This window comes from Dyella ginsengisoli LA-4 (assembly GCF_000334915.1).
Lineage (GTDB): Bacteria > Pseudomonadota > Gammaproteobacteria > Xanthomonadales > Rhodanobacteraceae > Dyella_A > Dyella_A ginsengisoli_A.
On record NZ_AMSF01000010.1, the window covers coordinates 1 to 55,074 of the forward strand.

At 69.1% G+C, this 55,074-nt stretch carries 58 protein-coding genes (1 of these 58 only partly in view); 38 read left to right on the forward strand and 20 right to left on the reverse strand.

Features of this window, described 5'->3' with window-relative positions; genetic code table 11:
* Positions 1–58: 58 nt before the first annotated feature.
* Complete coding sequence (locus C693_RS0101450; protein WP_017460467.1) at positions 59–289, reverse strand: hypothetical protein; 231 nt, start codon at positions 287–289, stop codon at positions 59–61.
* 207 nt (positions 290–496) lie between these two features.
* Between C693_RS0101450 and C693_RS0101455 the strand changes: the two genes are divergently transcribed.
* From C693_RS0101455 to C693_RS0101465, 3 genes are all read left to right on the forward strand, one after another.
* A complete protein-coding gene (locus C693_RS0101455; RefSeq protein ID WP_017460468.1) occupies positions 497–1,453 on the forward strand; it encodes an ABC transporter ATP-binding protein in 957 nt (318 codons plus the stop codon).
* Positions 1,453–2,214 carry an ABC transporter permease gene (locus tag C693_RS0101460; protein WP_017460469.1) on the forward strand — a complete coding sequence of 254 codons (762 nt, stop codon included), beginning with the start codon at positions 1,453–1,455 and terminating at the stop codon, positions 2,212–2,214. Before C693_RS0101455 ends, C693_RS0101460 begins: the two co-directional genes overlap by 1 nt.
* An 84-nt stretch (positions 2,215–2,298) precedes the next feature.
* Complete coding sequence (locus C693_RS0101465) at positions 2,299–2,817, forward strand: PH domain-containing protein (protein ID WP_017460470.1); 519 nt, start codon at positions 2,299–2,301, stop codon at positions 2,815–2,817.
* A gap of 61 nt (positions 2,818–2,878) precedes the next feature.
* Here C693_RS0101465 and C693_RS22440 read toward each other — a convergent pair whose 3' ends face one another.
* Together C693_RS22440 and C693_RS0101475 are read right to left on the reverse strand one after the other, a co-directional pair.
* Positions 2,879–4,153 carry a peptidoglycan-binding domain-containing protein gene (locus C693_RS22440; RefSeq protein ID WP_017460471.1) on the reverse strand — a complete coding sequence of 425 codons (1,275 nt, stop codon included), beginning with the start codon at positions 4,151–4,153 and terminating at the stop codon, positions 2,879–2,881.
* 89 nt (positions 4,154–4,242) lie between these two features.
* Complete coding sequence (locus C693_RS0101475) at positions 4,243–4,755, reverse strand: hypothetical protein (protein WP_157798531.1); 513 nt, start codon at positions 4,753–4,755, stop codon at positions 4,243–4,245.
* A gap of 382 nt (positions 4,756–5,137) precedes the next feature.
* Here C693_RS0101475 and C693_RS0101480 point away from each other — a divergent pair, with 382 nt between their 5' ends.
* Positions 5,138–6,706 carry a glycoside hydrolase family 30 protein gene (locus tag C693_RS0101480; RefSeq protein WP_017460473.1) on the forward strand — a complete coding sequence of 523 codons (1,569 nt, stop codon included), beginning with the start codon at positions 5,138–5,140 and terminating at the stop codon, positions 6,704–6,706.
* 19 nt (positions 6,707–6,725) lie between these two features.
* Here C693_RS0101480 and C693_RS0101485 read toward each other — a convergent pair whose 3' ends face one another.
* Positions 6,726–7,646 (reverse strand): AraC family transcriptional regulator, encoded by a 921-nt coding sequence (locus C693_RS0101485; RefSeq protein WP_017460474.1) that lies wholly within the window; start codon positions 7,644–7,646, stop codon positions 6,726–6,728.
* Positions 7,647–7,750: 104 nt separating this feature from the next.
* Here C693_RS0101485 and C693_RS0101490 point away from each other — a divergent pair, with 104 nt between their 5' ends.
* Positions 7,751–8,491 (forward strand): SDR family oxidoreductase, encoded by a 741-nt coding sequence (locus tag C693_RS0101490; protein ID WP_017460475.1) that lies wholly within the window; start codon positions 7,751–7,753, stop codon positions 8,489–8,491.
* Positions 8,492–8,607: 116 nt separating this feature from the next.
* Positions 8,608–9,012 (forward strand): VOC family protein, encoded by a 405-nt coding sequence (locus tag C693_RS0101495; RefSeq protein ID WP_017460476.1) that lies wholly within the window; start codon positions 8,608–8,610, stop codon positions 9,010–9,012.
* Between the two features lie 64 nt (positions 9,013–9,076).
* On the opposite strand, the gene C693_RS0101500 is transcribed toward C693_RS0101495, so the two are convergent.
* Positions 9,077–9,769, reverse strand: a complete 693-nt coding sequence (locus C693_RS0101500; RefSeq protein WP_017460477.1) for a hypothetical protein — start codon at positions 9,767–9,769, stop codon at positions 9,077–9,079.
* A gap of 217 nt (positions 9,770–9,986) precedes the next feature.
* Between C693_RS0101500 and C693_RS0101505 the strand changes: the two genes are divergently transcribed.
* The 4 genes from C693_RS0101505 (at position 9,987) to C693_RS0101520 (ending at position 14,994) form a co-directional block, all read left to right on the forward strand.
* Positions 9,987–10,646, forward strand: a complete 660-nt coding sequence (locus tag C693_RS0101505) for a thiopurine S-methyltransferase (protein ID WP_026107099.1) — start codon at positions 9,987–9,989, stop codon at positions 10,644–10,646.
* Between the two features lie 407 nt (positions 10,647–11,053).
* Positions 11,054–12,790: a phospholipase C gene (locus C693_RS0101510; RefSeq protein WP_017460479.1), complete on the forward strand. Its 1,737-nt coding sequence runs from the start codon at positions 11,054–11,056 to the stop codon at positions 12,788–12,790.
* A 123-nt stretch (positions 12,791–12,913) separates the two neighbouring features.
* The gene (locus C693_RS0101515) at positions 12,914–14,332 is read left to right on the forward strand and encodes a cytochrome-c peroxidase (protein ID WP_017460480.1); all 1,419 of its coding nucleotides are present in this window, start codon (positions 12,914–12,916) and stop codon (positions 14,330–14,332) included.
* A 119-nt stretch (positions 14,333–14,451) separates the two neighbouring features.
* Positions 14,452–14,994 (forward strand): hypothetical protein, encoded by a 543-nt coding sequence (locus C693_RS0101520; RefSeq protein WP_017460481.1) that lies wholly within the window; start codon positions 14,452–14,454, stop codon positions 14,992–14,994.
* Positions 14,995–15,108: 114 nt separating this feature from the next.
* Here C693_RS0101520 and C693_RS0101525 read toward each other — a convergent pair whose 3' ends face one another.
* On the reverse strand, positions 15,109–15,705 hold the full coding sequence (locus tag C693_RS0101525; RefSeq protein ID WP_017460482.1) for an OmpA family protein: 597 nt from the start codon (positions 15,703–15,705) through the stop codon (positions 15,109–15,111).
* Between the two features lie 431 nt (positions 15,706–16,136).
* On the opposite strand from C693_RS0101525, the gene C693_RS22445 reads away from it, so the two are divergent.
* From C693_RS22445 to C693_RS0101545, 4 genes are all read left to right on the forward strand, one after another.
* A complete protein-coding gene (locus tag C693_RS22445; protein WP_017460483.1) occupies positions 16,137–19,100 on the forward strand; it encodes a response regulator in 2,964 nt (987 codons plus the stop codon).
* Positions 19,097–19,486, forward strand: a complete 390-nt coding sequence (locus tag C693_RS20835; RefSeq protein WP_017460484.1) for a response regulator — start codon at positions 19,097–19,099, stop codon at positions 19,484–19,486. Before C693_RS22445 ends, C693_RS20835 begins: the two co-directional genes overlap by 4 nt.
* A complete protein-coding gene (locus tag C693_RS0101540) occupies positions 19,483–21,144 on the forward strand; it encodes a putative bifunctional diguanylate cyclase/phosphodiesterase (protein WP_017460485.1) in 1,662 nt (553 codons plus the stop codon). The genes C693_RS20835 and C693_RS0101540 overlap by 4 nt, the downstream gene beginning before the upstream one ends.
* Positions 21,145–21,618: 474 nt before the next feature.
* Positions 21,619–22,221: an OmpH family outer membrane protein gene (locus C693_RS0101545; protein WP_017460486.1), complete on the forward strand. Its 603-nt coding sequence runs from the start codon at positions 21,619–21,621 to the stop codon at positions 22,219–22,221.
* A gap of 66 nt (positions 22,222–22,287) precedes the next feature.
* Here the strand turns inward: C693_RS0101545 and C693_RS0101550 are convergent, their stop codons facing one another.
* From C693_RS0101550 to C693_RS0101560, 3 genes are all read right to left on the reverse strand, one after another.
* Positions 22,288–22,812, reverse strand: a complete 525-nt coding sequence (locus C693_RS0101550; protein ID WP_198506816.1) for a hypothetical protein — start codon at positions 22,810–22,812, stop codon at positions 22,288–22,290.
* A 179-nt stretch (positions 22,813–22,991) separates the two neighbouring features.
* Positions 22,992–24,521, reverse strand: coding sequence for a tryptophan halogenase family protein (locus tag C693_RS0101555; protein ID WP_017460488.1), 1,530 nt, complete (start codon positions 24,519–24,521; stop codon positions 22,992–22,994).
* 68 nt (positions 24,522–24,589) lie between these two features.
* On the reverse strand, positions 24,590–25,108 hold the full coding sequence (locus tag C693_RS0101560) for a DUF4405 domain-containing protein (RefSeq protein ID WP_241762610.1): 519 nt from the start codon (positions 25,106–25,108) through the stop codon (positions 24,590–24,592).
* A 146-nt stretch (positions 25,109–25,254) separates the two neighbouring features.
* On the opposite strand from C693_RS0101560, the gene C693_RS0101565 reads away from it, so the two are divergent.
* From C693_RS0101565 to C693_RS23520, 4 genes are all read left to right on the forward strand, one after another.
* Positions 25,255–26,181 (forward strand): M14 family metallopeptidase, encoded by a 927-nt coding sequence (locus tag C693_RS0101565; protein ID WP_017460490.1) that lies wholly within the window; start codon positions 25,255–25,257, stop codon positions 26,179–26,181.
* Positions 26,182–26,357: 176 nt separating this feature from the next.
* On the forward strand, positions 26,358–26,894 hold the full coding sequence (locus tag C693_RS0101570) for a DUF924 family protein (RefSeq protein ID WP_017460491.1): 537 nt from the start codon (positions 26,358–26,360) through the stop codon (positions 26,892–26,894).
* 236 nt (positions 26,895–27,130) lie between these two features.
* Positions 27,131–27,640 carry a GNAT family N-acetyltransferase gene (locus C693_RS0101575; RefSeq protein ID WP_017460492.1) on the forward strand — a complete coding sequence of 170 codons (510 nt, stop codon included), beginning with the start codon at positions 27,131–27,133 and terminating at the stop codon, positions 27,638–27,640.
* 109 nt (positions 27,641–27,749) lie between these two features.
* Positions 27,750–28,214 carry a hypothetical protein gene (locus C693_RS23520; protein ID WP_157798534.1) on the forward strand — a complete coding sequence of 155 codons (465 nt, stop codon included), beginning with the start codon at positions 27,750–27,752 and terminating at the stop codon, positions 28,212–28,214.
* Positions 28,215–28,266: 52 nt separating this feature from the next.
* Here C693_RS23520 and C693_RS20840 read toward each other — a convergent pair whose 3' ends face one another.
* A complete protein-coding gene (locus C693_RS20840; protein WP_017460494.1) occupies positions 28,267–28,920 on the reverse strand; it encodes a GGDEF domain-containing protein in 654 nt (217 codons plus the stop codon).
* Positions 28,921–29,617: 697 nt separating this feature from the next.
* Between C693_RS20840 and C693_RS0101590 the strand changes: the two genes are divergently transcribed.
* Positions 29,618–29,797, forward strand: a complete 180-nt coding sequence (locus C693_RS0101590; RefSeq protein WP_017460495.1) for a hypothetical protein — start codon at positions 29,618–29,620, stop codon at positions 29,795–29,797.
* Positions 29,798–29,921: 124 nt separating this feature from the next.
* Complete coding sequence (locus C693_RS0101595) at positions 29,922–30,641, forward strand: UDP-2,3-diacylglucosamine diphosphatase (protein WP_017460496.1); 720 nt, start codon at positions 29,922–29,924, stop codon at positions 30,639–30,641.
* Here the strand turns inward: C693_RS0101595 and C693_RS20845 are convergent.
* On the reverse strand, positions 30,631–32,736 hold the full coding sequence (locus C693_RS20845) for a hybrid sensor histidine kinase/response regulator (RefSeq protein ID WP_017460497.1): 2,106 nt from the start codon (positions 32,734–32,736) through the stop codon (positions 30,631–30,633). The genes C693_RS0101595 and C693_RS20845 overlap by 11 nt on opposite strands.
* Before the next feature lie 188 nt (positions 32,737–32,924).
* Here C693_RS20845 and C693_RS0101605 point away from each other — a divergent pair, with 188 nt between their 5' ends.
* The 4 genes from C693_RS0101605 to C693_RS0101620 all read left to right on the forward strand — a co-directional run bounded on the left by C693_RS0101605 (position 32,925) and on the right by C693_RS0101620 (position 37,698).
* A complete protein-coding gene (locus C693_RS0101605; protein ID WP_017460498.1) occupies positions 32,925–33,617 on the forward strand; it encodes an aspartate/glutamate racemase family protein in 693 nt (230 codons plus the stop codon).
* A gap of 108 nt (positions 33,618–33,725) precedes the next feature.
* A complete protein-coding gene (locus C693_RS0101610; RefSeq protein WP_017460499.1) occupies positions 33,726–35,360 on the forward strand; it encodes a carboxylesterase/lipase family protein in 1,635 nt (544 codons plus the stop codon).
* A gap of 80 nt (positions 35,361–35,440) precedes the next feature.
* Positions 35,441–37,117, forward strand: coding sequence for a diguanylate cyclase (locus tag C693_RS0101615; RefSeq protein WP_017460500.1), 1,677 nt, complete (start codon positions 35,441–35,443; stop codon positions 37,115–37,117).
* A 32-nt stretch (positions 37,118–37,149) separates the two neighbouring features.
* On the forward strand, positions 37,150–37,698 hold the full coding sequence (locus C693_RS0101620) for a DUF6630 family protein (protein WP_017460501.1): 549 nt from the start codon (positions 37,150–37,152) through the stop codon (positions 37,696–37,698).
* A 4-nt stretch (positions 37,699–37,702) separates the two neighbouring features.
* On the opposite strand, the gene C693_RS0101625 is transcribed toward C693_RS0101620, so the two are convergent.
* Positions 37,703–37,975, reverse strand: coding sequence for a hypothetical protein (locus C693_RS0101625; RefSeq protein ID WP_017460502.1), 273 nt, complete (start codon positions 37,973–37,975; stop codon positions 37,703–37,705).
* Positions 37,976–38,093: 118 nt separating this feature from the next.
* On the opposite strand from C693_RS0101625, the gene C693_RS0101630 reads away from it, so the two are divergent.
* The 3 genes from C693_RS0101630 (at position 38,094) to C693_RS0101640 (ending at position 41,436) form a co-directional block, all read left to right on the forward strand.
* A complete protein-coding gene (locus C693_RS0101630; protein ID WP_017460503.1) occupies positions 38,094–39,428 on the forward strand; it encodes a metal-dependent hydrolase family protein in 1,335 nt (444 codons plus the stop codon).
* Positions 39,429–39,591: 163 nt separating this feature from the next.
* Complete coding sequence (locus tag C693_RS0101635; RefSeq protein ID WP_241762611.1) at positions 39,592–40,977, forward strand: cytochrome C; 1,386 nt, start codon at positions 39,592–39,594, stop codon at positions 40,975–40,977.
* A gap of 84 nt (positions 40,978–41,061) precedes the next feature.
* Positions 41,062–41,436 (forward strand): YciI family protein, encoded by a 375-nt coding sequence (locus C693_RS0101640; RefSeq protein ID WP_017460505.1) that lies wholly within the window; start codon positions 41,062–41,064, stop codon positions 41,434–41,436.
* A 143-nt stretch (positions 41,437–41,579) separates the two neighbouring features.
* On the opposite strand, the gene C693_RS0101645 is transcribed toward C693_RS0101640, so the two are convergent.
* Complete coding sequence (locus C693_RS0101645; protein ID WP_017460506.1) at positions 41,580–42,425, reverse strand: endonuclease/exonuclease/phosphatase family protein; 846 nt, start codon at positions 42,423–42,425, stop codon at positions 41,580–41,582.
* A 27-nt stretch (positions 42,426–42,452) separates the two neighbouring features.
* Positions 42,453–43,103 (reverse strand): bifunctional nicotinamidase/pyrazinamidase, encoded by a 651-nt coding sequence (gene pncA / locus C693_RS0101650; protein WP_017460507.1) that lies wholly within the window; start codon positions 43,101–43,103, stop codon positions 42,453–42,455.
* A 148-nt stretch (positions 43,104–43,251) separates the two neighbouring features.
* On the opposite strand from pncA, the gene C693_RS0101655 reads away from it, so the two are divergent.
* The 3 genes from C693_RS0101655 to C693_RS20850 all read left to right on the forward strand — a co-directional run bounded on the left by C693_RS0101655 (position 43,252) and on the right by C693_RS20850 (position 45,096).
* On the forward strand, positions 43,252–43,968 hold the full coding sequence (locus C693_RS0101655) for an HAD family hydrolase (protein ID WP_017460508.1): 717 nt from the start codon (positions 43,252–43,254) through the stop codon (positions 43,966–43,968).
* A gap of 128 nt (positions 43,969–44,096) precedes the next feature.
* Positions 44,097–44,552 (forward strand): PA2169 family four-helix-bundle protein, encoded by a 456-nt coding sequence (locus C693_RS0101660; protein ID WP_017460509.1) that lies wholly within the window; start codon positions 44,097–44,099, stop codon positions 44,550–44,552.
* A 58-nt stretch (positions 44,553–44,610) separates the two neighbouring features.
* Positions 44,611–45,096 (forward strand): PIN domain-containing protein, encoded by a 486-nt coding sequence (locus C693_RS20850; protein ID WP_043598325.1) that lies wholly within the window; start codon positions 44,611–44,613, stop codon positions 45,094–45,096.
* Here the strand turns inward: C693_RS20850 and C693_RS0101670 are convergent.
* Positions 45,035–45,979, reverse strand: coding sequence for a sulfotransferase family protein (locus tag C693_RS0101670; protein ID WP_017460511.1), 945 nt, complete (start codon positions 45,977–45,979; stop codon positions 45,035–45,037). The genes C693_RS20850 and C693_RS0101670 overlap by 62 nt on opposite strands.
* Positions 45,980–46,128: 149 nt before the next feature.
* Between C693_RS0101670 and C693_RS0101675 the strand changes: the two genes are divergently transcribed.
* Both C693_RS0101675 and C693_RS0101680 read left to right on the forward strand, forming a co-directional pair.
* Positions 46,129–46,317 carry a CPXCG motif-containing cysteine-rich protein gene (locus C693_RS0101675; protein ID WP_017460512.1) on the forward strand — a complete coding sequence of 63 codons (189 nt, stop codon included), beginning with the start codon at positions 46,129–46,131 and terminating at the stop codon, positions 46,315–46,317.
* Between the two features lie 29 nt (positions 46,318–46,346).
* Positions 46,347–46,733, forward strand: coding sequence for a hypothetical protein (locus C693_RS0101680; protein ID WP_017460513.1), 387 nt, complete (start codon positions 46,347–46,349; stop codon positions 46,731–46,733).
* Here the strand turns inward: C693_RS0101680 and cls are convergent.
* The gene (gene cls / locus C693_RS0101685) at positions 46,730–48,109 is read right to left on the reverse strand and encodes a cardiolipin synthase (RefSeq protein ID WP_017460514.1); all 1,380 of its coding nucleotides are present in this window, start codon (positions 48,107–48,109) and stop codon (positions 46,730–46,732) included. The two genes, C693_RS0101680 and cls, sit on opposite strands and share 4 nt — an antisense overlap.
* A 1-nt stretch (position 48,110) precedes the next feature.
* On the reverse strand, positions 48,111–49,022 hold the full coding sequence (locus tag C693_RS0101690; protein ID WP_241762612.1) for a LysR family transcriptional regulator: 912 nt from the start codon (positions 49,020–49,022) through the stop codon (positions 48,111–48,113).
* A 120-nt stretch (positions 49,023–49,142) separates the two neighbouring features.
* Here C693_RS0101690 and C693_RS0101695 point away from each other — a divergent pair, with 120 nt between their 5' ends.
* The 4 genes from C693_RS0101695 (at position 49,143) to C693_RS23415 (ending at position 52,291) form a co-directional block, all read left to right on the forward strand.
* Complete coding sequence (locus C693_RS0101695) at positions 49,143–49,667, forward strand: ester cyclase (protein ID WP_043598308.1); 525 nt, start codon at positions 49,143–49,145, stop codon at positions 49,665–49,667.
* Positions 49,664–50,860, forward strand: coding sequence for an MFS transporter (locus C693_RS0101700; RefSeq protein WP_017460517.1), 1,197 nt, complete (start codon positions 49,664–49,666; stop codon positions 50,858–50,860). Before C693_RS0101695 ends, C693_RS0101700 begins: the two co-directional genes overlap by 4 nt.
* A 46-nt stretch (positions 50,861–50,906) precedes the next feature.
* Entirely contained in the window at positions 50,907–51,923 is a 1,017-nt protein-coding gene (locus C693_RS0101705) for a zinc-binding alcohol dehydrogenase family protein (RefSeq protein WP_017460518.1), read from the forward strand.
* Between the two features lie 77 nt (positions 51,924–52,000).
* On the forward strand, positions 52,001–52,291 hold the full coding sequence (locus C693_RS23415; protein ID WP_017460519.1) for a hypothetical protein: 291 nt from the start codon (positions 52,001–52,003) through the stop codon (positions 52,289–52,291).
* A 43-nt stretch (positions 52,292–52,334) separates the two neighbouring features.
* Here the strand turns inward: C693_RS23415 and C693_RS0101715 are convergent, their stop codons facing one another.
* Positions 52,335–53,003, reverse strand: a complete 669-nt coding sequence (locus tag C693_RS0101715) for an energy transducer TonB (protein ID WP_017460520.1) — start codon at positions 53,001–53,003, stop codon at positions 52,335–52,337.
* A gap of 288 nt (positions 53,004–53,291) precedes the next feature.
* On the opposite strand from C693_RS0101715, the gene C693_RS0101720 reads away from it, so the two are divergent.
* Complete coding sequence (locus tag C693_RS0101720; RefSeq protein WP_017460521.1) at positions 53,292–53,726, forward strand: hypothetical protein; 435 nt, start codon at positions 53,292–53,294, stop codon at positions 53,724–53,726.
* Between the two features lie 116 nt (positions 53,727–53,842).
* The gene (trhA, locus tag C693_RS0101725; protein WP_017460522.1) at positions 53,843–54,514 is read left to right on the forward strand and encodes a PAQR family membrane homeostasis protein TrhA; all 672 of its coding nucleotides are present in this window, start codon (positions 53,843–53,845) and stop codon (positions 54,512–54,514) included.
* Between the two features lie 3 nt (positions 54,515–54,517).
* Here trhA and C693_RS0101730 read toward each other — a convergent pair whose 3' ends face one another.
* A complete protein-coding gene (locus tag C693_RS0101730; protein WP_052329338.1) occupies positions 54,518–54,964 on the reverse strand; it encodes a DUF456 domain-containing protein in 447 nt (148 codons plus the stop codon).
* 107 nt (positions 54,965–55,071) lie between these two features.
* A protein-coding gene (locus C693_RS0101735; RefSeq protein WP_017460524.1) for a ferredoxin--NADP reductase crosses the window boundary here: on the reverse strand, positions 55,072–55,074 show its final stretch. 774 nt of this gene lie beyond the right edge of the window; only the last 3 of its 777 coding nucleotides appear in the window; its start codon lies beyond the right edge, outside the window; its stop codon occupies positions 55,072–55,074.

Here is a 55,074-nt window from a genome sequence, read left to right on the forward strand (position 1 = left end):
CGGCTCCCGGCGCCCCGGCTGCGAGCCGGGCGACGGGCGTGAGGCATGCGCCGCCCTTTCAAGGCGGGGATGCGGTCGTGGTGCCCGTCTGCTGCTGGAGGCGGCGAGCCAGGCCTTCGGCCGCGCCGAGCGCCTGGTCTTCGGTGTCGAAGGTGTCGTCGTCATCGTGCTCGATACGATGCTCGCAGACCTGGACGGAGACCGTGTACTCCCCTTCGTTGAGCTGGCGGACCCATGCGACGTAGGGGCCAAGCTCGGTGTAGCGATCGAATCTGCGGATGGTGGCCATGGTGCGATCACCCCATGCTGTTCGGTCCGTTGATGGTGCGCGCCCCTCCCCGGGGCTGCAAGCCGCTGGCATGAACGGCGTGCGGCTGCACCGACGCATCGCATCGCGTTAGCATGCAGGGCGGCGCGGCCGCCTCGGTGCCGCCATCCCCCTTCCCAGCAGGAACGCCATGAGCATGCACTGCGCAACTCGGCGGGGTATCCGCCGATGACCCGGCTGTCGCCCGAAGTGCCCGCGGGCACCGATCCGATCATCGTCATCAAGGGTCTGGACAAGACCTACGCTTCCGGCTTCCGGGCACTCAAGCCGATCGATCTGGAAATCCGCCGCGGCGAAATCTTCGCCCTGCTCGGCCCCAACGGGGCGGGCAAGACCACGCTGATCAGCATCGTCTGCGGCATCGTCAATCCCGGCAGCGGCTCGATCTCTGTGGACGGCCAGGACGTGGTGCGCGATTTCCGCGCCACCCGTTCGCGCATCGGCCTGGTTCCGCAGGAGCTGACCACCGATGCGTTCGAGACGGTGTGGAACACGGTGAGCTTCAGCCGCGGCCTGTTCGGCCTGCCGCCCAAGCCCGAGCACATTGAACAGGTGCTCAAGGACCTGTCGCTGTGGGACAAGCGCAACAACCGGATCCTCACTCTTTCCGGCGGCATGAAGCGGCGCGTGATGATCGCCAAGGCGCTGTCGCACGAGCCGCGTGTGCTGTTCCTGGACGAGCCCACCGCCGGCGTCGACGTGGAGCTGCGCCGCGACATGTGGAACCTGGTGCGGCGCCTGCGCGACAACGGCGTCACCATCATCCTCACCACGCACTACATCGAGGAGGCCGAGGAGATGGCCGACCGCGTGGGGGTGATCAACAAGGGCGAGCTGATCCTGGTGGAGGAAACCGCCACGCTGATGCACAAGCTGGGGAAGAAGGCGCTGACGCTGCAGCTGCACCAGCCGTTGGCCACCATTCCCACGTCGCTGTCGGACTACCACCTCGCGCTGTCCGCCGACGGCACCGAGCTCACCTACACCTACGACACCCAGGCCGAACGCACCGGCATCACCACCCTGCTCGGCGAGCTCTCCGGTGCGGGCATCCGCTTCCGCGATCTGAGCACCAAGCAGAACACGCTGGAAGAGATCTTCGTCGACCTGGTGAGGAGCCGCTGATGAACTGGCACGCGATCCGCGCCATCTACCGTTTCGAGATGTCCCGCACCCGCCGCACGCTGATGCAGTCGATCGCCTCGCCGGTGCTGTCCACCTCGCTGTACTTCGTGGTGTTCGGCTCGGCCATCGGCTCGCGCATCACCTCGGTGGACGGGGTTCCCTACGGCGCCTTCATCATTCCCGGGCTGATCATGCTCTCGCTGCTGACCCAGAGCGTGTCCAACGCCTCGTTCGGCATCTACTTTCCCAAGTTCACCGGCACCATCTACGAGATCCACTCCGCGCCGATCTCGTTCGTGGAGATCGTCTGCGGCTACGTCGGGGCGGCGGCGACCAAGTCGGTGATCGTGGGCGTGATCATCCTGGCCACCGCGCGATTGTTCGTGGACTACCACATCGCCCATCCGCTGCTGATGACCAGCTTCCTGCTGCTGACCGCGATCACCTTCAGCCTGTTCGGCTTCATCATCGGCATCTGGGCGGACAACTTCGAGAAGCTGCAGGTGATCCCGCTGCTGGTGATCACCCCGCTGACCTTCCTCGGCGGCAGCTTCTACTCCATCCACATGCTGCCGCCGCTGTGGCAGAAGATCACCCTGCTCAACCCGGTGGTGTACCTGGTGAGCGGCTTCCGCTGGAGCTTCTACGACCTGGCCGACGTCAGCGTCGGCATCAGCCTGGCGGCGATCGCCGGCTTCCTGGTCGCCTGCCTGCTGGCGATCGGCTGGATCTTCCGCACCGGGTACAAGCTCAGGAGTTGAGCGATCCGCCGTCGCCGGCCCTTGGCGTGGTCCGGGCGGAGCTAACATGCACCACCGCCCGAACCGCATCCCTGGAACCCACCCATGACCGACGAGATGAAGCGTTGCCCGGCCTGTGCCGAGCTGATCCAGGCGGCGGCACGCAAATGCCGCTATTGCGGCACCGACATCGAGGCGTACGAGGCGGCGCATGCGCCCAGCGTGGAGCAGACGTTGTTCACCGGTCATCCAAAGGTGATCTACACCTTCGGCCAGTACGTGCTGGTGGCATGCACGCTGGGCCTGGCGTGGCTGGTGTACTGGCTGCGCAGCCTGAGCCTGACCTTCACCATCACCACCCAGCGGGTGCGCGTGGAGCGCGGGTTGTTGTCCAAGGCGCAGGACAACGTCGAGCTGTTCCGCATCGACCACTTCGACATCCTCAAGCCGCTGGGCATGCGCCTGCTCGGCCTGTGCCGGGTCACCCTGCATTCGTCCGACGACGAGATGCCGGTGGTCGACCTCTACGGTATCCCCGGCCTGGAAGCGCTGGCCGACACCCTGCGCGAATGCTCGCTGCGCGAGCGCGCCCGTCGGCGGGTGCTGCCGATGGAGCAGATGTAGCGCCCGGTTCCGGACCGGTCGGCGTGCGCGGCCCGCATGCAGCGGAAGACACCGGCCGGCGTCAGGCGATGTGTGGCGTGTCCGCGGCCGGGATGTCGCGCTGCTGAGGCATGGTCTGTGTCGGCAGGGACGGTGTCGGCGCAGCGGTCGCCTCGGACAGTTTCGCCGTGCTCTGCGCCATCGGCGTGTGCACGGCCTGGGCGGTAGGTACGTCCGCGTAGCGCCGAACGCCGTGATCGTTCTGCACGGCGAAGGTGCGTGAACCGTCCTCGCTGATTGCTACCGCGTCGATGCGGGTCAGCCCCTGTGTCTTCGCTTCGGCGGCGAGCGCGGCGGCCAGGTTGCGGCTGAGCTGGTCCGAGCGCCGTCCCATGTCGGCATCGATCTTCTGCACGCCGGCGAGTGCCTGCCGGTACAGCGGGTCGCCCGGCTCGGCGGCTCCGCCTTGCGCAGCCTGGCCGGCGCTGACCGTGGGCCGTGGCGATGCCCGGATGGCCCGCTCCAGCGCGGACTGGGTCTGCGGTCCGGCGATCCCGTCGACGGTGAGGTGATGGTCGCGCTGGAAGGCTTCGACGGCGGTCCGCGTGGCTGGCCCGAAGACGCCGTCGATCGCCAGCGGCCGGCCACCGGTGCCGGTGTAGCCCTGTCCCGCCAGCGCATGCTGGAGATCGCGCACGTGCTCGCCGTGGTCGCCCGGCTGCAGCAGGCCCGCCCCGTCGGCGACACGGCCGCGGTGGGGCGTCTGCAGTGGCGCATCGCCGATCGCCACTGCGCGGAACGCGGCGTCCGGGGACAGGCCGCGGGCGAGGCCGGCGCGATAGTCCTCGCGCATCTGTTCCAGCGCCCGCGCGGTCTCGTGCACGCCGATGCTGGCGCTGTTGGCACCGCCGTAGTGGCTGGCACCACCGCGGTCGGGGTCGCCGAAGCTGGCCCACTCCAGTGCCATCGCCACCTCGGCCGCGTGCAGCGTGGCGTGCGGTTGGCCGGTGACGTAGTCGCGCACCTCGGGGCGTTTATCGGTCACCAGGTACTCGGCAAAGATCCGGTCCTGCAGTTCGGGCGTGAAGCGCTGGTTCGGATCCAGGCCCAGGCTGGCCACCGCGCTGTCCATGGTGTCCGGGATGATCTGGTACAGGCCCACCGCGAAGATCTCGCCGCGATGCTGGCGCGCCTGCACTTCGCCGAGCGTCATGCTGGAAAAGTCGATGGCACGGCTGGAGCCGCGGATGTGCGGCTGGCCGTCGTGGCCGATGTAGGTGCCGCCGTTGTAGTCGTCATAGCCGCGGGCCTGCGATTCGCCGCGGTGGATGAGGTCACGAAGGGGTTGCTGGCTCATGGGGGTCCTTCCCTGGATCGAGTGAGCGGATGTCTGGAGGTGCCGATGATCTCCGGTGCGGTGATCGTCGGCACGGGTTCGGGCATGCGTCAGTGCGGCGCCGCCCCGGACGTGCCGGCCGGTGCCGGTTCGACCTGCCAGCTGGTGATGCGCAGCTGCGACTGGTCGGCAGGCGCGTTCCAGTCGCGCAGCGGGCCGAAGGTGTTGGCACGCATCACGTCATCTGCGTCGCCTTGCCGGAACTGCATCTGGCAATGGCCGTCGCCGCTGCAGGCGCTGAGCTCGGGTATCTCGGTACAGGCGCGGCAGCTGGCCAGTTCCGGATGGGACGAACACAGTTTTTGTGCGTTGCCGCCGACCACGTTGGCCAGGCACTTCGCGTCCGGCAGCGGGCGCCAGCCGTGGTCGAGCATCTGCTTGCGAAAGCTGCCGTAGGCCATGCCGGGGCGCAGCGCACCCTGGGCCACGTTCGTCGGTGCGGAATCGTGGGCCGGGGCGGAGGATCCCGGCGCAGGGGTGCCGGAGGACGGCAGCGGGTGCGCCTGGCAGGCACCGAGGGCCAGCGCCAGCGGGAAGCCAAGCAGGGGGATGAAACGTTTCATGGTGGCGAGCTCCATGCCGGTGGAATCGACGGTCCGTGTGCTGCCGCCATGCAGCGGGTCGACGCTGCGGCAGGCGGCTGCTGCAGAGCATGCCTCAGCCGCCGGCAGCGAAATGCGAGCCAGACCGCGTTGTCGCCGGCTGCCCGGTCTCCCGGTGGATCGCGCGCGCCTGCGCCCGCGCCGCCCCGCAAAGCGGGTGTCCCGGCGCGCCCTTGCGACTTTCCGCGACGCCTGCGGCGATACCGATGCCGGTTCCGTCACGGTGTGCGCGAGGGCCAGTCGACGCCGGCGCGCTTTCGCTGCACTCTTCGATTGCCAGTACTGTGCCAGCGAGGAAATCCACGAGTGAACTGCGCCGTCTCCGACGGATCGTGCGTGCGCCATGGATGAGCATCGGGGCATTCCCGGCTGGCTGCCGGTGGTGGGCTTCGCGCTGATCACCGGCGTTGCGTTGGCCGGTCTGCATGCGACGCGTCAGGAGCCGGTAGCCCAGGCCGCCACGCCCGTGACCCGCACCGCCGACGAGGCGATCCTGCCCACCGTGCAGGTGTGGCTGAGCACGGCCGATCGCCGTGAGCTGCTGGCCCGCCAGCCGGATATCGAGATGATCCCGGGCACGGCGCAGCCGGGCGACGTGGTGGTCGACCCGCACGCCACCTACCAGACCATGACCGGCTTCGGCGCCGCCATCACCGATGCGTCGGCGTGGCTGATCCAGAACCGGATGGACGGCGAGCAGCGTGCGGCCCTGCTGCGCGAGATGTTCGGTCCGCCGCCGGGGCTGAACATGGCCATGACGCGCCTGACCATCGGGGCCTCGGATTTCTCGCCCACGCCCTACACCCTCGACGACATGCCGGCCGGGCAGGTCGATCCGGAGCTGGCGCATTTCAACGTCGGCACCAATCTGCACGATCTGATCCCGACCGTGCGCGAGGCGCTGGCGATCAACCCGCAACTGCGGATCGTCGCTTCGCCGTGGAGCCCGCCGGCGTGGATGAAGACCAGCGGCAAGCTGATCGGCGGCGAGCTGCTGCCGGAGTACGAGAGCGCCTATGCCGACTATCTGGTGAAGTACGTCGACACCTTTCGCGGCTACGGCATCCCGATCTTCGCGCTCACCGTGCAGAACGAGCCGGGTTACGAGCCGGGGACCTATCCCGGGATGCTGATGCCGGCGGCAACGCGGGCCAGCCTGATCGGGCAGTACCTCGGCCCGGCACTGGCCGCGCGCAGACGTCGGGTGCGCATCCTGGCGTGGGACCACAACTGGGACGCGCCGGCCCAGCCGCTGGACGTGCTGGCCGATCCGCTGGCCGCACCCTACGTGTCCGGCGTGGCGTGGCACTGCTACGCCGGTACGCCCTCGGTACAGACCGACGTGCATCGCGCGCACCCGGACAAGGACGCCTACATCACCGAATGTTCGGGCGGCGACTGGGCATCGGCGAAGCACGGCGAGCTGCTGTGGTTCGCGCGCGACCTGCTGCTGGCCGGCATCCGCAACTGGGCGCGCGGCGTCATCTACTGGAACCTGGCGCTGGACGAGAACCACGGTCCGCACGCCGGTGGCTGCGACCTGTGCAAGGGCGTGGTCACCATCGACTCGCAGACCGGTGCGGTGATCCGCAATGACGAGTACTACGCGTTCGCCCATTTCAGCCGCTTCGTGCCGCCGGGCGCGGTGCGGGTGGGCTCGAGCGAGCCGGACAAGGACGTGGTCAACGTGGCGTTCGTGATTCCGGACGACGGCACGATCGTCATGGTCATGGTCAACAGCCGCACCGAGGCCTATGCGGTGAAGGTGGACGAGGGCGACGTCGGTTTCCGCTACACCATGCCCGCGCAGAGCGTGGCCACCTTTGTCTGGCAGCCGGATCCGGTCGGCAGCTGGGCGAGGCGGCTCAAGCGTTGGCTGGGCGATCTTCGCGCCGTGGTGCCGCACGGCTGAGGCGCTGTGCCGGCATCGCTCATTCCGTGCGGTGCGATGCGGCGTGCGATGGCTCGCGCGCGTAGTGCGAGGGCGTGATGCCGACGTGGCGGCTGAAGGCGATGCTGAAGGTGCTGGCCGAGCTGTAGCCGACGCGCTCGGCGACCTCGGCGACGTTGTTTTCGCGACGACGCAGCAGCTGCTTGGCCAGCGCCATGCGCCAGCCGAGCAGGTAGGCCATCGGCGCCACGCCGACGGTGCGGGCGAAGCGCTCGAAGAAGGCCGAGCGCGACAGTGCGGCCTGCTTCGCCAGCTCCGCCACGGTCCAGCGGCGGGTGGGTTGCGCATGCATGGCGCGGATCGCCATCGCCACGCGCTCGTCGGCCAGTCCGCGCACCAGTCCGGGGGAGGCATCCGTGCCGGCGGTGGAGCGCAGCGCCTCGATCAGCAACACCTCCAGCAGGCGGGCCAGCACCACCTCGCGCGCCGGCCGCTGCGCGCGCGATTCCTCACCCACCAGTTTCGTCAGCAGCGCGAGCCGGCGCTCGCCGCGCACGTGCACCAGTTGCGGCAGCAGCGATACCAGCAGGGCGGCGTCGGGCGAGTCGAAACTGCAGTGGCCGACCAGCATGCGCAGATCGGTCGGGCCGTCTTCGCTGCCGATGCGGTACACGCCTTCGGCCTGGGCCACCGGCACGCTGCGGGTGCCGGCCGGCGGCGGCTGGAGGCTGGACATCGTCATGCCCCAGACCGCCGGCACCAACAGGAAGTCGCCGGGCTCGAGAACGATCGGTGAGTGCTCGTCCACCGCGACGCGGCAACCGCCTTCCAGAACCAGACAGTAGAACGGCTGCCCGGTGTCGGAACGCTGCACGTGCCACTGGCCGGCGCCGGCCACGGTCTTGGCGAACCGGGCGGCGGGTTGCAGCAGCGAGACCACCTCGGCGAGGGGATCGGTCATGCCGGACTCCTGGAAAACAAATGTGGACTTATGGTCGTAGATAGTACGGCCTTGGCCACCTATCGTGACGCTCCTGCCTCTTTCCCCGTTCCCAAGGAGCCTCCATGAAGACCGTCCTGATCACTGGCTGTTCGTCGGGCTTCGGCCTGGCCATTGCACGCACTTTCCTCGACCGTGGCTGGCAGGTCGCGGCCACCATGCGCACGCCGCGCGAGGATCTGCTGCCGGTCTCCGACCGCCTGCGCGTGATGCCGCTGGATGTCACCGACCCGGCCAGCATCGACCGCGCGGTGAAGGCGGTCGGGCCGGTCGACGTGCTGGTAAACAACGCCGGCTTCGGTGCCGCGGCACCCTTCGAACTGACCTCGCCGGCACTGGCGCGCGAACTGTTCGAGACCAACACCCTCGGCACGATGGCGCTGACCCAGGCGGTGTTGCCGCAGTTCCGGGCGCGCCAGGCGGGCGTGATCGTCAATGTCACTTCCAGCGTCACGCTGAAGGCGCTGCCGCTGGTGGCGATGTACACCGCGAGCAAGGCGGCGGTGAACGCCTTCACCGAGTCGATGGCGGTGGAACTGGCGCCGTTCGGCATCCGCGTGCATCTGGTGCTGCCGGGCCGTTCGCCGGAAACCCGCTTCGGCGACAACGCGCGTCGTGAAGGCCTGGACCATGACGCCTACGCCGGCATGGTGCAGCAGGTGCTGGCAGGCATGCGCGATGCCTCGGGTCCGGTCACCCATGCCGCCGACGTGGCCGAGGCGGTGTGGTGCGCCGCCACCGATCCCGACTCGCCGATGCGCCTGCCGGCGGGGGAGGATGCGCTGGCCTGGGCGCGGGAGTGTTGAGCGGCGCGGACAGCAAGCGATTGCACGCGGGTGTCGATGTGCGACGTGCTGGCACGTCGGGAGAGTGAGGGAGCGCTGGTGCGCTCCCGGAATTCACCCACCCAGGGAGCCTGCCCATGCAACTGGTCGCTTATCTCAACTTTCCCGGTACCGCGCGCGAAGCGATGGATTTCTACGCCGAGGCGCTCGGCGGCAAGGTCACCCAGCGCTTCACCTACGGCCAGTCGCCGATGGGCGAGCAGATGTCCGAGCCCGATCGCGACAAGGTCATGCACTCGCAGGTGGAGGTCGGCAGCGCGCTGATCATGGGGGCCGACGGTCCGTCGCCGCACGAGGCCGGCAGCACCACGGTCAACGTCATGCCGGACACGCCGGAAGAGGCCGAGCGCATCTTCCATGCGCTGGCTGCCGGTGGCGATGTGACGATGCCGCTGGAGGAAACGTTCTGGGCCCACCGTTTCGGTGCGCTCACCGACCGCTTCGGCAAGCACTGGATGGTGAATTGCCTCAAGTCGATGTGATCGTCTGCGGCGTGGTGTTCGCAGGATGTGGGACTCCCGGCCGCGGGTTCATCGCAGTACGGACTCAGCGTCCGCCGGGCGGGACCAGCAGCGGGTTGCTGCCGGGACCGCCGCGACTGGCCGAGGGGCGACAGCCGTGCTCCCGTTCGACCCGGTCCATATCGTCGTCGGTGATGCCCAGCGTGGCGCGCTCGCGCCTGGACAGGTCGCGCCATTGCGCGAGCTGCAGGCACTTCGGGTCGGCTCCGCCGGTGAGTCCGGCGATCGCCCTGGCCAGGCCGCCCAACCCCTGCGAGCGGGGATCGGTCATGCGGAATACCGGCGCGCCCGGCACGGATGCCTGTCCGGGCAGACGGGGCAGGGACGGCGAGGCGGCTTGCAACCGGCGTCCACCGGGGATGTAGTCCGGCTCCGCCGATGCCGCCGGGAGCGAGGTGATCAGCGGCGGCGTGGCGCGTGTTGGCATCCGCGGCGTCGGCGCTTCCAGGCGCACGGCGGAGCGCGCCCGGCGATGCCGGCGCCTGGCGGCGTACGGCGGGGACGTGTGGAGCAGGTCATGGATGACTTTCGCCGGGGCAGATGTCCTGGCGGGGGCGCGGGTAATCCAGCGCAGGCGGAGCGCATCGTCCATCCGCCGGCTGCGCGGGCGTTCGTGTCGATCCGGCGCCACGGGCACGGTCAGTACCAGCCACGCGGCCAGGTGCAGGGCCAGGGTGAGCGCCAGCGGCACGGCGCGCGCCAGTGCACGCGCGATCACTTTTCGGCGAGAGGCCGCTGAGGCAACCGTGGGTCGTGGTGGGGACATCCGTCTTCCATGGCGGGTGGGCGTCGTTGGGACCGTGCAGGGACGCGGCAAGTTTCCGTGCACGCCGCGACGCGCCTGCCACGGGTTGGCGCTTTGGTCCGCGGTGCACCGCATGGCAGGATCCGCGCTGGCGTCGCAGGCGAGCGGCGCGGATACCGGGGACGATCGCGTGGATCACGAATTCTGGCTGCAGCGCTGGCGCGAGGGCCGCATCGGCTTTCATCAGGACGCGGTGACGCCCTGGCTGCGCGAGTACTGGCCAGGGCTGGATCTGCCAGCGGGCAGCCAGGTGTTCGTGCCGCTTGCGGGCAAGTCGCTGGATCTGGCGTGGCTGGCCGCGCAGGGGCACGAGGTGCTTGGCGTGGAGCTGTCGTCGCTGGCGGTGCAGCAGTTCTTCGACGAGCACGCGCTGGTGCCGCAGGTGAGTGAGTCGCGCTACGGCCGCCACTACCGCGCCGACAGGGTGGAGCTGATCTGCGGCGATGCGTTCGGCCTCGATGACGAAGTGCTTGCCGGCTGCGCTGCGGTGTACGACCGGGCCGCGATGATCGCGCTGCCGCCGTCGCTGCGCGAGCGTTACGCGAGGGGGCTCTACGCGCGGCTTCCGGCTGGCTGCCGCGGCTTGCTGGTCACGCTGGAATATCCGCAGGCGGAGAAGGACGGCCCGCCGTTTTCGGTGCCCGAGGCTGAAGTACGTCAGCGCCTGCGCCACGATTGGCAGGTGATCTCGCTGGCCCGACGGGACATCCTTGCCGACCAGCCTGGCTTCCTCGCCGAGGGTGTGACCGCGCTGGATACGGTCGTTTACCGACTCGATCGCCGCGCCTGAGGCCGATCCGTCTCCGGCGGCACGGACGGCCAACGCGTCCGGCGTCGCCCGGTCGCGTTCTGCCCTGCGTTTGGTGCCGCCACTGACGCCTGGACGGACAAGCGTTTGTCGCAAGGCGCGGTGGGCGCATCACGGCCCATCGATATCGATGCTGCCGCCGCGTGGCGGATCCGCTTTCGGTGCTCGTGCCGGAGTTGCCTCAGCGCGCCGACGGCTTCGGACGGATCGCATTTTCTTGCAGGCGAATCGGCGGCCGGTTTGTCCCGGAAGGTTCACATCCGGCTGCTTGAATCGACGCCGTGGCCGCTGGCGGCGCGCAGGTCCATCGCCACCGGCACGAAGGGGGAATCCAACGACCGGGCCCGTTGGCGGGCCTGCGCTGCCGTCTTCTTTTCAGGAGTCTTCTCGTGCTCAGTCTTCGCATCCTCCGCAAGGCGCTGTTGCCGGCGTCGATGGCCCTCATGGGGCTGGCATTCGCGGCATCTGCCCATCCGGGCCCCGACCATGACGGCTTCGGCCATCCGGGTCATCGCTGGCCGGGACATGGTCGTCACTCGCCGCAGGACGAGGTTCCGACCGCCACGCCGATCAAGCACCTGGTGGTGATCTTCGGCGAGAACCGTTCGTTCGATCACTACTTCGGCACCTATCCGGTGGCTGCCAATCCGGCCGGCGAGCCGGCATTCAGGGCGCGCCGGTGGACGCCCCGGGTGGACGGCCTGTCCGGCGCGCTGCTGACGCAGAACCCGAACAAGCTCAACCCGCTCAACGGCGAAAACGCGGTCAACCCGTTCCGCCTCGATCGCACCCAGGCCAACACCGAAGGCCAGAACCACAGCTACACGCCCGAGCAGCTGGCCTACGACAACGGCAAGGCCGACCTCTTTCCGCTGCACACCGGCAACAACACCGTTTCCAGTACCGGCACGTTCGGCACGCACGGCCTGGTGATGGGCTACTACGACGGCAACACCGTCACCGCGCTGTGGAACTACGCCCAGCACTACGCGATGGACGACAACGCCTACACCGACACCTACGGTCCGTCGACGCCGGGGGCGATCGCGGTGGTGTCGGGCACCAACAACGGCGCGCAGGTCGTGCTCGGCAAGGGCGCCACGATCCCCGACGGCCTCGGTGGCCTCAGCCTGGTCGGCGACACCGACCCGGCCTACGACGTGTGCTCGTCGACCAGCAACACGCTGATGATGAGTTCGAGGAACATCGGCGACCTGCTCAGCGCACACCACCTCACCTGGGGCGGCTTCATGGGCGGTTTCGACCTCACCGCGGTGAACGACAACGGTTCCACCGGCTGCAGGCGCAGCACCTACTCGAGCGTGCTGGCGGCGACCAAGAACGACTACATCCCCCACCACAACTGGTTCCAGTACTACGCCTCCACGTCCAATCCGACCCACGCGCGGCCGACCTCGGTGTCGCTGATCGGCCACGCCGATCCGAAGGACGCCACCGACACGCCGGTGCACCACGAATACGACCTCAACGATTTCTTCGCGGCGGTGTCGGCGGGCAATTACCCGTCGGTGAGCTACCTGAAGATGCCGGCGGTCGGCGACGCCCACCCGGGCAACTCCGATCCGCTCGACGAGCAGCAGTACATCGTCAAGGTGGTGAACTTCCTGATGCAGCAGCCGGACTGGAGAAGCACCGCCATCGTCATCACCTACGACGACTCCGATGGCTGGTACGACCATCGCTATGCCGCGCCGACCACCGCTTCGTTCGATGGCGTCACGCCGGAGGGCTCGGTGACCGGTGCCGACCAGGTCAACGGGCCGGGCGTGTGCAATGCGCCGGGCGCGAGCCAGGGCATCGGCGTCAATGGCGGCCGCGTCAACGGCCGTTGCGGCCCGGGTACGCGCATTCCGTTCCTGCTGATCTCGCCGTACGCGCGGGAGAACTATGTCAGCGACGCGCGCCTGACGCAGTCCTCGGTGGTGCGCTTCATCGAGGACAACTGGCTGCATGGCGAACGCATCGGCCAGGGTTCGAACGACGCCAGCGCGGGCAGCATCATGAGCCTGTTCGACTTCGGCCACCGCTTCGATCCGGCGCCGCGGCTGATCCTGGATCCGGACCAGGGCACGGTGGTGCCGACGCCGCATCCGTGGCACTCGTGACGCCCTGTATTGCCGGTGGATGCTCCCGGCAGGGGTGAGATGTTCCCCGGACCTCCCGGCGATGCCGGGTGGTCCGGGCTGGTCCAGCGCGGAGCGCGATCCGCGCACTGGTTGGACAGGGACATGACCAAGGCTCACTCGATGTATTCCAGCTCTCCGGCGCGGCGGCGCGGTGTGTCCGCGTTGCTGCCGGGGCTGCTGAGTCTGCTCGGCCTGCTCGGTGCCGGCCTGCTGGTGCAACGCACCGCCCGTGCCGGTTCGGCTGCCGACGGCATCAATCCGCACCCGGTGGCGCTGCGCCTGCCGCCGACAGCGCCGCTGAGCGCAGTTGCACGGCTGGGCAAGGCGCTGTTCTTCGACCCGATGCTGAGCGGCTCGGGCCGCCAGTCGTGCGCCTCCTGTCACAGCCCGGCGTTCGGCTACAACCCGCCCAATGGGCGCGTCGTGCAGCCGGGCGGTGTGCACATGAATCAGCTCGGCTTCCGTCCGCCGCCCTCGCTGGCCTACCTGTACCGCCAGCAGCCCTTCGGCATCGGTCCGGATACGGTCGACAACGACGTGCCGGCCAATCTCGACGTGCTGGCCGCTTCGGTCCGCAGCGATCCGCGTGCGAGCAAGTCGGCCGGAACGCGGCCGGCTGCCCCGGCGATGGTGCCGCAGGGCGGGCTGTTCTGGGACGGTCGCGCCGACTCGCTGCAGCGCCAGGCGATCATCCCCATGCTCAACCCGGTGGAGATGGCCAACCGCGACGTGGCCTCGGTGGCGAGGAAGCTGGCACAAAGCCGGTATCGCGCCACCTTCGCGCAATTGTTCGGTCCGGGGATCGTCGACGACCCGGCGCAGCTGGTTGACGAGGCGATGTTCGCCATCGGCCGCTTCGAGCTCGAGGATCCTTCCTTCCATCCGTTCACCAGCAAGTACGACGCCTGGCTCGAAGGCCGGGCGCGGCTCTCGCCGGCGGAGCGGCGCGGACTCGCCGTGTTCAACGATCCGCGCAAGGGCAACTGCGCCGCCTGCCACCTGAGCCGCCCGACCCGCGACGGGCTGCCGCCGCTGTTCACCGACACCCAGTACGAGGCGCTCGGAGTGCCGCGCAACCCGGCGATCCCGGCGAACCGCGACCCGCGTTTCTTCGACATGGGCCTGTGCGGGCCTTTCCGCAAAGACCTCGCCAGGCAGACCCAGTACTGCGGGATGTTCCTCACGCCGACCCTGCGCAATGTGGATCGCCGCCGGGTGTTCTTCCACAACGGCGTCTACCGCACGCTCAGGCAGGTGCTGGAGTTCTACAACCTGCGCGCGGTGGCGCCGCGGAAGATCTATCCGCGCGGCGCGGATGGCCGGGTGGCGATCGACGACGATCTGCCTGCGGCGTATCGCGGCAACATCGACACCGCCGACGCGCCGTTCGATCGCCACATCGGCGATCCGCCGCCGTTGAGCGGGCAGGACATCGATGACCTCATCGCCTTCCTGCACACGCTGGATGATGGCTACGCCACACGGCATGGGTCACGCCGCATGGAGCCGGCGGTGCGGTAGTCCGCATTCCTCGGACCCGGCCCCGGGGTGTCGCCGTCGTCCGTGCCGGTTAACCTGATGGCATGGACCCACGATACCCTGCCGTCGCCCGGCGACGATTCCGTCTCGCCCTGTCTCTCATGGCCCTGCTTACCCTCGGTGGCTGCGCGACCGCACCGCCGCGCAACACCGGCAACCTCTGCCAGGTATTCGACGAATATCCCGGCTGGTACCACGACGCGCGCGATGCGCAGAAGCGCTGGGGCACGCCGGCGAACGTGCTGATGGCGTTCGTGCAGCGCGAGTCCGGCTTTCGCCAGAAGGCGCGGCCCGACCGGCCGTGGTTCCTGTTCATTCCGTTGCCGCGACGCTCGAGCGCGTACGGCTACGCGCAGGCGCAGGACCCGGTGTGGAAGGAGTACCGCAAGGAGAACGGTGGCTGGTTCAAGAGCCGCACCGACATGGAGGACGCGCTGGATTTCCTCGGCTGGTACACCGACCGCATCCACCGCGAGCTGGGGATCTCCAAGTGGGATCCGAAGCACCTCTACATCGCCTACCACGAGGGCATCGGCGGATACCGCTCGGGCCATTGGAAGCGCGATCGCCACCTGCTCGCGACCGCGGACGAGGTGGATCGGCGTGCCCGCGAGTACGGCGCCCAGCTCCGGCGCTGCCGCTGAGGCCAGGACCTCCGCGGTCGCTTGCCCGGGCATGAAAAAGGCGCCTGCAAAGGCGCCTTGCCCGGTGGCCGTCGCGGGATCGCGGGCGATCCCGGGCGGCGACATCGGGGTGGATCAGGAGGTCGGTGCGCTGCTGTTGCCGGCGAAGTCGACCACCAGCGTCACGCGGCGGTTGTTGGCGCCGGCGTCGCGGATCTGGCCTTTCTCCACCTGGCGGTTGCTGGACTCGCCGTAACTGACCGCCCGCACCTTGTCGGCGGACAGACCACCGGTGTTCACCAGGTAATCGCGGACCGAGTCGGCGCGCTTCATGCCCAGGCGCTTGTTGAAGGCGGCCGAGCCGGCCGGGTCGGTGAAGCCTTCGACCGTGATCACCGCATCGGGATGGTGCTGGGTGATGACCTTGGCGAAATCGTCGAGCAGCGGCTTGTCCTGGTCGCGCAGGGTGGCGTCGCCGAAGGCGAAGTGCGCAGCGGTGTCGACGTTGATCCGGCCCTGCATCGCGGTGATCTGCGCGTCGTACTTGGCGAAGCGCTGCTGCATGTCCTGGGTGAGCGCGTCGATCTCCTGCTGCTGCTTCTGGTCGTTGGCGCGAAGCTCGCTGATCGCCGCGTCGAAATCCGCTTTCTTCACGTAGTTGGAACATCCGCCCAGCGCGATTCCCATCAGGCAAAGCGGAACGAGTGCGAGGCGTGCAGTCTTGATGCTCATGGCTTGTCTCCTCATGCATCGGGCCCGTAGCGAGAGGTGGCTCGCATACTTCAGGCCGATCCCGGTGCACCTGCGTCGTCCCCCTGCACGCGCCGATGCCGGCCCCCGAGGCTAACCCGTGGCACCGCCGGCCAACTGAACCGATCCGCACCAGGAGGCACGGAGCGGCCAAGTCGTGACGTGTGGCACGCACCGTGCAGGCCCACGCCTGGGAGGCACGGCGATCGAGTTGCTGCGGCGCAGCGGCCGGAGAGAGCCGTGCGGGAAGCTCCCCTCGTGCATCGCAGCGGTCCGCCTTGCCGCCGGCTCGCGTCCGGGCCTGGGTCGATCGGGCCCGCGGGGCCGGGCTGAATGCGCGCCTGGCTTGGTGCCATACTGGTCCAATCAGCACCCACGAAAAGGTGGGCGCCACGCGGATGCGGGGGGCATGGATGAAGCTGAGTACGTCGGCAAGACGAGGTGGTTCGTTCCTGGCGACGCTGCTGGTGCTCGTGGCGATCTCGCTGGCGATCAACCTGGTGATCGCGGGCTCCGAACAGCGGGCGATGCGACGGCAGGCGCAGGCCGACAACGGCAATATCGTCGCCCTCATCGCGCGTACCCTCGACGACGATTTTTCCCGCGTCCGCGGCGACGCGACCGCCCTGGCGCAGACCGTGGTCGCCGAGCGGGCGCTGCAGGACGCCGGTCCGGCGATGCGCCCGCGGGCCGAGCGCCTGCTGCGTGCCTTCGTCGATGCGCGAAACGATTACGCCCAGATGCGCCTCATCGGCGCCGATGGCCGTGAAGTGATCCGCGTGGACAGCCATGACGGGCGGGTCGAGGTCGCCCCTCTGGGGCGTCTGCAGGACAAGAGCCAGCGCCCCTACGTACAGGCCGTGGCGAAGCTGCAGGCCGGACAGGTCTATGTCTCCAGGCTCGACCTCAACGTCGAGCATGGGCGTGTCGTCGAGCCGCAGGAACCGACCCTGCGCATCGGGACGCCGGTGTTCTCCGACGACGGGCAGCGCCTGGGCATGGTGGTGATCAACGTCGACGGCAGTCGCCTGTTGCGACGCTTCGTTGCCGACGCGCGGCAGGCGCACGGCAGCGTCTGGCTGGCCGATGCCGACGGCAACTGGCTGCACGGCCCCGATCCCGCCCGCGACTGGCGGTTCGCCATACCGGGCGCCCGGCGCGCCGGGCTGGATACGGATCTGCCCGGGGTCTGGGCGGTGGTCAAGGCGCAGCGCGAGGGCCAGCGGCGTGGCGCGTTCGGCCTGCTGACTTTCGACCAGCTCGCTGCCGCCCGCGACGATCGGGTCCAGCAGGATTCGGCGGTCGGCCTGCGCATCGTCGCGCTGGCGCCTGATCCGACGCTTGCTTCGATCCTCTGCGATCGCGCGCATCTGGTCGGCTACGCATTGACGTTGCCGGTGCTGCTTCTGCTCGCGGTCTGGCTGTCGCATCTGCGTGTGCGCCTGAGCGGCGTGGAGGCCGAGGTGGCGGCCAACAGTCGCCTGCTGAAAGACATCTTCGACCATTCGCGACTGTCGATGAAGGTGAAGGACCTGCAAGGCCGGATCGTGCGGGCCAACGGCGCGGCCGGCGAACTGCTCGGCCGGCCGCCGGACCAGCTGATCGGACAGACCGTCGATACCGTCGCCACCGAGGCCACCTCGGCGCTGATCGGCCAGCACGATCGCGAGGTGGTCGACAGCGGCGAGGTGACCACCTACGAGGAGCCGGTCGAGTACCTCGGCGGAAGCTTCACGCTGCTGACCACCCGCTTCCCGGTGACCGACGAACGTGGTCGTGTCGTGGGGGTGGGCGCGATGTCGCTGGACATCACCTCGCGCATCCGCATGGAGCAATGGTTGCGCATGGCCAAGGACCAGGCCGAAGCGGCCAACACCGCCAAGGCTGCCTTCCTGGCCAACATGAGCCACGAGTTGCGCACGCCCCTGAACAGCATCATCGGGATCGGCGAGCTGCTGCTCGAGCAGGCCGAAGAGGAGGGCGATGACCCGTTGACGGTCGAGTCGCTGCACCGGGTGGTCGGTGCCGGGCGCCACCTGCTCACGCTGATCAACGACATCCTGGACATCTCGCGTATCGACGCCGGGCGGGTCGAGCTGGTGCGGGAGCCGGTCCTGGTGAGCTCGCTGGCCGAGAGCGTGCTGAGCACCCTTCAGCCGCTGGCGGTGGCCAACGGCAACAAGCTCTCGATGACGGTAGCGAAGGACCCGGGTGTCGTCGCGATCGATGCGGTGCGCATGCGGCAGGTGCTGATCAATCTGCTCGGCAATGCAATCAAGTTCACGCAGCATGGCGAGATCCGTCTGCGGCTCGAGCGCGATGTCGATACCCTGCGCATCGCCGTGACCGATACCGGCATCGGCATGACCCCGGAGCAGATGGAGCGCATCTTCGCGCCCTTCGAGCAGGCCGACGGGTCGATCACGCGTCGCTTCGGCGGCTCCGGGCTGGGGTTGGCGATCAGCCGGCAACTGGTTCAGCTGATGGGAGGCTGGATCGCCGTGGAGAGCGAGCCGGGACGCGGCAGCACCTTCACGGTATCGATCCCGGTCGGTGCGTTCGAGGCGCCCTCGCGCGATCCGGGGACGAATGCCCCGGACGAGCCGGCGCGGGATTCGGTGGTGCTGGTGGCCGATGACGACCATGACGCCCGCCGTTTGCTCGCCGGCGCACTGGAGCGTCACGGCCTGCGGGTGGTCACGGCCTGCTCGGGTGTCGATGCGCTGCAGCGTGTGCGTGACGAACAGCCTGCGGTGATGCTGCTGGACATTCTGCTCGGCGACATGAGCGGCTGGGACGTGCTGGCCGCGCTGCGCGCCGATCCGCTGTATGCCGATCTGCCGGTGATCCTCTGCACGGTGACCGACCCCGACCACCGCACCGCCGCGCTCGGCGTGGTGGAGCACATGACCAAGCCGGTCGATCGCGACCAGCTGGTGCGGCTGGTCCGGCGCTTCGTCCTGCCCGGGCCGCAGTCGAGTGTGCTGGTGGTCGACGATGACGACCATTACCGCGAGCAGCTGGCGATGGTTCTGCGCCGCTCCGGCTGCCGCGTGCGCATGGCGGGTGACGGGCCGCTGGCGCTGGCGTCCATGGAGCAGGATCCGCCCGACCTGGTGCTGCTGGATCTGGTGATGCCGGGCATGGACGGGCTGGAGGTGATCGCCGCGATGCAGGAGCGTCCGGGGCTCGCCTGCGTCCAGGTGGTGCTGGTGACGGCGGCCGACGTGCCGGCGCACCTGCTTCAGAAGCTCAACGAGCGCGCGGTCACGCTGGTCAGCAAGGGTGAGGTCAGTCTCGACTGCATCGCTCGTCGGGCGCGCGAACTGCTGGACCGCGTGGAGAACCCGTCGGGGGGCATGGAGACGCAGGAATGAAAACCGTGCTGTATGTCGAGGACGATGAAAACAACGCGTTCATGCTTACCCATCGACTGCGCCGGCACGGGATCCGCGTGCAGCACGTGGGGGATGGCGAGAAGGCACTGGTCGCGGCCGCCTGGAATCCCCCGGCTGCAGTGCTGCTGGACGTCAACCTGCCGGGTATCGATGGGCTGGCGGTGCTTCGCCGCTTGCGCACCGATGCGGCCACGCGGACCTTGCCGGTGATCGTGGTGTCCGCCTCGGTGCGCGAGCAGGACCGCGCCAGGGCGCTGGGGGCGGGTGCCGACGCCTTCGTCTCCAAGCCGATCGACTTCCCGCGTCTGCTCGACGTGTTGTCGCAGTGGTTTTCGGTGGAATCCGCACCGGGAGGGCAGGCATGAACGCCGACGCGCGCGTGCTGGTGGTCGACGACAACGAGAACAATCGCTTCATGCTGGTGCGGTATCTGCACCGGCTGGGCTTCCGCCAGATTGCCGAGGCGGACGATGGCACCTCCGCGCTGGAGCGGATCCGCGAGTCGCGCCCGGATCTGGTGCTGCTGGACGTGATCATGCCGGACATGGACGGCGTCCAGATGCTGGAGGTGCTCCGGCGCGAGGGGCACATGGGCGACATGCCGGTGATCGTGGTGTCCGCGCACGACACGAGCGAGATCGTCGTGCGCTGCATCGAACTGGGCGCCGAGGATTACCTGACCAAGCCGATCCAGACCCCGATGCTGCGGGCGCGGGTGACGGCGATCCTGGAAAAGCGGCGCCTGCGCGAGATCGAGCTGGAGTTTCTCACCCACTTCGATCCGGACACCCGTCTTCCCAATCGGCATGCGCTGATCGAGCGCATCGAGCGGATGCTCGCCAGCGGTCGCCGCTTCGCCCTCGTCGCGATCAGCTGCCGCAACCACGGGAGCATCGCACTCAGTTCCGGGGAGGACGACGCCAGTGCCAGGCTGCGCGTGCTCAACGATCGCATCCAGGCGAGCGCTTTGCCCACCGATATCGTCGCCCGTGTTGGCGACGGCACGGTGGCCTGGCTGCTGCCGGACGTGTTCCCCGACCACGTGCTGTTGCGCGCGGTGGAGGAGGTGCTGACGAGCGATCCGCGCGGTTCCGGCGATATCGCCAGCGACTGCACGGCGGCCATCGCGGTCGGCCCGTCGCCGGATGCCGGCGAGGGTGCCAGCGAGCTGCTCCGGCTGGCGATGAGCGAGGCAATGCGTGTCTCGCCGGAGTCCAGCGAGCGGGTGCTGATCGCCGACCCGGCATTGCGCAACGAGGCGCGCGAGGCGCTGGCGGTGCTGCGTGACGTGGAACGGGCGCTGGCCAACGGCGAGCTGTTGCTGTACTTCCAGCCCATCTTCGACCGTGACGCGCAGCGTCTGGTCGGGGCCGAGGCGTTGTTGCGCTGGATGCATCCCGTGCGGGGGCTGCTGCCGCCGGGGGCCTTCCTCGGCGCGGTGGAGGCCTCGCCGCTGATGGAGGCCATCGACCTCTGGGTGGTGGCAACCGCCAGTGAGGTTCTCGCGTCCTGGGCGGAATGCCTGCCCGAGGACTTCCGGCTGCACGTGAATCTCACCGCGCACGGGATCATGTCGGGCCGCCTGGCCGGTCACGTCGAGCAGGTCGTGCCGATGCCGTTGCGTCGCAACCTGACCCTTGAGCTTACCGAGCGCGTGCACGTGGTCGACATGCCCGCCTGCGTGGGAGCGCTGCAGCAGATCCGCGCGCTGGGCATCCAGGTGGCGCTGGACGACTTCGGCACCGGGTTTTCCTCGCTCAGCCACATCAACCTGTTGCCCTGCGACCTGCTGAAGATCGATCGCAGCTTCGTCACCGGGGTGCTTGACGATCCCAAGCGCCGACGCCTGCTGAGTTCGCTGGTCGGCATGGCCCAGGCGCTGGAGCTGGGTGTGGTGGCCGAAGGGATCGAGCATGAAGACGACCTGCGCGTGCTGCAGGAGCTCGGCCCCTTGCAGCTGCAGGGTTACCTGCTGGGTCGCCCGATGCCTGCCGGCGAGCTGCTTGCGCGGATGGGCGGCTGATCCGCCACGTGCAGCTGCAGACGCTGGCAGGCGGCAGCGCCACCGGGCAAGATGGAAGACCGGGTGCGGCTGCGTTGCCGCACCCGGTCGCCCCCGGGAGCTGCCATGGAACCGCAACCCCACATTCATTGCCCGCTGTGCCGCTGGGAGCCAAGTGTCGACTCGCGGTGGATGTGTACATCCTCCGAGCCGGGGGCGGGCTGTGGCACGCGCTGGAACACGTTCTGGACCGCCGGATGTTGCCCGGGATGCGGGCATTTCTGGTCCCGCACCCAGTGTCTGGCCTGCAAGCAGGCATCGCCGCACCAGGACTGGTATCACTATCCGCCGGATGGCCCGGCCGGGCATCCGCACCGCAAGGCACTCGAAAAAACGGACTGACCGCACGCCAGCCAGGGTAGCCGCCTCATCCGCGGGAACCTACGGCCGCTGTCGACGTCCATGCATCTTTACCCCTCCAACTCCGGACTCACCATGACCCTGCACCGCACTCTGCTCCTCGCCTCGTTGTTCACCGCCGCCACGCTCACGCTGGCGCCGCTCTCTGTCGCGCACGCCGACGAAACCCTGGGTGGCAAGCCGATCCCGGGCCTGTGCATGATTTCGCGCGAGGCGGTGTTCGCCCAGTCGAAAGTCGGGCAGGCCGCCAGCGAGCGCCTCAAGCAGCTGGCCGAGCAGGCGCAGAACCAGCTCGGCAACGAGCGCGGGCCATTGCAGAGCGACATCCAGAAGTTCCAGCAGGACGCGCCGAAGCTGGCCGAGGCACAGCGCAAGCAGCAGGGCGAGGCGCTGCAGAAGCGCATGCAGGAGTTCCAGCAGAAGGCCGGCGAGCTCAACGAGCGCATCCAGCTGACCCGTTCGAAGATCATGCAGCGCATCGGCCAGCAGGCCGAGCCGATCGTGGCATCGACCTACAAGAGCCACGCCTGCGGCCTGCTGCTGAACCGCGATGCGGTGCTCGGCGGCAACGTCAGCAACGACCTGACCCCGGACGTGGTGAAGGGCCTGGACGCGAAGATCACCAGCCTGAGCTTCAGCCTCGAGCAGCTGCCGGCGCAGTCGCAGGGCGGCAAGTAAGTCAGGTGGGGAAACATGCGATGGCGGGTGCCAGTCTCCCCGCCATCGCACGACGGCGCTCCTGGATCATCCCGGGCGCTTGCACGGCGCGATGTCCAGCAGCGAGTCGATCTTCGCGCGCAGCGCCTGCGTGGACATCGGGGTCCGTATGCCCGTCCAGAGCGCGGCGGCCCGGATGATCAGGCCCTGACGCATGCCGATCGTTTCGGCCTCGTCACCCTCGAAATCCAGGCCGTCACCGGGCACCAGCGCGCGCAGAAACAGAAGGTAGTCGTGCCCGGGGAGGTAGGGCTGTTGGTCGCCGTAGGCGTATGAAAGCGTATGCCCTGGTGTCTGCACGGTTCCGCCGACCCGCCAGACCCGCACGGTGGCGCCGGGGCTGCGCCACGCCGCAGGCCTCAGCCACTCTTGCACCGCGAATGTCGTGCGGGTCAGCACCGCGCCGTTGGACGGTGTGGCGAAGCCGTGGCTATCGATGGCGCGCCCGACGAGCACCTCGGAGGCATGGCAGTAGGCATCGCGCAGGTTCGCGTTCGCTATCCCGATACGCCGGGGCAGCGGTCCGCCGGGCAGTTCGCGACTGTCGAACATGCCCTGTCCGCGACCGTCGTGTGGCATGCCGCGAAGGTTGTCGTCGGGAAGGTGCCAGCGCGCCTGCATGGCGTGTATGGCGTCTTCATTGCGGGCGTCCTGGCCGCGCACGGGACAGGTAGTGGCCGCCATCCAGACCAGTACCGCGAGGAGGAAGCGACTCCGCGGGACCCGCGGCATCATGGCTCCATTGTCGCTTCGGCCACCTGGGCGCGGCAGTGGCGGTCGATGTACTCGCGCTGCGTCGGCATCGCCGCGGCGACTTCGGCGATCACCTGCCGCAGGCTCGCCAGGCGGCTGGCGGCGTCGACCCCGGTGCGCAGGTCGGCGAGAGGGTCGTGGCGTTCCGGCCACACCTCCTGGCCGACCATCACCGCCAGCCAGTTCGGGTTCTGGAACAGCTCCAGGCTCTCGGCCACCAGCCGCCCGTGGCCGCGGAAGTGCGCCAGCTTGTAGGCGAGCGGCTCGGGGATCTCCATCGTCGCCACGTGGCGCCACATCGGCTCGTCGCGGGTGTTGGCATGGTAGTGCAGGATCAGGAAGTCCCGGATGCGCTCGTATTCGGCGCCGGTCAGGCGGTTGAATTCGGCCGTGGTCACCGCGTCGAAGTCGCGATCCGGGAACAGCGCCAGCAGGCGCGTGATGGCGGTCTGGATCAGGTGGATGCTGGTGGACTCCAGCGGTTCCAGGAAACCCGCGGAAAGGCCGATCGCCACGCAGTTGCGGTGCCAGAAGCGGCGTCGCCGCCCGGTGGTGAAGCGCAGCGGCCGCGGGGTACCCCGCGGCTTGCCGGTGAGGTTTTCCAGCAGCACGCGGGTGGCGGTGTCCTCGTCGGTGAAGGCGCTGCAGTACACGTGGCCGTTGCCGACCCGGTGCTGCAGCGGGATGCGCCACTGCCAACCCGCTTCATGGGCAGTGGAGCGCGTGTACGGCGCGAACGTGTCGTCGTGTTCGCAGGCCACCGCCACCGCGCGGTCGCATGGCAGCCAGTGGCGCCAGTCCTCGTAGCCGGTGTGCAGGGCCTCCTCGATCAGCAGGCCGCGGAAGCCGGAGCAGTCGATGAACAGGTCGCCCTCGATCGCCGCGCCGCCATCGAGCCGGACGCGTTCGATGAAGCCGTCGTCGGGACGCAGGTCGGTGCAGACGATGCGGCCCTCGGTGCGCCGCACGCCGCGTGCCTCGGCGTAGCGGCGCAGGAAGGCCGCATACAGGCCGGCGTCGAACTGGTAGGCGTAGTCCAGCGTGGAGAGCACCTGGCGGCGGTCGGTCGAGGGCAGGGTGAACTTGCCGTCGCGCGCGGCGACCCAGGCCAGCGAATGGTCCTCCAGTGCGGACGTGTCGCCGCGCGAGCGCTCGCGCAGCCAGTAGTGATGCAGCGGCACCTTGTCGAACTCGGCGCCGATCTGGCCGAACGGATGGAAATAGCGGTGCCCGGCGCGGCCCCAGCCGACGAACTCGATGCCGAGCTTGAACGTGCCCTGGGTCGCGGCGAGGAAAGCGTTCTCGTCGATGCCCAGCGTCTGGTTGAACAGCTTGATCGGCGGAATGGTCGCCTCGCCCACGCCGATGGTGCCGATCTGCTCGGACTCCACCAGCTCGATCCGGCAACTGCCCTGCAGTGCCTGGGCCAGCGCGGCGGCGGTCATCCAGCCGGCGGTGCCGCCTCCCACGATGACGATGCTGCGTATGCGGCGGTCGGTCGATTCCACAGTGCTGCGCCCCGGCTCATCGTTCGGAGCGACGATTCTAGGGCGAGCCGGGGACGGAAGGGCGGCGGCTATTTGCGTTCTGCCGCCGCCTTGCGTGCCGGCATCAGCGCGAACAACACCTCGTTGGCAGTCACGGCCGAAGCGCTGGCGATATCGCTGGGCGTGTCGCGGGTCGAGGTCGCCTTGTAGCCGCGTGCCTGCAGCTGCCGGAGCAGGTCGGGTGCCGGCACGCGGACGATCGGTGCGAGGTCGTCCAGCGAGGCGCGGGTCATCAGGGCGACCGTCTGGAACGCCGGATTGCCGGCGCGCCCCTTGCCCGCGGACAGCGCGAAAGGCACGGCCACGACCAGCGAGAGCACCAGTGGAACCAGCAGTGTCCGGCGCCTGGCATAGGCCAGCAGCGGCTTCCAGTTCTTGATCATGTGCAGGGCGAACGGCGCCAGCAGCAGCATGCTCAGCCATTCGTGCATGCTGTGGAAAGTGGCCGAGGACCAGTGGAAGAACAGTGCCACGCCGGAGACCGCGGATACGAAGAAGAGCCCGACCGTGAGCGGCGTGCCGTAGCGGTGCATGAAGTTCCTGAACACGGGATTCCTTGGATGGGGCGCGGGGACATGTTTTGCAAATGATATCTATTCGCATTTGAGTGCTCAAGCGGGTGATGCGTCCGCCCGGCGCGGCAGCGGTCGGGTGATAGAGTGGCCGCCCTTTTCCGACGGCATCGAACGCAGGAGTGCAGAACGTGACGACGCATCAGGTCCCCTATCCGATCGGCACGCCCGGAACCCCCTGGGGGCCGGCGGAAGTAGCCGCCTGGCGTGCCGGACAGCAGCGCCGCCGCAGCTACGCGGAGGACGTACTCCGGGTGATCGATCGCTTGCGCGAGCGTTTCGACGTGAGTGAATACGGACGGCTCGACTACGCCGCGGACAGCTATACGCTGTTCGCGGTGCGCAGCCCGGACTGGCGCGACAACCTGCCGACCGTCCTGGTTACCGGCGGCGTGCACGGCTACGAGACCAGCGGTGTGCATGGTGCGCTGCAGTTTCTCGAGCGCGAGGCGGCCCGCTACGCCGGACGGGCGAACCTGCTGGTCGCGCCGTGCGTCAGTCCCTGGGCGTACGAGCGGATCCATCGCTGGAACCCGGACGCGATCGACCCGAACCGCTCGTTCAGGGCCGACAGTCCGGCCGGCGAGTCGGCCGCACTGTGGCGCCTGCTGGCGCCTTACAGCGAAAGCGCGCTGCTGCACATCGACCTGCACGAGACCACCGACAGCGACGAGTCCGAGTTCCGGCCCGCGTTGGCGGCGCGCGATGGCGTGGACTTGGAGCCGGGCGAGATTCCCGACGGTTTCTACCTGGTGGGCGATACCGAGAACCCGCAGCCGGCCTTCCAGCAGGCGATCATCGCGGCGGTCGAGAAGGTCACCCACATCGCGCCGGCCGACGAGCGCGGAGAGATCATCGGATCGCCGGTCGTGGCTCCTGGTGTCATCAACTACGCACTGAAGCAGCTCGGACTCTGCGCGGGCATCACCGATGCCCGTTACACCACCACTACCGAGGTGTACCCGGACAGTCCGCGTGCTACACCGCAGCAGTGCAACGATGCCCAGGTCGCCGCGGTGTGTGCGGCGATCGATTTCGCGCTGGGCTGAGCGCAGGGGGCTATCGACAAGGGGAGGGACGGCCTCCGGGGTGTCGTGCCGCGGGCTTGCCCGGCGAAGCGCGGTCATCCGGTCGTTCCCGCTCCCGGTGTCGCCGGTGCGTCGAGTCCTCCGCCGGAAAGCCATGGCACCATCCCCGGCATGGGCATTTCGAGGGAGCGCAGGGCATGGTGGAGCAGGTACTGGCGTTCTGGTTCGCCGAGGCGGGTGAGCCTGCCTGGTGGACCGCCGCCGCGGATTTCGACGATCAGGTGCGCCGTCGTTTCGCCCGGGTGCTGCAGCAGGCCGCGCGTGGCGAGCTATGGAGCTGGCGGGACCGGCCGCGCGGACGCCTGGCGGAGATCCTGGTGCTGGACCAGTTTTCGCGGAATATCCACCGCGGCACGCCTGCAGCATTCGCGCAGGACACCGTGGCCCTGGTGCTGGCCCAGGAGGCGGTCGCCAACGACACCCTGGCCGCCCTGTCTCCGGACGAACGCTGCTTTGTGCTGATGCCGTTCATGCACAGCGAGTCGGTGGCGATCCATATCGAAGCCGAGCGGCTGTTCCGCGAGCACGCGCCGCCGCGCAACCTGGAGTTCGAGCTGCGGCACAAGGCGATCATCGACCGTTTTGGCCGTTATCCCCATCGCAACGCGATCCTCGGACGGACCTCGAGCGAGGAGGAACTGGCCTTTCTGGCCGAGCCCGGTTCGAGCTTCTGACAGGCCCGCGCGCCCGGCTATCCTGCCGGGGCGTGCGTGATTGCTTGCAGCGGGTGGGCAGCGGTCCGCGGCGGCGGCATGGCCACGTGATCTGCCGGCACGCCCGCTGCCTGCGTTGCCCTGCGTTTCCGTCGATGGGCCGGCGACCCGCCCGGCCGTGGGCCGGTCTCTCGCCGAGCTGGCGAACAGGCCAGCGCAATGGGCACAATCGCCTGCCCGACCCCGTGGTGGAAGCCATGATCCTTCGCGATGGCACGGCCGATGACGCCCCTGCCGTTCTTGCCCTCAACCACGCATTCGTCTCGGTACTGAGTCCGCTGGACGACGGGCGGCTGGCGCATCTGGTCGCCCAGGCCACGCTGTACCGGGTGGCGGAGGAACAGGGGCGGGTCCTCGCCTTCCTGCTCGCGATGGGTGAGGGCGCGGACTACGACAGCCCCAACTACCGCTGGTTCGCCGCGCGCTATCCCCGTTTTCTCTACATCGACCGCATCGTGGTCGCTGCCGAAGCGCAGAGCCTGGGCCTGGGCGCAGCGCTCTACCGGGATGCTTTCGATCATGCGGCATCACTCGAGGTGGCCCGGGTCACCTGCGAGTTCGACCTCGCGCCACCCAATCCAGCCTCTTCACGTTTCCATGCCCGCCTGGGCTTCCGCGAGGTCGGTCGGCAGGTCCTGGACGCGGGCAAGGAGGTATCCCTGCAGGCCGTCCTTCTGGCGGATGCCGTGCGCCCCGCATCGGATTGACCCGGCCAGATGCCCTCCGGACGTCGGGAGGGAGTGATCGCCGTATCGTGCTAACTTGCGATCCGGTTGCCGATGCTTGCGGCACCATTCGCACCGGGGAGGAAAACGCATGAATTACTGGAAACCGTTGGTGGCAGTGGTTTTGCTGGGGGCTTGCGGAGTCGTCGTGGGCCAGGAAGCGAGTAATCAGGGAATGGCCGCCCAGAGGGCGCTGGAGGATGCGAATCGACGTGCGACGGTATCGCGCGAGGAGTCTTTCCGGTTTGGAAATGACCAGGCGTGGAAGTCCGGAATGATCTCCCTCACCACTGCACGCAAGAGCCTCGCCAAGGAATGGGAGAAGCTCGGCCTTTCGCCCGAGATGGCCACCACCGTCGCCAACACCTACCGTGCGGACAGCTCGACGCTGTTGAGCCATCCGCCGCTGGAAGGGCGTAGCGACAAGGAGGTTTCGGGGATGATCCAGCAGGCGCTGGTATCCAAGAACTACCGCATGGCCAATCAACTGTTGATCGACTTCGAACGGAAAAAGCTGCACGCCGAGCCCGTGTCGAGCAAGCCGCCGGCACACTGATTCGGCTCGGGACCGGGATCGTTGACCCGTCCCGGTCCGGTCCGAACGCAGATCAGCCGGTGTGCGAGCCGGCAACGATCCGGTTGCGGCCACGCTGCTTGGCCAGGTAGAGCGAGCGGTCCACCTCGGCGATGAAGCTCAGTGGCGGCTCGTTGTCGTCCGGGATGCGGGGGCCCACGCCCATGCTCACGGTAGGCACCCCGGCCACCGGTGAGGCGCTGTGGGCAATCGCCTCGGCGGCGATGGCATCACCGCAGGATTCGGCGACCCGCAGCGCCGAATCCGCATCCGTATCCGGCAGCACCAGCACGAATTCCTCGCCGCCGAAACGCCCGAGGAAATCGCGCGGGCGGCCGGTGGCGGTATCCAGCAGTCGGCCGACGCGACGCAGGCAATTCTCGCCGGCGACATGGCCATAGCGGTCGTTGTACCGCTTGAAGTGGTCGATATCGATCATCGCCACCGGCAGCGGATGCCGGCTCTCGCGCGCCTGTTGCCACTCGCGTTCGAGCGCGTTCTCGAATTGACGACGATTGCCCACGCCCGTCAGGCCGTCCTCGAACGACAGCCTTTCGAGTTCGCGTTGCAACTCGAGCAGCTTCTGCCCGGTCTTCTTGCGCCCGCTGATGTCGAACAAGAATCCGACCGGCGCTTCGACTTCACCCTGCCCGTCGCGGACCACGTGCACGACGTCCCGGATCCACACGTAGCGACCGTCCCTGGTAAGCGCACGGTAATCCGCCTCGTGATCGCCCCTCGCCCCTCGCCCTGGACTGCGCCACGCTGAAGTCCACCGCCCATGCCCGTTCGTCCGGGTGCATGCGCATGGCCCAGTCCTCCACGGTCTTCCAGCCGGAGGGTTCCCATCCGAGCGGTTCTTCGATCTGCGGGCCGATATAGCCGAACGTCGCCGTCGCCCAGTCGATCTTCCAGGGCATGGCGCGGGTCGACTCCAGCAGGGTCTCGCAGACGGCCGGGTCGGGGCTGTCGTGCGGTTGGCTTCAGTCGGACATGAGAGGGCGCGCCTCGAATGGAGGTCAGGTCACAAGCAAAACCTGGACCATGAGCGGCCCGCGCGGTTCCGAAAATCGGGAGGTTCTGTCGGCGAGGCCGCTGCGGCGCGAGTCGTCACGCCCGGGACGATCGGCGGGGAGCGCAGGGTGTCGGCTTGCGCCTACACGGCATCATCCTTTTGGCCTATTGGCCGAGGCTTTCCGCAGTAGCATGCTCCGTGGATAGCACCTACCTGGACCAGGACGGCCGGGCGGCCAGCACAGCGGATGATGCGGAAGCCCTGGGCAGGATGTAAGCGCGATTCTTCGTGGTGGGGCAACCACCCCCGTTGCCCTTCTCTTGACGCCCGGCCCCGGGCGTCCTTTCTATTCTGTGCGGAGCGGACGGCCATGCTGGAAGTGCGCGACAGCAAGAACGGTTTCATCGTCTACGACAGCGATGCGGACGAAGAGGTCATGGTCTTCACCACGCAGCGCGACGCGGACTCGTTCGTCGCCGAGCTGGTGATCGCCGAAGAGCACGCCAAGCTGCAGCGCTGGTCGTTGGATCGGGTGCCTGCCACCTGGTAAGGGCTGCTCCAGGAGCCGTCCTGCGACGGCTCCCGCCCGTGAAGCCGGCCGGCCGCCCCCGACAGGGCACAATGGCGCGATGGTCATCCATGCGCCCCGAATGAATATCCCCCGAGCTTTCCTCATGTCCGACCTGCACCTGGATGCGGGTCGGCCGGAGCTGACGGCGATCTTCCAGCGATTTCTGGCCGACTGCCCGGGCCGCGTCGACGAGCTGTTTCTTCTGGGCGACATCTTCGAGGCCTGGATCGGCGACGACGACGATGCGCCCTGGCTCGTGCCGGTGGTCGACGCGCTGCGGCGTGCCGGCGATGCCGGTGTGCGCATCTTTTTCCAGCACGGCAACCGCGATTTCCTGCTGGGCGAGGCATTCGCCGCCCGTGCCGGGATGATCCTGTTGCCGGAGTCGCTGCCGCTGGACCTGGGCGGGGTCGCCACGGTCCTGTGCCACGGCGACGCGCTCTGCACCGACGACCTGGACTATCAGGCGTTCCGGGCCCGCTCGCGCGATCCCGCCTGGCAGGCCCAGATTCTGGCGATGCCGCTCGAGGCCCGTCGCGGACTGGCGCGACAACTGCGGCAGGAGAGCATGGACGGACAGCAGCGCCGGCTTGCCGAGGATGGTGTGCTGACCGATGTGAACGAGGCGGCGGTCCGTGACTGCATGCACGACCATGGTGCGGTGCGACTGATCCATGGCCACACGCATCGGCCCGCCGCCCACAGCGTGGCACTCGATGGCGGAAGCGGCGAGCGCGTGGTGCTGGCCGACTGGCGTTCCGAGGGCGAGGTACTGGAGGTGCGGCCCGACGGAAGCTTCCGCCGCCACATGCTCAGGGGCTGATCGACTCCCATTGTCGCCAGAGGTCGTCCAGTACGTGGCGGACATGCTTTTGCAGTCGGGCTCTGGCTGCCGCTTCGCCCTTGCCCGACCGGACTGCATCGCGCAGGCCGGTGCATAGCGCTTCGCCATCGTCGTCGCCGATCGCCAGAAAGACGTTCTTCATCTCGTGAAGCAGGTCGGCGGTGTCGCCGCGGCCGTTGCTCTCTTCCAGCACCCGATCCAGCCGTGACAGCTCGCGGTGGCCGAGACGGATGTAGTTGCGCACCTCGTCGGAGGGTGCAAGGGTCCGCAGCAGGTCGATCGAGATGCGCCCGGTCGCGACTCCGGCCCCGGACGTCGCCGTCGTCCCGGCCGCCGGTCCGGCATCGCCGACCGCCGCCAGCAAGCGGTCGAGCGCGATCGGCTTGGTCAGGTAGCCCGACGCCCCCATCGCGAGGGCACGCTGCACCACCTCGGCGTCCGAGTCGGCACTGAGCATGACCAGTCGCGGTCGCGGGCCCGCCTGCGCCTTGGCCAGGGCAGCCAGCACGTCGAGTCCGGACATGCCTGGCATATGCACGTCGAGCAGCAGCAGGTCGAACGTGTCGCCATGCTGCAGCCGGGCGATCACCTCGTTGCCGCTGCGTGCGGTCGAGACCACGTGGCCGGCGCGCTCCAGCAGTCGGGTGACCACCTGCCGGTTGGCCTCGTTGTCGTCCACCACCAGGCAGTGCCGCGGCGGAAATCGGCGACGGTGGTCTTCGAGCAGTTGGAGCACGTCCGCGTCGCCTGGCAGTGGCGTGCCGGTCGGTGCGCGTTCCAGTGGCAGCTCCAGGCGGAACACGCTGCCGCCGCCCTCGCGATCGCGCACGCTTATCGTGCCGCCGCTGTGGCGTGCGAAGCCCTGCACGATGTGCAAGCCGAGGCCGACGCCATCCTCGCGGCGCGCGTGACCGTAGCTGACCTGCACGAAGGGATCGAAGATCCGTGCCCGGTCCGCGGCCGGTATGCCGGGTCCGCTGTCGGCAACCTCGAGCGTGATCTGCCGATCCGTGCACGACGCATGCAGCGACACGCGCCCCCCTTCGGGCGTGAACTTGATGGCGTTGCCGAGCAGGTTGGTCAGCACCTGCTCGAGGCGACCGGCATCGCCGACGGCCAGCAGCCCCGCCGGACTGTCGTCGTGCAGCGTGATGGCGAGCTCTCTGCGGTCGGCCAGCGGCTTCATCATCTCGAAGGCCTGCCGAACGACCTGGCGCAGATCGAACGGCTCGCGCGCCAGACCGAAGCGGCCCGCGTTCAGGGCGGCCACGTCGAGCACGTCGTTCACCCTCTGCAGCAGCGAACGGGCGTTGACCTGCACCGCCCGCAGGCTCGCGCGATCGTCCACGGACAGGTGTTCGGAGTCGATCAACGAAGAGGCATGGATCACCGTGTTGAGCGGCGTGCGCAGCTCATGGCTCATCGTCGCCAGGAAGCGGCCCTGGGCGTCGCGCGAGGCGATGGCCGATTGGGACACTTCGGCCAGCAGGGCGAGCAGCCGGTTCACCGTCATCGGCAGGCCGCATAGCAGCAGCAGCGCGAACGGGATGAATGCCGGTCGCACCGCCCAATAGCCGGGCGGTGCGGCCAGGCCCACCACCAGTACGGTGCTGGCCATGCAGGCCAGGAATGCCCGTCGCCCCAGTCGGGCGCCGACCAGGATGGTGGTGAATGGCAGCACCGCGATCATCGAGATCGAAATGTTCCAGGCCAGGTGCAGCATCAGGCCGATGCCCAGCACGTTGGCGATGGCGCCGGCGGTATCGACACGGTCGCCGTCGGGAATCCACCCTTGCCTCATGCCCACCGCCCAGGCGATCGCCAGCCACAGCAGCAGGGGAACCCAGGGCAGCAGCCGGGCGGCTTCCAGCGGCAAGGTGTTGCCCTGGCTCGGCGGGCCGGCGTAGCGGGCCCACCACACGGTCCACAGCGAGACCAGCACCAGGAAGCCGACGCGGCGCAGGCTTGCCTGCCGCTCGCCGTAACCTGCCACCACCCGGTCGAGCCGTTCGTTGGCGAGGCGTTGTGCGATCTGACGCAGGGAGGTCGAAGGTGCCAGGGTCGGGCGTTCCATGGAATCCGGCGGTCGAAGGGGCATCGAGGGACATTCTCGCAGCGTCGTGTCCACGCTGTCCGCCCGGTGGATTGGACCGGGCCGGCGCCGGCCCCGATCATGTCAGGCAACCGTGCGCTACGCGACGCCGATGGCGCTGCGCTGCACCTTCGCCTTTTACCGTCATCCGGGACACAACCGTGACAACCATGAAGACGATCGGACTGCTGGGCGGCATGAGCTGGGAATCGACCGTCCCCTACTACCGCCTGATCAACGAGGCCGTGAAGCAGCGGCTGGGCGGCCTGCACTCGGCCAGGTTGCTGCTGCACAGTGTGGATTTCGCCGAGATCGAAGCGTTGCAGCGCAGCGGTGACTGGGAGGCTGCCGGACGCCAGCTCGCGTCCGCAGCGCGGGGTCTGGAGACGGCCGGAGCCGACCTGCTGTTGATCGGCGCCAACACCATGCACCGGGTCGCCCCGGCAGTGGAGGCGGCGATCGGCATTCCCCTGCTGCATGTGGGAGATGCCACGGCGCGGGCGGTGCGGGCGGCGGACATCGCGCGCGTGGGGCTGCTCGGTACGCGCTTCACGATGGAGCAGGCGTTCTACGTCGATCGCCTTGCCGCGCATGGTCTCGACGTGCTGGTGCCGCCTCCCGCAGAGCGGGAGGAGGTGCATCGGGTGATCTACCAGGAGCTGTGCGCCGGTCGATTCGAACCGTCTTCGCGTGCACGCTTTCGCCAGGTCATGGCCGGTCTGGTGTCGCGCGGTGCGCAGGGCGTGATCCTCGGCTGCACCGAGATCGGCCTGCTGGTCGACGCGGACGATGCCAGCGTGCCGCTGTTCGACACCACGCGCCTGCATGCCCTGGCTGCCGTCGAGGCGGCGCTGGGCGGTTGAGCGACGCACGGCAGCCATCGCGCGGACGGCCGTTCCGCGCATTGGATGGCCGGTGCGGCCTGTTCTAGGCTTGGACGCCTGCCGTCCGTCTTCCATGGAGATCCGCCGATGCCACGTTCGTCCCTGCTGCGGCGTTGCCGCCGGTCGTCGTTCCTGTTCGCCGTTGCGGCGCTGACACTCACGGCCGGCGCGGTGCAGGCGGCCGTTGTATCGGCGCCGCACGCCCGGGTTTCAGGCGGCACCCTGGCGGGCAAACGGGTCACCGTCGATGGCGTGGCGCTGCAGGAATTCCAGGGCATTCCCTACGCCGCTCCGCCCGTCGGACCGCTGCGCTGGAAGCCGCCGCAGCCGTCGTCACCGTGGCAGGGCGTGCGCGACGCAACCGGTTTCGGGCCGCGCTGCATGCAGTTGCCGCTGTTCGGCGACATGGTGTTCCGCTCGCGCGGCATGAGCGAAGACTGCCTCTATCTGAACGTCTGGGCGCCGGCCGACCGCGGCAACGGAAAGCGTCCGGTGCTGGTGTATTTCTACGGCGGCGGCTATCTCGCCGGCGACGGCTCGGAGCCGCGCTACGACGGTGCCAGCCTTGCGGCGAAGGGCCTGGTCACGGTCACGGTGAACTATCGCCTGGGCGTGTTCGGATTCCTGGCCACGTCGTCGCTCGCGGCCGAATCGCCGCAGCACGCCACCGGCAATTACGGGCTGCTCGACCAGGCTGCCGCGTTGCGCTGGGTGCGCGCCAATATCGCGCAGTTCGGCGGCGATCCAGCGCATATCACCATCGGCGGGGAATCGGCCGGCTCGATCTCGGTGAGTGCGCTCATGGTCTCGCCGCTGAGCAGGAACCTGATCGTCGGCGCGATCGGCGAGAGCGGCGCCTTGATCGCCCCCATCGCGCCGCAGGGGCGGACGCAGGCAGAGGCCACGGGCGCGGCTTTCATGAAGCAGGTCGGTGCCGGTTCGCTGGCGGCGCTGCGGGCCATGCCGGCGCAGGCGCTGCTGCAGGCGAGCGGTCTGCAGGCCGTGCCGGCGCCCGGTTTCGCGCCCGACGTCGATGGCCTGTTCCTCGACGAGCCGCCGGTGGACACGTTTGCCCGCGGGGCGCAGGCGCAGGTGCCGCTGCTTCTGGGTTCCAACTCGCAGGAGGGTTTCTACACCGCGGTGCTGAAGAACGAGCCGCCCACTCCGGCGAACTATCGTGCTGCGTTGATGCGGCTGTTCGGCGATCGCGCGGACGAGGCGCTGCGGCTGTACCCGGGCGCCACCCGCGACGAGGTGATGCGTTCGGCCACCGCGCTGGCTGGCGACCTGTTCATCGCGCACAGCACCTGGCGCTGGATGGAGCTGCAGCGCGCGCACAGCGCCGCGCCGGTGTACTTCTACTACTACGCCCATCCGCGCCCGGCCAAGCGCGACCCGCAGGCGGGCGAGCAGTCGGACAGCGGTGCCGTGCACAGCGGCGAGATCGAGTACGCGCTGGGCAACCTGGACGGCAACCACGTCTACGCATGGACGCCGGCGGACCGGGCCGTGTCGCGCACCATGCAGGACTACTTCGCGAATTTCATCGCGCACGGGGATCCCAACGGCGCAGGCCTGCCGCGGTGGCCTGCGGTCGCCGCCTCGCACGGCGGCCTGCTGCGGCAGACGATCGATGTGGACACCCGTACCGAGGTGGACCGTGGCGCGGCGCGGCAGGCGTTCCTGCGCGAATTCCTGGCCGTGCATCCCGATCCGCTCTGAGTTCGTAAAATTCTCAGCGCCTCACGAACCGCTCATCCGGGTGGAGGCATGATTTCCCGCGGTTGAGCTGGAGTCCGCCCATGATCGCTCCCGATCCGGAAACCGAAGCCCGGCGTCTGGCCAGACTGCGGACGCTCTCGGTGCTGGACACCGCGCCGGAGGCACTTTTCGATGGCCTGGCCCAGGCAGCTGCTGCTGCCCTGGGCACCCCGATCGCCGCGGTAAACCTGATCGACGCGGACCGCCAGTGGACCAAGGCCGGCGTCGGCGTGGAGGTCGGCGCCAGCCGTCCGCGCAGCGAGGCGCTCTGCGCGCACGCCATTCTCGGCGACGCCGTGCTCGAGGTGCCCGACGCGCGGCATGACCCCCGCTTCGCCGACAACCCCATGGTCAGCTGCCCGGGCGGCATCCGCTTCTACGCGGGAGCGCCGATCACCCTGGACGACGGCTCGCGGCTTGGTGCGCTGTGTGCGGTGGATCGCCAGCCCCGTACGCTCAACGCATCCCAGCGCGAGCTGCTTCAGTCGCTGGCCAGGGTGGCGTCCGAGGCCCTGCAGCTGCGACTGGATTCGCTCGAGCGGGAGGTGCTGCTCGAGCGCACCGGTCGCCTGGCGCAGGTCGGCGGATGGTCGTTGGATCTTTCCAGCAATGTGCTGCGCTGGTCCCCGCAGACGTTCCACCTGCACGATCTGCCGGTCGGAACCCCGCCGTCGCTCGAGCAGGCATTGGCTTTCTATCCGGCCGAGGCGCGGCAACGGCTGGTGCAGGCGATCGAGCGCGCCCGACGCGAGGGTGGCGACTGGGATCTGGAGCTGCCGCTGGTGACGGCGACCGGACGCAAGCTGTGGGTGCGCGCCATGGGACGGGTGGAATACCTCGACGACGGCCAGCCGCACCGGCTGGTCGGCGCGATCCAGGACATCAGCATCCGGCGCCAGGTGACGACCGCGCTGGAAACCAGCGAGCGCCGTTTCCGCCAGATGTTCCAGTACAGCCCGGGCCTGATCTGCACGCATGACCACGAGGGCGTGCTGCTGTCGGTGAACCCGGCCGCGGCGCGCGCCCTCGGATACTCGGTGGGCGAGTTGCTGGGCCGGCCGCTTTCCGACTTCATGCCCGAATCGCGCCGCCCCGCGTTCCGCGACTACCTGCTGCGGATCATCACCACCAGCAGCGACAGCGGCGTGATGGAGCTGCTGGCCAAGGACGGGCGACACCTCATGTGGCAGTACCACAACGTGCTCGACGACGAGGCGGACGAGCCTTACATCCTCGGCCACGCCCAGGACATCACCGAGCGCTTCGAGATGGAGCAGCAACTGCGCGAGTGGTCGGTGCACGACGCGCTGACCGGCTGCTACAACCGGCGCTACCTGGCCGAGCTGGAGGCCGGTCCGTCGCGCCGCTGGGGCTGTATCACGGTGGACCTGGACCACTTCAAGCAGGTCAACGATACCTATGGCCACCAGCGCGGCGACGAAGTGCTGCAGGAGATGGCGCACTTCCTGAAGAGCCACGTGCGCGCAGGGGACGCCGTGGTGCGCCTGGGCGGCGACGAATTCCTCATGCTGCTGCGCGACGCCGACGACGAAGTGACCGCCGAGGCGATGCTGCGGATCGACCGGGACCGGGCGACGGCACCGATCGGCTTCACCCTGGGCGCGGCCAACTTCGGTGGCGAAGTGTCCCTGGACGAGGGTCTGGCCGAGGCGGACCGTCGCCTGTACGCGCAGCGGGCGCTGGATCGCGGCGGCTGAACGGCTTTCCTCGCGCGGGCGTTCGCGCCAACATGCGCATCCCGCGCGCATCGCGCACCGCCGGCAGCACCGCCATGCACGAGTTCGACGACGATCCGGCCGACGATTCCGACGACTCGCTGGAAGCGCGCGTGTGGCAGCTGCTGCTGCTGGTCAACCCGGGCGACGAGGACACCGCGCTGCGCCACTTCGCCACCTGGCGCGACGTGCAGGCCGAGTCCGACGGCCTCGCCGATCCGCTGGAAACGATCGGCGAGGTGATCGACTGGAGTGCCGGCTTCCGCGTCGACGACGCGACCACCCTGATGCAGGCGCTGGACGAGCTGGCCGCGCGCTGGAATCTGTCGATCGACTGGGGCGGCGACCCCGATGACGAGGATTTCCTCGACGCCCACGAGGTGCCCGACCTGCTGGGGATCGCCTACGACCGCCTGCTCGAACGCGGCTACACGGTGTGGACCTACGAGTCGCCGGGCGCGGCCTGGGCCGGCTGGATCACCCGCACCGACGAGGCCGAGCCGATGCGCGAGGTGGCCACGGCGCTGGGCGTTAACCTGCGCCCGGCCTGCGACGCCGGTTGAGCGGTCAGCCCGGCTCGCCCGGGGTGTCGTCGAAGCCGGTGTAGTCGTCGGGGAACCGCGGGGTGCCGTCCTCCTCCAGCCCGGACAGGTCTGCCAGCGCCCTTTCGGCGGCGGCCTCGGCCTTGTCCGGGTCGCGGAAGCTGCGGTTCTCGCAGATCGCGTAGTACACCGGGAACCCGCCGGCCAGCGGGGTGACCGCCAGCCAGGCGGTGTAGCGCGACCCTTCGAGGGTGGCGCCCGAACGGACGTGATAGCGGTCGAAGCGGCGCTCGGCCATGGACGATCTCCTGCGGCAGGTGCAGAAGTGTAGCGGCGCATGCGCCGAACGTCGGGCTGCCCAGTCATGCGGGCTGCCGGTACATTCGGCGGGCCATTCCACCCAGGGGGAGCCCTCGATGTCCAAGCGTCCGTCTTTCGTCCCGCGCCTGCTCTGCGGCGCCGTCCTTGTTGCGCTGGCCGGTCAGGCTCTTGCCCGCGACGCTGCGCCTGCCGCGCCGCTGACTGCGGTGAGGGCCGCACACTGGATCGACGCCGAGTCCGGCCGCGAGCGAGGCCCGGTGGTGGTGCTGGTGCAGGGCGAGCGGATCACCGCGGTCAACGAGGGCACCGACGTGCCGGCGGGCGCGAAGCTGATCGATCTGGGCGACGCCACGCTGCTGCCTGGCCTGATCGACGTGCACGTGCACCTCACTTCCGACCCGACCACCGGCACCGGCAACTACTACCAGGACGCCCTCACGCTGGACGTGATCGACGACGCGGTGATCGCGCCGACGCTGGCCAAGCGCACGCTCGATGCAGGCTTCACCACCGTGCGCAACGTCGGCGCGCCGGGCTACGTCGACGTGTCGCTGCGCAACGCGATCGACCGCGGGCTGATTCCCGGCCCGCGCATGCTGGTGGCCACCGTGCCGCTGGGCTCCACCGGCGGCCACGCCGACGACACCACCGGTTTCTCGCCGGATATCCGCTTCGAGGGTCCCACCGGCGTGGCCGATGGGGTGGGCGCGGTGCGCGCCCGCGTGCGCGAGGACGTCAAGCGCGGTGCCGACGTGATCAAGTTCATGGCCAGCGCCGGCGTGCTCAGCAACGAGGCCTCGGTGGGCGCGCCGCAGTACACCCAGGCGGAGATGGACGCGATCGTCGACGAGGCGCACCGCTGGGGCAAGAAGGTGGCGGCGCACGCGCACGGCGCCGAGGCGATCAAGATGGCGATCCGCGCCGGCGTCGATTCGGTCGAGCACTGCAGCTTCATCGACGCCGAGGGCCTGAAGATGGCCAAGGCGCGCGGCACCTATCTCGACTTCGACATCTACAACGACGACTACATCCTGGCCGAGTACGCCAAACTCGGCACGCCGCCGGCGCAGATCGCCAAGGAGAAGCTGGTTGGCCGCGTGCAGCGGGAGAACTTCCGCAAGGCGGTTGAGGCCGGCGAGAAGATGGCCTTCGCCACCGATGCCGGCGTGTATCCGCACGGCTGGAACGGCAAGCAGTTCGCCAAGATGGTGCAGTGGGGCATGACGCCGATGCAGGCGATCCAGTCCGCTACCTGGAATGCCGCCGACCTGCTCGGCTGGCGCGACCGCGTGGGCGCGATCAAGCCGGGCCTGTATGCCGACCTCGTCGCGGTGAAGGCCGATCCGCTCAAGGACGTCAGCGCGCTCGAGCATGTCGACTTCGTGATGAAGGGCGGCGTGGTCGATCGCAGCGACATCGGCGAACGTTGATCTCGGGTGTCCCTGGGGCTGTGGCGTTCCGCCACGCCCCAGGAACGCACTATCGTGCGAACGCGAATGCGTGTTGACGCGAGTCAATTCGGATCCGGTCGCGCAGGTCGATGCTTCCTCCAAGGCCGCCAAACAGGGGCGGTGATGCCTGGAGGATTCCAAAATGAAAGCTGTGTCTCCCGGAAGGGGCAAGCGCGTGTTGCGCGCAGGTGGCGGCCTCGCGCTGCTCGGACTGGTCGTGGCCATGTTCGGCATGGCGGCCAGCCGGGTCGACGCAGTACCGTCTTTCGCCCGCCAGACCAAGCTGCCGTGCAGTGCCTGCCACATCGGCGGCTTCGGTCCGCAGCTCACCAGCTTCGGTCGCCAGTTCAAGCTGATGGGCTACACCATGAAGACCGGCGACGGCCCCGACGTGCCGCTGTCGGCGATGCTGGTCGAGTCCTTCACGCACACCGCGAAGGCGCAGACCGACCCGCCGGCCGACGGCTTCAGCCGCAACAACAACGCTGAGCTGCAACAGGCCTCGGTGTTCCTTGCCGGGCGCGTCAGCGAGCATGTGGGCGTGTTCGCCCAGGCGACCTACGAGGAAAACGGCGGGCTGCTGGGCTGGGACAACATGGACGTGCGCTACGCCAACAGCTTCACCTCCGGCGCGCACAACGCGATCTGGGGCGTCTCGCTCAACAACAACCCGACCGTCACCGACGTGTTCAACACCGCGCCGGCCTGGCAGTTCCCGTACATGGGCGCCGACCTGGCCCCCGGTGCACCGGCGATGCCGATGCTGTTCGGCGGACTCGGCGGCCAGGTGATCGGCGTCAACGGCTACCTGCAGCTGGACGGCAAGTGGTACGGCGAGGTCGGTGCCTACCGTTCGCTGTCGCCTTCGTTCCTGCGTGACGTGAACGCGGACTTCGACGGTCGCCTCGCCTCGACCGCGCCGTATGCGCGGGCGGCCTACACCTGGAATCTGCCGGCCGGAAACCTCGAGGTGGGTGGCTTCTACCTGCACGCCCGCCGTGGCCTGCCGGGCACCAACGCCGCAGGTGACGCGGTGGCCCTGGCCGGGCCGTCCGACCGCTTCGACGACCTCGGTGTGGACGCCAGCTACCAGCGCGCCTTCGGCAGCGATCACCTGGTCACCGTCAACGCCCTGTACGTCGACGAGCGCCAGAAGCTCGACGCCACCTACGGCTCGGGCGGATCGAGCAACCTCAACGGTCGCCTCGACGCGCTCAACCTGGACGGCAGCTACTGGTACCGCAATACCTGGGGCGCCACGCTGGACCTGTTCGCCGACAACGGCCGCAGCGACACGATCCTCTACGGGGATGCCGGCAAGCCGGACACCCGCGGCGGCACGATCGAGGCCGACTGGAATCCGTTCGGCGAGTCCGACTCGTGGGAGCAGCCGTGGGCGAACGTGCGCGTCGGCCTCGAGTACACCTTCTACACCCGCTTCGCCGGACGCGTGCACAACGTGGATGGTGCCGGCCGCAGCGCCAGCGACAACAACACCACCTACCTGTACGTCTGGCTGGCGATCTGACCGCCACCGCAGCGTGCAGGGAAAGGGGGACACCGGCTAAGGTGTCCCCCTTTCCATTTCCGGTGCACGGACGGTGAGGTCGGCATGAAGTTCCTGGTGATGATCTACAGCGACGACCAGCTGCTCGGCGAACTGCCCTCGGGCCAGTTCGACCAGATGATGCAGGGGTGTTTCCGTCACGCCGACGAGCTGGCGGCCGAGGGCAGCCTGCTCGGCTCGCAGCAGCTGGAGCATCCGGTGACCGCGCGCACCGTGCGCGTGCGCGACGGCAAGACGGCGGTGTTCGACGGCCCGTTCGCCGAGACCCGCGAGTACCTGGCCGGCTTCAACCTGATCGAGGCGGCCGACATGGACGAGGCGGTGCGTATCGCACAGAGCTTCCCCTGGTCGCGCACCGGCGCGATCGAGGTGCGGCCGATCCGCGACATGGACGCCGTGCGCCAGCGCGTCGGCGCCTGAGCAAAAAAGGGCCGCGCCGGGATCGCCGGCGCGGCCAAAGGGTTTGAACCGACCACTGCCATGGACGGAGCCGTTGCCGGAGGGGGATCCGCAGCGGCCCGCGCAGTATCGGGAGCGGGTGTCTCAGATGCCGCGACGAGCGCTCAGGGCTGTTTCCAGTCCAGCACCGCGACCACCGGGAAGTGGTCCGACGGGTACACCTTGCCTTCGTGCACGGTGATCGTGTCGGCGCTCCGCGCGGTGAGGCCGCGGGTGAGGATCCAGTCGATCTGTTCGGTCGGCTGGCCGGTGAAGGCGTGGAAGGTCTTGTCCGGGCCGGCGTGCTCAGGCGCGGTCGCGCGCGCGTCGGTGAGTGCGCGGGCGAGCAGGGCGTGGGCCCGGCTCGCCGGGGTGGTGTTGAAGTCGCCCACCAGCACCACCGGCACGTTCTTCGGCAGCGCCTCGATGTGCGCGAGGATCTCCTTCGCTCCCTTGGTGCGCGCCGCTTCGTCCCCGTCGCGGTAGGGCAGGTGGGTGTCGAAGAAGTAGAAGCGCCGGCCATCGGCCTTCCGTTCGAACAGCGCCCAGGTGACCATGCGCGGGAACGGGTGGCCCCAGGAGATGCTGCCGGGCACGTCCGGCGTATCGGACAGCCAGAAATTGCCGGACTCCAGCACCTTCAGCCGGTCGGTGCGGTAGAACACACCCATGTGCTCGTCGCCATCGCCGCCGCGGCGGCCCTCGCCGAACCAGGCGTAGTGCGGCAGCTTCGCCACCACGTAGTCGCCCTGTTCCTTGTGCAGCTCCTGCGTGCCGAACACATCCGGATCGGCGTCGCGGACGGTGCGCACGAACAGGTCGCGGCGGTTCACCCACACGTTCACCCCGTCGGGCGAGGGCGTGCGCACGTTGAAAGTCATCACGCGCAGCGGCGCGATGGTCGCCGCCCCCGCCGATCCGGCGAGGACCAGCAGTACGGCGGCGAGCAGCCAGCACAGAGAACGAGGCATGGGAAAGCTCCGTAGGAGGGGATGGGGTCAGCCGGCCAGTGCGGCCGCATCGGCCACGGCGATGCCGTCACGGGCGAGTGCGGCTCGGGTGGGTTCGTCGCCGGCCGGCGTCACCGGTCGGCACAGGTCCCACAATACCCGCGTGCGGAAACCCAGGCGGGCGGCGTCCTGTGCGCTCCACAGCACGCAGACGTCGCGTGCCAGCCCGCACAGGTAGACCGTATCCACGCCGCGCTCGCGCAGCCAGCCCGCCAGGCCGGTCGAGGGGCGCACGCCGCCCGGTCCATGGTTCTCGCGGAACGCGCTGTAGGAGTCCACGCGCGGGTCGTTGCCCTTGCGGATCACCATGCCCACGCCCGACCAGTCCACCCCGGGATGCAGTGCCGCTCCCGGCGTGCCCTGCACGCAGTGGTCGGGCCACAGCGTCTGCGGGTGGTCGTAGAGGTCGATGCTCTCGAACGGTGCGCGGTCGGGGTGCGAACTGGCGAACGAGACGTGGCCGGACGGATGCCAGTCCTGGGTGGCGACCACGTGGCCGAAGCAGCGCGTGCGCAGCAGCGCGTCGATGCCCGGCACGATCGCGTCGCCCTCGTGGCAGGCCAGCGCGCCGCCGGGCATGAAATCCCGCTGCAGGTCGATGACGAGGAGCGCGGCACGGGAGAGATGGGTGGTGGCCATGGCGGCAGCCCGGGAGAGACCAGCCCAGATGATGCCTGTTCGACGGCCGCGGCGGGGAGTCGGCGACGCCGCCGGGAGCCTCTGCGACAATTTCCCTCTCCCCGCCGGCGGCGGGGGACCCGCAACACGGCAAAGGACAGGCGCATCCATGATCACGATGGTCGGCTTCGACGGCGACGACACCCTCTGGCACAGCGAGGGCTATTACCAGGCCGCCCACGCGGCTTTCTCGGAAATCCTCGGGCACTACGTGGACCTGGGCGACCGCGGCCTGCACGACGACATGCTGCTGACCGAGCGGCGCAACCTGGCGCTGTTCGGCTACGGCGCCAAGGGCATGACGCTGTCGATGGTCGAGACCGCCATCGCACTCACCGACGCGCGCATCTCGGCGAAGGACATCCACCGGCTGGTGGAGATCGGCAAGGGCGTACTGCAGCATCCGGTCGAGCTGCTGCCGGGCATCCGCGAGGCAGTGGAGGCGGTGGCGGACGAGCACGCGGTGGTACTGATCACCAAGGGTGACCTGTTCCACCAGGAGAAGAAGGTCGCCCGGTCGGGCCTGGCCGACCTGTTCCGCCGCATCGAGATCGTGTCGGAAAAGAATGCCGACACCTACCGCCGGCTGCTCGACGAGTTCGCCGTGACCCCGGCGCAGTTCGCGATGGTCGGCAACTCGCTGCGCTCGGACATCGAGCCGGTGGTACGCCTCGGCGGCTGGGGCGTGCACGTGCCCTATCACGTGACCTGGAGCCACGAGCTCGATCACGGGCTGGGCGACTCGCACGAACGGATGCTCACGGTGGAGTCCCCGGCGGGCATTCCCGCGGCGGTGCGGGCACTGGGTGAACTGGCCGCCGGCTGAACGCGCCACGCCCCCTGCACACAGGTGAAGGCCCCGCTGGCGCGGGCTTCACCCGCGAGCGCAGGCATCGCAGCCAGCATGCGGACAAAGGGCGTACCGCCCCGTCCGAGGCCACCGAGGAGCGTCCCATGCCAGCCAGCCAGCACGATGTCGACCGACTGACCACCCTGATCGCCTATGCCAGCGCCAATGCCGACGCCTGCTTCGAGGCGGCGAACGACGCGGAGGGATTCCGCGTCGCCGCGTCGCTGGCGCATCGCGCGCAGGAGCGCCGGGCGGTCGCCGCGCATCTGCGGGGCTGCCTCCAGCAGGACGGCTCCGGCGAGGCGCCTTCGTCGGCCTCGTCCCCCGCCCCGGTTGCTCCCAGGGTCGAGGCCCGGCGCGGTGTCGGGCCGGCGGATGCAAGGGTGGTCGAAATGGCCGGGCGCGACGAGGACGAGCTGCAGGCGGCGTTCGAGTCGGCGCTCGACGACGATGCGCTGTCGCCGCAGGCGCGGATGGTCGTGCTCAAGGCCTACGTTGCCGTGCGTACCGGGGGCGACCAGATGCGCGACCTGCATCGCTCGCTGCAGGCCGGCGCCTGACCCGGCGAGGTCGCTTGGGCTAAAGTGCGGCCGCCTCCGCATGCCTGTTGCCGCCGCCATGTCCGACGAGTCCCGCGATGCCGTGCCGCGCATCGTGCTCGATACCAACGTCTGCCTGGACCTGTTCCTGTTCCGGGATCCAGCCTGCGCACCGCTGGCGGGTGCGCTGACGAGCGGGCGGGTCCGCGCGGTGGCTGACGCGGCCTGCCGCGACGAGTGGCTGCGCGTGCTGGAGTACCCCAGCGTGCCGATCCGGCCGGAGCAGCGGGACGGCCTGCGCGAGCGCTTCGATGCCACCTTGGTGCAGCTCACCGACCTTCCCGATCCGGCCGGCCTCGGTCCCTTGCCGGTGTGTCGCGACCCCGACGACCAGAAGTTCCTCGAGCTCGCCCTGGCCAGCGGGGCGCAATGGTTGCTCAGCAAGGATCGCCACCTGCTCAAGCTGGCGCGACGTACCCGCAAGGCGGGCCAGTTCCTGATCCTCAAGCCGGACCAGTGGTCCGAGGCGCTGGTCGGGCGGACGCTGTTGCGCGAGGCGGGCTGAAGCTTCCGGGCTCGGCCGGGGCATCGTCACTGTCGGCCGCGCGGCACTGCTGCCGGAGCGGCTCGAGCGGGACCAGTCGTTGCGACAGCCAGTCCAGCAGCCGTGGGCCGAACAGCGTACGGGCCTTGCTGCGGGGCTGGCGCAGGTTGCCCAGGACGGCCTGGCGCTTCCAGGGCTCGTCGGCGAGGTCGGCGATCGGCTGGGCGCAGGCCTCGGCCAGCGGGGTGTCGGGATCCAGTTGCAGTGCCTCGCAGAGCCGGCGCCATTCGCGCGAGGCGTCGCCGACGAAATCGTCGAGGAACACGAAATGGTGGTTCGGCTTGCCGATATACCGGCGATGGAGGGTGGTTGCCCGGTTCCAGCGGTTCGCCCACAGTTTTGCACCGCCGCCGAAGCCATGGTTGTCGTCGAATTGGAGGTTGGCGTCGGCGATCGATGCAACCACGTCCAGACCATTGCGGATCACGTGGACGAAGCGGGCATCCGGCACGTGCCGCTCGATCTCGGGGATGTACAGCAGGTGGTTCGGGGTCTTCTCGATCCACATCGAACACCCGGCCGCCGCCGCGTGGTCGTCGAGCAACCCGACGAAGCGTTCGGTGCATGCAGCCAGCCGCAGCGGCACCAACACGTCGCCGCCACCCAGCCTTCCCTGCAGTTGCTGCAGCACGTGCCGGCCGTGCCTGCGGGCGAAGCCCATCTCGACCGCGCGCCGTCGCCGCTGCGGGACGCCATGGTCCCGCCAGCGCCAGTGCAGCTCGCCGTAAAGATGCTCGAAGAACGCCGTCTCCGGCAGCGTCGCGACTTCGGGGTGGCGCGCCAGCATGGCCTGGACGATGGTCGTGCCCGAGCGGGGGCAGCCGACGATGAAGGTGCGGCGCATGGGCGGCTCCGGTGCGGCAGCGGCGTGGATCGGCCCTGTCCGAACGTTCCCGCGGGGATCGGGTTGACGCATCCGGCGGCCGGCCCGACGGTCGGCGCGCCGCAGGCGATATGGTTCAATCGCAGCTCCCCCGAAGTGCCGAGGCCTGCATGCTGGATGCCGTGATGATCGATTGTCCTTACTGCGGCGAGCCGATCGAACTCCTGATCGAGCCGGCGGAGGATTCATACAGCTACGTCGAGGATTGCCACGTGTGCTGCCGCCCCATCGACGTCTCGGTGCAGGTGGATCCGGCGGGTGGAATCGCGGTGAGCGTGGGGTCGCAGGACGATGTCTGAGCACCTTTCCGCCTGCCCTGGAGCGCGCCATGCCGTATGACCAGTCCTGGATGGGTTACGGCTTCGTCGGAGGGCTGGAAGCCGGCACCATCAGCGCCGTCGCCGGGGCCCTGCTGTTCGCGCTGTTCCACGCCGTCGGCCGTCGCGGTGGCTGGAGCGAGGCGAGGAAGATCGGCTGGTCCTACCTGCTCGGCGTGGTGCTGAGTGCCGGCGCGGACATCGGCAACCTGTTCTATTTCAACTACGGACGGCTGCAGTCGCTGGCCCTGTTGCGCGCCAAGCTGGCCGAAGTGCACGACCCGGACAACCTGGGCACGCGGGTGTTCTGCGAACTGGCCGGGGTCGGCGTGGGGATCTGGCTGGCCTGGCTGGCGATCGACTGGTGCAGGCGTCGCGGCGGCCGACCCGCCCGTTAGAGAATCGGGTCGAACAGCCGCGCCACGTGCATGGCGACGCGGCGCAGGTAGGGGGCCTGGCGATACTCGGCCTCGGTGACCGGACGGCATTGCGCCAGATCCTCCTGCAGCATGGCTTCCACCGCGCGCGCGAAGCCGTCGTCGACGGCGATGGCGCTCAGCTCGAAGTTCAGCCGGAACGATCGGCTGTCCAGGTTCATGCTGCCGATGGCGGCGGTGTGTCCGTCGACCAGCAGGGCTTTCTGGTGCAGGAAGCCCGGCTGGTAGCGATAGATGCCGATGCCGCGCTGTACCGCCTCGTGTGCGTGCAGGGTGGAGGCGAGGAACACGCCGCGGTGATCGGGGCGCGAGGGGATCAGCACGCGCACGTCGACGCCCCGCAGCACGGCCAGCTGCAGCGCGGCCATCACCGCCGCGTCGGGCACGAAGTAGGGTGTGCTCAGCCACAGCCGCTCGCGCGCGGCATGGATCAGCGCGGTGAAGCAGAGTGATCCGGTTTCCTGCGGGTCGGCGGGGCCGCTGGTCACCACCAGCAGGCTGGCCTCTCCCTGCGGTGGCGTGGGGATGTCGTCGGGGAGCCGCATGCCGGTGGTCCAGCGCCAGTCGTCGGCGAACGCCTGGCGCAGGTCGGTCACGCCCGGCCCGGCAAAGCCCAGGTGGGTGTCGCGCCATGGTGACAGCGGCGGGCGGGCGCCGAGGTACTCGTCGCCGACATTGAGCCCGCCGACGAAGCCCCGCGCTCCGTCGATCACCAGCAGCTTGCGGTGGTTGCGGAAGTTGAGCTGGAAGCGGTTGCGCCAGCGCCGTCCGGCGAAGGCGTGTACCTCCACGCCGCCGCTGCGCAACGCGTCGACGTACGACTCCGGCAGCTCGTGGCTGCCGATACCGTCGTACAGCAGGTGCACGCGCACGCCCGCGGCCGCGCGATCCAGCAGGGCCCTGGCGAAGCGCTTGCCCAGGGTGTCGTCGTGGACGATGAAGAACTGCGCCAGCACCTCGCGGCGTGCGGTGGCGATCGCGGCGAACATGGCATCGAACGCGGCCTCGCCGTTCACCAGCAGCTGCAGCGCGTGGCCGCGCCGGAACGGGCGCCCGGCCAGCGTGGCCAGCGCATCCAGGCGCAGGCAGGCCGGATGCGTGCCGGCTTCCACCGGCGGAGCGCCGGGCAGTCGCCGCGGCGTTTCCAGGTAACCATGCACCTGGCTCGAGCCGAGGTAGAGGTAGGGCACCAGCGTCACGTACGGCAGCAGCACCAGCCCGAGCGCCCATGCCATCGCTCCCTGCGGCGTGCGCGCATGCACCACCGCGTGCATCGCCGCGATCGCGCCCAGCGCGTGCAGGCAGAGTGCCGACAGGGCGATGATGTCGGTGAGCATGTCAGGTCATCGCCCGGCGCACGGTGTCGAGCACGTCGCCTTCGTGCCGCTGCAGGCGCTCGTGCAGGAAGTCGACGAACAGCCGGATGCGGGCGGGCAGGAAGCGGCGGCTGGGGTAGATGGCATGGATGTTCGCCTCGGGCGTGGCGATCTCGGCCAGCAGCGGCACCAGCCGCCCGCTCCGCACATCCTCGGCAATGTCCCAGGCGGATTTGAAGGTCAGGCCGTGGCCTGCGACGGCGAGCTGGCGCAGCAGGTCGCCGCTGTCGCAGGTCATCGTTGCCTCGAGCCGCAACGGTCGCGGCCCATGTGCGGTCTGCAGTGTCCACGGCAACAGGCCGCGCCCCGGGCGATGCAGCATCAGGCAGGCATGTCCGGCCAGCTCGTCCACGTCTGCGGGGCGTCCGTGCTTCTCCAGGTAGGACGGCGCTGCGCAGACCACACGGTAGTTCAATGCCAACCGGCGCGAGACCAGCCGGGAGTCGCCGAGTGCACCGCTGCGCACGGCCACGTCGACGCCATGTTCGAACAGGTCGAGGGTGGCGTCGGAGACGCTGATGCGCAGGCGCAGCCGTGGATGCATCGCGGCGAATTCGGCGGCCAGCGGGGCGATCCAGTGCCGGCCGAGGTCGGCCGGCGCTGCCACGTGCAGCAGGCCGCGTGCCTCCATCTGGCCCGCGCCGAGGCTGGCGTGGGCTTCGTCGAGGTCGGCCAGGATGGCGACGCAGCGTTCGTAATAGGCCGCGCCTTCGTCGGTGAGGGTGAGGCGGCGCGAACTGCGCTGCAGCAGCCGTACGCCAAGGGCGTGCTCCAGCCGGGTCAGCCGCTTGCTGGCCGCGGCGGGCGACAGCCCGAGTTCACGCCCGGCCGCCGACAGGCTGCCATCGGCCACGGCACGAACGAAGAGCCGCATGGCGTCCAGATCGACCATCTTTAACTCTCAGGAAAAGATGCTTGCCCAGTTTGGCCAATTCTCTGCCTTGGCGGCAAGTTGCACGATGGCGCCGTCGAAATCCTTCCCCGAGGCTCCACCATGAAACGAGTTTCCTCCTTGCTGGGCGCACTGGCCATTGCCACGACTGCATCCGCGACCGGCGCGGCGCCGACCCTGGTCCGGGCGCATCAGACCATCGCCACGGCCCCGGTCGATGCGGCCGCCATGACCCGCGCCGCATTGCGCTATGCCAGCTTCTGGAACACCGGTGACGAAGCGCTGGCCCGCGCGGCACTGGCTCCCGGCTTCGTCGACCGCACGCCGCCGCCCGGGCGCGCACCGGGTGTGGAGGGCGCGCTGGCTGCCTCGCGCGATTTCCGTGCAGCGGTGCCCGACCTCGGCTGCACCGTGGAGCAGCTGATCGTCACCGGCGACCGGGTGGTCTCGCACCTGCACTTCCGCGGCCACTTCACCGGACGCTTCGGCAATCGCCAGGGCCACGGTCAGCCGGTGGATTTCATCGCCACCGACATCTATCGCATCGTCGATGGCCTGATCGCCGACAACTGGCACCTGGAAGACAACCTGACCCTGCTCAAACAGCTCGGGGTGGTCGCGCCATGAGTGTGGAGCGTTCCCGCCTGGCGCTGTTCGCGCTGGCCGTGGCGGCCTTCGCCATCGGCACCACCGAGTTCGTGATCATGGGCCTGCTGCCGGAAGTGGCCGGCGACCTGCGCGTGAGCATTCCTTCCGCCGGCCTGCTGGTGTCCGGCTACGCGCTGGGCGTGGCCGGTGGCGCGCCGCTGCTGGCGCTGTTCACCGCGCGGATGGAGCGACGTCACGCGTTGCTGCTGCTGCTCGGCCTTTTCATCGCCGGCAACGCGCTGTGTGCGGTGGCACCGAACTACGCGCTGCTGATGCTGGCGCGCGTGCTCGCCGCGTTCTGCCACGGTTCGTTCTTCGGTATCGGCGCGGTGGTCGCGGCGCATCTGGTTCCGCCGTCGCGTCGGGCGCAGGCGATCGCGCTGATGTTCGCCGGGCTGACCCTGGCCAACGTGCTGGGCGTGCCGTTCGGTACCTTCCTCGGCCAGTGGGCCGGCTGGCGCTCCACTTTCGCGGCGGTGACCGGGCTCGGCGTGCTGGCGGCGATCGCGGTGTGGCGCCTGGTGCCGCCGCTGCCGGACCTGACCGCACCGGACCTGCGCCGCGAACTGGGCGTGCTGCGCCAGCGGCAGGTGCTCTTGGCGCTGGCGATGACCGTGCTCGGTTTCGGCGGCGTGTTCACCGTGTTCACCTACATCGCGCCGATCCTGCAGCAGCAGGCGCACGTCAGCGTCGCCGCCACCGGCTGGGTACTGGTGCTGTTCGGTGCCGGCACCACGCTCGGCAACCTGCTCGGCGGGCGCCTGGCCGACTGGCGGCTGATGCCGGCGTTGATCGGCATCCTCGCCGTGCTGGGCCTGGTGCTGCTGGGTTTTGCCTGGACCATGCAGCACACGCTGCTGGCGGTGGTGACCGTGTTCGTCTGGGGCGTGGCGGCCTTCGCCACCGTGCCGCCGCTGCAGATGCGCGTGGTGCAGCAGGCCGGCAACGCGCCGAACCTGGCCTCCACGCTCAACATCGCGGCGTTCAACCTGGGCAATGCGCTGGGTGCGTTCCTCGGCGGTGCGGTGATCAGCGCGGGCCTTGGCCTGCCGGCGGTGAGCGTGGCAGGTGCCGCCCTGGCCTGGACGGGGCTCGCGGTAACCGTCGTCAGTCTCCTGCTGCAGTATCCCCGGCGCCCGGAGTGCAACGTCCCCACGGTCGAGCTGGGTTAGCCTGATGCCTTTCTCTCCCCCTTGTTCCCCGCGTCGAGGAGTCGCCATGAAAGCCGTCGTCTACCGCCATTCACTGCCCATCGAAGCTGCGGACAGCCTGGTCGATGCCAACCTGCCCGACCCGGCAGCGCCGGTCGGCCGGGATCTGCTGGTGCGCGTGCATGCGGTGTCGGTAAACCCGGTGGATACCAAGATCCGTCGCAACGTGGACCCGGCCGGCGCCGACAAGGTGCTCGGCTGGGATGCCGCCGGCGTGGTGGTGGCGGTCGGCCCCGAGGCTTCGCTGTTCAAACCCGGCGACGCGGTTTTCTACGCCGGCGCCATCGACCGCGCCGGCAGCAATGCCGAGCTGCAACTGGTCGATGAGCGCATCGTCGGACGCAAGCCGTCCTCGCTGGATTTTGCCCAGGCGGCGGCGCTGCCGTTGACCGCGCTGACGGCGTGGGAGCTCCTGTTCGACCGGCTTGGCGTGGCGCGCGGCGAGGCTGGCGGCACCTTGCTGGTGGTCGGCGCGGCCGGCGGCGTGGGTTCGATGGCGATACAGATCGCGCGCAAGCTCACCGGCCTGACCGTGATCGGCAGCGCCTCGCGCCCGGAAACCCAGGCCTGGGTGCGCGAGCTGGGCGCCCACCACGTGGTCGATCATCGCCACGGCCTGCTCGAGCCGGTGCGCGCCGTGGCGCCGGATGGTGTGGACTACGTGATGAGCCTGACCCACACCGAGCAGCACTACGAGGCGCTGGTCGAGCTGCTTCGGCCGCAGGGAAAGCTGGGGTTGATCGACGATCCGGCCACGCCGATCGACATCCGCGCGATGAAGCGCAAGAGCATCTCGCTGCATTGGGAGTTCATGTACACGCGCTCGCTGTTCCGCACCGCGGACATGGTGGCCCAGCACAAGATGCTGCAGGAAGTGGCCGACCTGGTGGATGCTGGCGCGCTGCAGGGCACCATGCGCGAGCACTTCGGCACCATCGATGCGGCCAACCTGCGCCGCGCGCACGCCCAGCTGGAAAGCGGCAGCACCATCGGCAAGATCGTCCTGGAAGGATTTGGCGGCTGAGCCTGCAACCCTTTCGCGGCCGTCCGCATCTGAAAGGATGCGGGCGCCCGGTTGGCGCCTATCGAAGGAGCAGGACGATGGTCACCCTGGCCGTGCTGGTGATGGTGGTGGGTTTCCTGTGGCTGGCGGCGTCGCTGGTCGGCCTCGTGTTCAAGCTGGCGTTCGCCCTGGTCGGCGGCGCGATCGGCCTGATCGCCGGGTTGGTCGGCCTGCTGGTCGGGGCGTTGGCGTTGCTGCTGGTGGCGCCCGTGGTGCTGCTGGCGCTGTTGCCGGTGATGCTGCCGGTGCTGGCGCTGGTCGGCCTGGTGTGGCTGGTGGTGCGGGCTTCGCGCCGACCGACGCCGGTGCCGGTCAACGCCGGTCGCTGATACGCGAAGCCCCCGGCAGTCGCCGGGGGCTTCATGCCTGCCGCTACTCGCCGCGCAGGTCGAAATTCACCGGTACCCGCGCCCACGCGCGCACCGGCTTGCCATCGACCATGGCGGGCTGGAATGCCCAGCCGCCCAGCACCTGCGAGCGTGCGCTGCGGTCGAGCAGCGTGTAGCCGCTGCTCTGCTCGATCTCCACGTCGATCGGCTTTCCCTGCTCGTCCACCAGCACGCGCAGCAGCACAGTGCCGTGCATGCGCTGGCGTACCGCCTGGGCGGGGAAGCTCAGGGGCGCGCGCCGGTAAGCCAGGCTGGCCTCGATCGGTGCAGGCGCCGCCGTGGCCTCGTGGGTCGGTGGTGACAGCGTCGGCACGGTGACCGGAGGGGCCTGCACGTTGCCGTTCTCGATCGGTGCCACCACGGGCGGTGCGACGGGGGTCGGCTTGACCCGGGTGACCGGCGCCGGCGGTACCGGGACCGGCAGGGGTTTGACGTCCAGCACGGGTGGCTGCGGAGGGATCGGCGGAGGCGGCTCGTGCCAGCGGATGGTAAGCGTGCGCGGTTCGGACGCCGGGGGGCTCAATTGCGGAGCCAGCGGCCGCATGGCGTTGACCAGCACGGCAAGGTTGAGGGCGATGGCGGCACTCAGTGCGGCGACGCGCAACTGGTCCGGACGGGAACGACGGGCAACAGCCAGGCTTGCGGACGACATGGGCGACCTCCTGACGATCATCGATGCGGGTTGTGTGGCGCCGCCGCGCTGCCGGGCAGGCAGTGGGGATCGCGGGGACGCAGCCCGAGCCTATGCCGGAAGTCATGGTTCGGGCAAGTGGACGTCTGGACGTCCAATCGTTTCATCTGCAACCAGATGGAGGCCGCGGCCGTTGCCGCGAGCCATGGCTGATCGTCGCGCCGGATCGACGGGGCGCCTCCGTTCATGCCGATGCGCCAGAATGCTGCACTACCGGCCAGGCGCCGGTCACCCAGACGGAGCAGATCGATGACGATGCGAACCTTCCTGGCTGCCTCGGCCCTGCTGGCCGGGCTGGCGCTCCTGCCATCCGCCGCCCGGGCGGGGGATATTTCCTGCAGCATGACCTTCCAGCTGTCCGGCTGGTCGGTGTTCTACAAGACCGCCACCGGCAGCGGCACCGTCACCTGCAGCAACGGCCAGAGCATGCACGTGAAGCTGCGGGCCAAGGGCGGCGGCCTCACCTTCGGCAAGACCCGGATCGACCACGGCATCGGCAAGTTCACCGGCGTCGACAGCATCGCCGACATCAAGGGGCACTACGCCAACGCAGAGGCCCACGCTGGCGCCGAGCGATCGGCCGACGCACAGGTGGTCACCAAGGGCAGCGTATCGCTGGCGCTCAGCGGCAAGGGCAAGGGCTGGAACCTGGGCATCGCCTTCGGCGCCTTCATCATCGAGTGAGCCCGGGCGACCGCGCTGCGTGCGCTGCCGCCGATTTCCGTGCGCAGGCGTATGCAGACGCGGTCATCCGCGCTATGGTGCGGCGCACTAGAGGCCGCGAGGCGGCCGGTGGAGAGATGGTCGTGACCGCACAACCCTTCGTCGCAGTGCCGCGATACAGCTTTGGCGACGAGCTGGCCAGCAGCATCGTGCACGGCATCGGCGTGCTGCTGGCGATCATCGGACTGGCTGCGCTGGTGGTGGTCTCCTCGCGCTACGGCGAGGCTCGCGACGTGATCGCCAGTGCGGTGTACGGCACGACCCTGGTGCTGCTCTACACCGCATCCACGCTCTATCACGCGGTGCCCGTGCCATCGGCCAAGCCGGTGCTGCGTACGCTCGATCACATTGCGATCTACCTGCTGATCGCCGGCACCTACACGCCCTTCACCCTGATCGCCCTGCCGGGACGCTGGGGGTGGAGCCTGTTCGCCGCAGTGTGGACGCTGGCGGCGATCGGCAGCGTGCTGGAGTTCGGCATGTTCCGCCGCTACCGCAAGCTGTCGGTGCTGCTCTACGTGGCGATGGGCTGGATCGGCATGGTCGCCTTCCGGCCGCTGGCGGCGCACCTGCAGGACGGCGGCATGGCGCTGCTGATCGCCGGCGGCGTCGCCTACACTGCCGGCGTGCCGTTCTACCTCTGGCGGCGTCTCCCCTACCACCACTCGGTGTGGCACTGCTTCGTGCTGGCCGGCAGCGTGCTGCACTACCTGGCGATCCTGCTCTACGTGATCCCGGCCGCGGGCTGAGGGTCAGCCCAGCAGCATTCCCAGCGCGAACAGCCCGAGCATCGCGAACGACACCACCAGCTTGACCAGGGTGCCGAACAGCAGGCCGAGCCAGGTGCCGACGCCGACGTGGGTGGACCGCAGCACGCTCTGGCCGGCCAGCAGCTCGCCGGCGAGTGCCCCGGCGAAAGGGCCCAGCAGCAGTCCGGGAACACCGAAGAACAGGCCGGCGAACGTACCCAGCGTGGCGCCCCAGATGGCCTGACGGCTGGCCCCCACGCGCCTGGCACCGAGTGCGCCGGCGATGAAGTCCACGGCCACGCCGAAGCCGCCGAGCACGCCCAGTCCGATGAGCCACCACAGGCCGAGGTGGCGGTATCCGTCCACCGCGGCGGCCAGCCAGATGCCGGCGAAGATCATCGGGATGCCGGGCAGCGCGGGCAGCACGGCGCCGGCCAGGCCGCCGAGCATCAGCAGGGCGGCGAGGACATACAGGGCGATGTCGAACACGGCGGGCCCGGAACGGCGCGGCCAGTCGCCGCCCGGTCACGGTAACGCGCCGGGCGGCTGGCGTCAGGTCA

Coding starts and splice junctions, on each gene's coding strand:
- C693_RS0101450 (WP_017460467.1), bottom strand. CDS start 289: ATGGCCACCATCCGCAGATTCGATCGCTACACCGAGCTTGGCCCCTAC.
- C693_RS0101455 (WP_017460468.1), top strand. CDS start 497: ATGACCCGGCTGTCGCCCGAAGTGCCCGCGGGCACCGATCCGATCATC.
- C693_RS0101460 (WP_017460469.1), top strand. CDS start 1,453: ATGAACTGGCACGCGATCCGCGCCATCTACCGTTTCGAGATGTCCCGC.
- C693_RS0101465 (WP_017460470.1), top strand. CDS start 2,299: ATGACCGACGAGATGAAGCGTTGCCCGGCCTGTGCCGAGCTGATCCAG.
- C693_RS22440 (WP_017460471.1), bottom strand. CDS start 4,153: ATGAGCCAGCAACCCCTTCGTGACCTCATCCACCGCGGCGAATCGCAG.
- C693_RS0101475 (WP_157798531.1), bottom strand. CDS start 4,755: ATGAAACGTTTCATCCCCCTGCTTGGCTTCCCGCTGGCGCTGGCCCTC.
- C693_RS0101480 (WP_017460473.1), top strand. CDS start 5,138: ATGGATGAGCATCGGGGCATTCCCGGCTGGCTGCCGGTGGTGGGCTTC.
- C693_RS0101485 (WP_017460474.1), bottom strand. CDS start 7,646: ATGACCGATCCCCTCGCCGAGGTGGTCTCGCTGCTGCAACCCGCCGCC.
- C693_RS0101490 (WP_017460475.1), top strand. CDS start 7,751: ATGAAGACCGTCCTGATCACTGGCTGTTCGTCGGGCTTCGGCCTGGCC.
- C693_RS0101495 (WP_017460476.1), top strand. CDS start 8,608: ATGCAACTGGTCGCTTATCTCAACTTTCCCGGTACCGCGCGCGAAGCG.
- C693_RS0101515 (WP_017460480.1), top strand. CDS start 12,914: ATGACCAAGGCTCACTCGATGTATTCCAGCTCTCCGGCGCGGCGGCGC.
- C693_RS0101520 (WP_017460481.1), top strand. CDS start 14,452: ATGGCCCTGCTTACCCTCGGTGGCTGCGCGACCGCACCGCCGCGCAAC.
- C693_RS0101525 (WP_017460482.1), bottom strand. CDS start 15,705: ATGAGCATCAAGACTGCACGCCTCGCACTCGTTCCGCTTTGCCTGATG.
- C693_RS22445 (WP_017460483.1), top strand. CDS start 16,137: ATGAAGCTGAGTACGTCGGCAAGACGAGGTGGTTCGTTCCTGGCGACG.
- C693_RS20835 (WP_017460484.1), top strand. CDS start 19,097: ATGAAAACCGTGCTGTATGTCGAGGACGATGAAAACAACGCGTTCATG.
- C693_RS0101540 (WP_017460485.1), top strand. CDS start 19,483: ATGAACGCCGACGCGCGCGTGCTGGTGGTCGACGACAACGAGAACAAT.
- C693_RS0101545 (WP_017460486.1), top strand. CDS start 21,619: ATGACCCTGCACCGCACTCTGCTCCTCGCCTCGTTGTTCACCGCCGCC.
- C693_RS0101550 (WP_198506816.1), bottom strand. CDS start 22,812: ATGTTCGACAGTCGCGAACTGCCCGGCGGACCGCTGCCCCGGCGTATC.
- C693_RS0101570 (WP_017460491.1), top strand. CDS start 26,358: ATGGTGGAGCAGGTACTGGCGTTCTGGTTCGCCGAGGCGGGTGAGCCT.
- C693_RS0101575 (WP_017460492.1), top strand. CDS start 27,131: ATGATCCTTCGCGATGGCACGGCCGATGACGCCCCTGCCGTTCTTGCC.
- C693_RS23520 (WP_157798534.1), top strand. CDS start 27,750: ATGAATTACTGGAAACCGTTGGTGGCAGTGGTTTTGCTGGGGGCTTGC.
- C693_RS0101590 (WP_017460495.1), top strand. CDS start 29,618: ATGCTGGAAGTGCGCGACAGCAAGAACGGTTTCATCGTCTACGACAGC.
- C693_RS0101595 (WP_017460496.1), top strand. CDS start 29,922: ATGTCCGACCTGCACCTGGATGCGGGTCGGCCGGAGCTGACGGCGATC.
- C693_RS20845 (WP_017460497.1), bottom strand. CDS start 32,736: ATGGAACGCCCGACCCTGGCACCTTCGACCTCCCTGCGTCAGATCGCA.
- C693_RS0101605 (WP_017460498.1), top strand. CDS start 32,925: ATGAAGACGATCGGACTGCTGGGCGGCATGAGCTGGGAATCGACCGTC.
- C693_RS0101610 (WP_017460499.1), top strand. CDS start 33,726: ATGCCACGTTCGTCCCTGCTGCGGCGTTGCCGCCGGTCGTCGTTCCTG.
- C693_RS0101615 (WP_017460500.1), top strand. CDS start 35,441: ATGATCGCTCCCGATCCGGAAACCGAAGCCCGGCGTCTGGCCAGACTG.
- C693_RS0101620 (WP_017460501.1), top strand. CDS start 37,150: ATGCGCATCCCGCGCGCATCGCGCACCGCCGGCAGCACCGCCATGCAC.
- C693_RS0101625 (WP_017460502.1), bottom strand. CDS start 37,975: ATGGCCGAGCGCCGCTTCGACCGCTATCACGTCCGTTCGGGCGCCACC.
- C693_RS0101630 (WP_017460503.1), top strand. CDS start 38,094: ATGTCCAAGCGTCCGTCTTTCGTCCCGCGCCTGCTCTGCGGCGCCGTC.
- C693_RS0101635 (WP_241762611.1), top strand. CDS start 39,592: ATGAAAGCTGTGTCTCCCGGAAGGGGCAAGCGCGTGTTGCGCGCAGGT.
- C693_RS0101640 (WP_017460505.1), top strand. CDS start 41,062: ATGAAGTTCCTGGTGATGATCTACAGCGACGACCAGCTGCTCGGCGAA.
- C693_RS0101645 (WP_017460506.1), bottom strand. CDS start 42,425: ATGCCTCGTTCTCTGTGCTGGCTGCTCGCCGCCGTACTGCTGGTCCTC.
- pncA (WP_017460507.1), bottom strand. CDS start 43,103: ATGGCCACCACCCATCTCTCCCGTGCCGCGCTCCTCGTCATCGACCTG.
- C693_RS0101655 (WP_017460508.1), top strand. CDS start 43,252: ATGATCACGATGGTCGGCTTCGACGGCGACGACACCCTCTGGCACAGC.
- C693_RS0101660 (WP_017460509.1), top strand. CDS start 44,097: ATGCCAGCCAGCCAGCACGATGTCGACCGACTGACCACCCTGATCGCC.
- C693_RS20850 (WP_043598325.1), top strand. CDS start 44,611: ATGTCCGACGAGTCCCGCGATGCCGTGCCGCGCATCGTGCTCGATACC.
- C693_RS0101670 (WP_017460511.1), bottom strand. CDS start 45,979: ATGCGCCGCACCTTCATCGTCGGCTGCCCCCGCTCGGGCACGACCATC.
- C693_RS0101675 (WP_017460512.1), top strand. CDS start 46,129: ATGCTGGATGCCGTGATGATCGATTGTCCTTACTGCGGCGAGCCGATC.
- C693_RS0101680 (WP_017460513.1), top strand. CDS start 46,347: ATGCCGTATGACCAGTCCTGGATGGGTTACGGCTTCGTCGGAGGGCTG.
- cls (WP_017460514.1), bottom strand. CDS start 48,109: ATGCTCACCGACATCATCGCCCTGTCGGCACTCTGCCTGCACGCGCTG.
- C693_RS0101690 (WP_241762612.1), bottom strand. CDS start 49,022: ATGCGGCTCTTCGTTCGTGCCGTGGCCGATGGCAGCCTGTCGGCGGCC.
- C693_RS0101695 (WP_043598308.1), top strand. CDS start 49,143: ATGAAACGAGTTTCCTCCTTGCTGGGCGCACTGGCCATTGCCACGACT.
- C693_RS0101700 (WP_017460517.1), top strand. CDS start 49,664: ATGAGTGTGGAGCGTTCCCGCCTGGCGCTGTTCGCGCTGGCCGTGGCG.
- C693_RS0101705 (WP_017460518.1), top strand. CDS start 50,907: ATGAAAGCCGTCGTCTACCGCCATTCACTGCCCATCGAAGCTGCGGAC.
- C693_RS23415 (WP_017460519.1), top strand. CDS start 52,001: ATGGTCACCCTGGCCGTGCTGGTGATGGTGGTGGGTTTCCTGTGGCTG.
- C693_RS0101715 (WP_017460520.1), bottom strand. CDS start 53,003: ATGTCGTCCGCAAGCCTGGCTGTTGCCCGTCGTTCCCGTCCGGACCAG.
- C693_RS0101720 (WP_017460521.1), top strand. CDS start 53,292: ATGACGATGCGAACCTTCCTGGCTGCCTCGGCCCTGCTGGCCGGGCTG.
- trhA (WP_017460522.1), top strand. CDS start 53,843: ATGGTCGTGACCGCACAACCCTTCGTCGCAGTGCCGCGATACAGCTTT.
- C693_RS0101730 (WP_052329338.1), bottom strand. CDS start 54,964: ATGCTCGGCGGCCTGGCCGGCGCCGTGCTGCCCGCGCTGCCCGGCATC.